Source organism: Salinivibrio sp. MA351 (genome assembly GCF_001996065.1).
In the GTDB taxonomy this organism is placed as follows: Bacteria; Pseudomonadota; Gammaproteobacteria; order Enterobacterales; family Vibrionaceae; genus Salinivibrio; species Salinivibrio costicola.
In genome coordinates this window covers 1-57,671 of the sequence record NZ_MUFG01000016.1, presented here as the reverse complement: position 1 = coordinate 57,671, position 57,671 = coordinate 1, and the positions used below count along the sequence as shown (strand labels likewise).

The 57,671-nt window shown below is 50.3% G+C and carries 50 protein-coding genes, 4 tRNA genes, 2 rRNA genes and 1 pseudogene (1 of these 57 running past the window's edge); 29 read left to right on the top strand and 28 right to left on the bottom strand.

What is annotated here, in order from left to right:
* Positions 1 to 1,261, top strand: partial view of an aspartate ammonia-lyase gene (gene aspA, locus BZG78_RS09895; RefSeq protein ID WP_021024091.1) — the 3' portion only. It extends 203 nt beyond the left edge of the window; 1,261 of the gene's 1,464 nt are visible here — the last part of the coding sequence; its start codon lies off the left edge, out of view; its stop codon occupies positions 1,259 to 1,261.
* A 75-nt stretch (positions 1,262 to 1,336) separates the two neighbouring features.
* Here the strand turns inward: aspA and BZG78_RS09890 are convergent, their stop codons facing one another.
* On the bottom strand, positions 1,337 to 2,647 hold the full coding sequence (locus tag BZG78_RS09890; RefSeq protein ID WP_077661096.1) for an anaerobic C4-dicarboxylate transporter: 1,311 nt from the start codon (positions 2,645 to 2,647) through the stop codon (positions 1,337 to 1,339).
* Between the two features lie 254 nt (positions 2,648 to 2,901).
* Between BZG78_RS09890 and BZG78_RS09885 the strand changes: the two genes are divergently transcribed.
* The 8 genes from BZG78_RS09885 to BZG78_RS09850 all read left to right on the top strand — a co-directional run bounded on the left by BZG78_RS09885 (position 2,902) and on the right by BZG78_RS09850 (position 8,119).
* Positions 2,902 to 3,171, top strand: coding sequence for a type B 50S ribosomal protein L31 (locus BZG78_RS09885; RefSeq protein WP_077661095.1), 270 nt, complete (start codon positions 2,902 to 2,904; stop codon positions 3,169 to 3,171).
* The gene (ykgO, locus tag BZG78_RS09880; RefSeq protein ID WP_021024094.1) at positions 3,168 to 3,311 is read left to right on the top strand and encodes a type B 50S ribosomal protein L36; all 144 of its coding nucleotides are present in this window, start codon (positions 3,168 to 3,170) and stop codon (positions 3,309 to 3,311) included. The genes BZG78_RS09885 and ykgO overlap by 4 nt, the downstream gene beginning before the upstream one ends.
* Positions 3,312 to 3,444: 133 nt before the next feature.
* Positions 3,445 to 3,960: a thioredoxin fold domain-containing protein gene (locus BZG78_RS09875; RefSeq protein ID WP_077661094.1), complete on the top strand. Its 516-nt coding sequence runs from the start codon at positions 3,445 to 3,447 to the stop codon at positions 3,958 to 3,960.
* An 88-nt stretch (positions 3,961 to 4,048) separates the two neighbouring features.
* Positions 4,049 to 4,681, top strand: coding sequence for a response regulator transcription factor (locus BZG78_RS09870; protein WP_021024096.1), 633 nt, complete (start codon positions 4,049 to 4,051; stop codon positions 4,679 to 4,681).
* A gap of 35 nt (positions 4,682 to 4,716) precedes the next feature.
* Entirely contained in the window at positions 4,717 to 5,349 is a 633-nt protein-coding gene (locus BZG78_RS09865; protein WP_021024097.1) for a MarC family protein, read from the top strand.
* Positions 5,350 to 5,529: 180 nt separating this feature from the next.
* Positions 5,530 to 5,796: a DUF4212 domain-containing protein gene (locus tag BZG78_RS09860; RefSeq protein ID WP_021024098.1), complete on the top strand. Its 267-nt coding sequence runs from the start codon at positions 5,530 to 5,532 to the stop codon at positions 5,794 to 5,796.
* A 12-nt stretch (positions 5,797 to 5,808) separates the two neighbouring features.
* On the top strand, positions 5,809 to 7,536 hold the full coding sequence (locus BZG78_RS09855) for a sodium:solute symporter family protein (RefSeq protein WP_021024099.1): 1,728 nt from the start codon (positions 5,809 to 5,811) through the stop codon (positions 7,534 to 7,536).
* 70 nt (positions 7,537 to 7,606) lie between these two features.
* Complete coding sequence (locus BZG78_RS09850) at positions 7,607 to 8,119, top strand: hypothetical protein (protein ID WP_242413011.1); 513 nt, start codon at positions 7,607 to 7,609, stop codon at positions 8,117 to 8,119.
* A 58-nt stretch (positions 8,120 to 8,177) separates the two neighbouring features.
* On the opposite strand, the gene BZG78_RS09845 is transcribed toward BZG78_RS09850, so the two are convergent.
* From BZG78_RS09845 to BZG78_RS09835, 3 genes are all read right to left on the bottom strand, one after another.
* A complete protein-coding gene (locus tag BZG78_RS09845) occupies positions 8,178 to 8,402 on the bottom strand; it encodes a hypothetical protein (protein WP_077661092.1) in 225 nt (74 codons plus the stop codon).
* Complete coding sequence (locus tag BZG78_RS09840; RefSeq protein WP_077661091.1) at positions 8,402 to 11,851, bottom strand: hybrid sensor histidine kinase/response regulator; 3,450 nt, start codon at positions 11,849 to 11,851, stop codon at positions 8,402 to 8,404. Before BZG78_RS09840 ends, BZG78_RS09845 begins: the two co-directional genes overlap by 1 nt.
* A gap of 130 nt (positions 11,852 to 11,981) precedes the next feature.
* The gene (locus BZG78_RS09835) at positions 11,982 to 13,157 is read right to left on the bottom strand and encodes a 3-phenylpropionate MFS transporter (protein ID WP_077661090.1); all 1,176 of its coding nucleotides are present in this window, start codon (positions 13,155 to 13,157) and stop codon (positions 11,982 to 11,984) included.
* A gap of 197 nt (positions 13,158 to 13,354) precedes the next feature.
* Between BZG78_RS09835 and BZG78_RS09830 the strand changes: the two genes are divergently transcribed.
* From BZG78_RS09830 to fis, 9 genes are all read left to right on the top strand, one after another.
* Positions 13,355 to 15,151, top strand: coding sequence for a DUF294 nucleotidyltransferase-like domain-containing protein (locus tag BZG78_RS09830; protein WP_077661089.1), 1,797 nt, complete (start codon positions 13,355 to 13,357; stop codon positions 15,149 to 15,151).
* A gap of 1 nt (position 15,152) precedes the next feature.
* Entirely contained in the window at positions 15,153 to 15,776 is a 624-nt protein-coding gene (locus tag BZG78_RS09825; protein ID WP_077661088.1) for a 3'-5' exonuclease, read from the top strand.
* 229 nt (positions 15,777 to 16,005) lie between these two features.
* Complete coding sequence (acs, locus tag BZG78_RS09820; protein ID WP_077661087.1) at positions 16,006 to 17,955, top strand: acetate--CoA ligase; 1,950 nt, start codon at positions 16,006 to 16,008, stop codon at positions 17,953 to 17,955.
* A 270-nt stretch (positions 17,956 to 18,225) separates the two neighbouring features.
* On the top strand, positions 18,226 to 18,681 hold the full coding sequence (gene aroQ / locus BZG78_RS09815) for a type II 3-dehydroquinate dehydratase (protein WP_077661086.1): 456 nt from the start codon (positions 18,226 to 18,228) through the stop codon (positions 18,679 to 18,681).
* 25 nt (positions 18,682 to 18,706) lie between these two features.
* Entirely contained in the window at positions 18,707 to 19,174 is a 468-nt protein-coding gene (gene accB, locus BZG78_RS09810) for an acetyl-CoA carboxylase biotin carboxyl carrier protein (protein WP_077461891.1), read from the top strand.
* A gap of 10 nt (positions 19,175 to 19,184) precedes the next feature.
* A complete protein-coding gene (accC, locus tag BZG78_RS09805) occupies positions 19,185 to 20,528 on the top strand; it encodes an acetyl-CoA carboxylase biotin carboxylase subunit (RefSeq protein ID WP_021024109.1) in 1,344 nt (447 codons plus the stop codon).
* A 127-nt stretch (positions 20,529 to 20,655) separates the two neighbouring features.
* A complete protein-coding gene (gene prmA / locus BZG78_RS09800; protein WP_077661085.1) occupies positions 20,656 to 21,543 on the top strand; it encodes a 50S ribosomal protein L11 methyltransferase in 888 nt (295 codons plus the stop codon).
* Between the two features lie 229 nt (positions 21,544 to 21,772).
* On the top strand, positions 21,773 to 22,738 hold the full coding sequence (dusB, locus tag BZG78_RS09795) for a tRNA dihydrouridine synthase DusB (protein WP_021024112.1): 966 nt from the start codon (positions 21,773 to 21,775) through the stop codon (positions 22,736 to 22,738).
* 22 nt (positions 22,739 to 22,760) lie between these two features.
* A complete protein-coding gene (fis, locus tag BZG78_RS09790; RefSeq protein ID WP_021024113.1) occupies positions 22,761 to 23,057 on the top strand; it encodes a DNA-binding transcriptional regulator Fis in 297 nt (98 codons plus the stop codon).
* Between the two features lie 89 nt (positions 23,058 to 23,146).
* Here the strand turns inward: fis and zntR are convergent, their stop codons facing one another.
* A complete protein-coding gene (gene zntR, locus BZG78_RS09785; protein ID WP_077456053.1) occupies positions 23,147 to 23,581 on the bottom strand; it encodes a Zn(2+)-responsive transcriptional regulator in 435 nt (144 codons plus the stop codon).
* 261 nt (positions 23,582 to 23,842) lie between these two features.
* Here zntR and purH point away from each other — a divergent pair, with 261 nt between their 5' ends.
* Positions 23,843 to 25,432 carry a bifunctional phosphoribosylaminoimidazolecarboxamide formyltransferase/IMP cyclohydrolase gene (gene purH / locus BZG78_RS09780; RefSeq protein WP_077661084.1) on the top strand — a complete coding sequence of 530 codons (1,590 nt, stop codon included), beginning with the start codon at positions 23,843 to 23,845 and terminating at the stop codon, positions 25,430 to 25,432.
* Between the two features lie 21 nt (positions 25,433 to 25,453).
* Positions 25,454 to 26,749, top strand: a complete 1,296-nt coding sequence (gene purD / locus BZG78_RS09775) for a phosphoribosylamine--glycine ligase (protein ID WP_077661083.1) — start codon at positions 25,454 to 25,456, stop codon at positions 26,747 to 26,749.
* 147 nt (positions 26,750 to 26,896) lie between these two features.
* Here purD and BZG78_RS09770 read toward each other — a convergent pair whose 3' ends face one another.
* Both BZG78_RS09770 and hupA read right to left on the bottom strand, forming a co-directional pair.
* Positions 26,897 to 27,571, bottom strand: coding sequence for a DUF1481 domain-containing protein (locus BZG78_RS09770; RefSeq protein WP_077461886.1), 675 nt, complete (start codon positions 27,569 to 27,571; stop codon positions 26,897 to 26,899).
* 60 nt (positions 27,572 to 27,631) lie between these two features.
* Positions 27,632 to 27,904, bottom strand: coding sequence for a nucleoid-associated protein HU-alpha (hupA, locus tag BZG78_RS09765; RefSeq protein WP_021024119.1), 273 nt, complete (start codon positions 27,902 to 27,904; stop codon positions 27,632 to 27,634).
* 223 nt (positions 27,905 to 28,127) lie between these two features.
* Between hupA and BZG78_RS09760 the strand changes: the two genes are divergently transcribed.
* Positions 28,128 to 29,216: a hemolysin family protein gene (locus tag BZG78_RS09760; RefSeq protein ID WP_077646924.1), complete on the top strand. Its 1,089-nt coding sequence runs from the start codon at positions 28,128 to 28,130 to the stop codon at positions 29,214 to 29,216.
* Positions 29,217 to 29,274: 58 nt separating this feature from the next.
* On the opposite strand, the gene BZG78_RS09755 is transcribed toward BZG78_RS09760, so the two are convergent.
* Positions 29,275 to 29,865 carry a DUF416 family protein gene (locus BZG78_RS09755; RefSeq protein ID WP_077661082.1) on the bottom strand — a complete coding sequence of 197 codons (591 nt, stop codon included), beginning with the start codon at positions 29,863 to 29,865 and terminating at the stop codon, positions 29,275 to 29,277.
* A 91-nt stretch (positions 29,866 to 29,956) separates the two neighbouring features.
* Here BZG78_RS09755 and BZG78_RS09750 point away from each other — a divergent pair, with 91 nt between their 5' ends.
* Positions 29,957 to 30,862 carry a D-2-hydroxyacid dehydrogenase gene (locus BZG78_RS09750; RefSeq protein ID WP_077661081.1) on the top strand — a complete coding sequence of 302 codons (906 nt, stop codon included), beginning with the start codon at positions 29,957 to 29,959 and terminating at the stop codon, positions 30,860 to 30,862.
* On the top strand, positions 30,863 to 31,477 hold the full coding sequence (locus BZG78_RS09745) for a uracil-DNA glycosylase family protein (RefSeq protein WP_077577035.1): 615 nt from the start codon (positions 30,863 to 30,865) through the stop codon (positions 31,475 to 31,477).
* 30 nt (positions 31,478 to 31,507) lie between these two features.
* Here BZG78_RS09745 and hemE read toward each other — a convergent pair whose 3' ends face one another.
* From hemE to BZG78_RS15495, 3 genes and pseudogenes are all read right to left on the bottom strand, one after another.
* Positions 31,508 to 32,572, bottom strand: coding sequence for a uroporphyrinogen decarboxylase (gene hemE, locus BZG78_RS09740; protein WP_025744440.1), 1,065 nt, complete (start codon positions 32,570 to 32,572; stop codon positions 31,508 to 31,510).
* 253 nt (positions 32,573 to 32,825) lie between these two features.
* Positions 32,826 to 33,221, bottom strand: a pseudogene (gene nudC / locus BZG78_RS15500) (NAD(+) diphosphatase); the annotation flags it as partial.
* A 1-nt stretch (position 33,222) separates the two neighbouring features.
* Entirely contained in the window at positions 33,223 to 33,597 is a 375-nt protein-coding gene (locus BZG78_RS15495; RefSeq protein WP_199877184.1) for a hypothetical protein, read from the bottom strand.
* 144 nt (positions 33,598 to 33,741) lie between these two features.
* On the opposite strand from BZG78_RS15495, the gene BZG78_RS09730 reads away from it, so the two are divergent.
* A complete protein-coding gene (locus BZG78_RS09730; RefSeq protein WP_025744442.1) occupies positions 33,742 to 34,227 on the top strand; it encodes an Rsd/AlgQ family anti-sigma factor in 486 nt (161 codons plus the stop codon).
* A 143-nt stretch (positions 34,228 to 34,370) separates the two neighbouring features.
* Here the strand turns inward: BZG78_RS09730 and rpoC are convergent, their stop codons facing one another.
* The 13 genes from rpoC to BZG78_RS09665 form a co-directional block, all read right to left on the bottom strand.
* Positions 34,371 to 38,585 carry a DNA-directed RNA polymerase subunit beta' gene (gene rpoC / locus BZG78_RS09725; RefSeq protein ID WP_077661080.1) on the bottom strand — a complete coding sequence of 1,405 codons (4,215 nt, stop codon included), beginning with the start codon at positions 38,583 to 38,585 and terminating at the stop codon, positions 34,371 to 34,373.
* A gap of 83 nt (positions 38,586 to 38,668) precedes the next feature.
* Positions 38,669 to 42,694, bottom strand: coding sequence for a DNA-directed RNA polymerase subunit beta (gene rpoB, locus BZG78_RS09720; protein ID WP_077577029.1), 4,026 nt, complete (start codon positions 42,692 to 42,694; stop codon positions 38,669 to 38,671).
* A gap of 231 nt (positions 42,695 to 42,925) precedes the next feature.
* Positions 42,926 to 43,294 (bottom strand): 50S ribosomal protein L7/L12, encoded by a 369-nt coding sequence (gene rplL / locus BZG78_RS09715; RefSeq protein WP_077661079.1) that lies wholly within the window; start codon positions 43,292 to 43,294, stop codon positions 42,926 to 42,928.
* 57 nt (positions 43,295 to 43,351) lie between these two features.
* Positions 43,352 to 43,840 (bottom strand): 50S ribosomal protein L10, encoded by a 489-nt coding sequence (gene rplJ, locus BZG78_RS09710; RefSeq protein ID WP_025744445.1) that lies wholly within the window; start codon positions 43,838 to 43,840, stop codon positions 43,352 to 43,354.
* A 227-nt stretch (positions 43,841 to 44,067) separates the two neighbouring features.
* Positions 44,068 to 44,772 (bottom strand): 50S ribosomal protein L1, encoded by a 705-nt coding sequence (gene rplA, locus BZG78_RS09705; RefSeq protein ID WP_025744446.1) that lies wholly within the window; start codon positions 44,770 to 44,772, stop codon positions 44,068 to 44,070.
* Between the two features lie 4 nt (positions 44,773 to 44,776).
* Positions 44,777 to 45,205: a 50S ribosomal protein L11 gene (gene rplK, locus BZG78_RS09700; protein WP_025674743.1), complete on the bottom strand. Its 429-nt coding sequence runs from the start codon at positions 45,203 to 45,205 to the stop codon at positions 44,777 to 44,779.
* 122 nt (positions 45,206 to 45,327) lie between these two features.
* Positions 45,328 to 45,873 carry a transcription termination/antitermination protein NusG gene (nusG, locus tag BZG78_RS09695; RefSeq protein ID WP_025744447.1) on the bottom strand — a complete coding sequence of 182 codons (546 nt, stop codon included), beginning with the start codon at positions 45,871 to 45,873 and terminating at the stop codon, positions 45,328 to 45,330.
* An 11-nt stretch (positions 45,874 to 45,884) separates the two neighbouring features.
* Positions 45,885 to 46,256, bottom strand: coding sequence for a preprotein translocase subunit SecE (gene secE, locus BZG78_RS09690; RefSeq protein WP_025744448.1), 372 nt, complete (start codon positions 46,254 to 46,256; stop codon positions 45,885 to 45,887).
* Positions 46,257 to 46,478: 222 nt separating this feature from the next.
* Positions 46,479 to 47,663 (bottom strand): elongation factor Tu, encoded by a 1,185-nt coding sequence (tuf, locus tag BZG78_RS09685; RefSeq protein WP_074214001.1) that lies wholly within the window; start codon positions 47,661 to 47,663, stop codon positions 46,479 to 46,481.
* Between the two features lie 104 nt (positions 47,664 to 47,767).
* Positions 47,768 to 47,843, bottom strand: a tRNA-Thr gene (locus BZG78_RS09680).
* A 13-nt stretch (positions 47,844 to 47,856) separates the two neighbouring features.
* Positions 47,857 to 47,931: transfer RNA gene (locus BZG78_RS09675), tRNA-Gly, on the bottom strand.
* 37 nt (positions 47,932 to 47,968) lie between these two features.
* Positions 47,969 to 48,053, bottom strand: a tRNA-Tyr gene (locus tag BZG78_RS09670).
* 7 nt (positions 48,054 to 48,060) lie between these two features.
* Positions 48,061 to 48,136: transfer RNA gene (locus BZG78_RS09665), tRNA-Thr, on the bottom strand.
* A gap of 209 nt (positions 48,137 to 48,345) precedes the next feature.
* Between BZG78_RS09665 and coaA the strand changes: the two genes are divergently transcribed.
* Positions 48,346 to 49,284 carry a type I pantothenate kinase gene (gene coaA / locus BZG78_RS09660; RefSeq protein WP_021024459.1) on the top strand — a complete coding sequence of 313 codons (939 nt, stop codon included), beginning with the start codon at positions 48,346 to 48,348 and terminating at the stop codon, positions 49,282 to 49,284.
* Positions 49,285 to 49,302: 18 nt separating this feature from the next.
* Here coaA and birA read toward each other — a convergent pair whose 3' ends face one another.
* Positions 49,303 to 50,271 (bottom strand): bifunctional biotin--[acetyl-CoA-carboxylase] ligase/biotin operon repressor BirA, encoded by a 969-nt coding sequence (gene birA / locus BZG78_RS09655; protein WP_021024458.1) that lies wholly within the window; start codon positions 50,269 to 50,271, stop codon positions 49,303 to 49,305.
* Positions 50,268 to 51,302 (bottom strand): UDP-N-acetylmuramate dehydrogenase, encoded by a 1,035-nt coding sequence (murB, locus tag BZG78_RS09650; protein ID WP_077661078.1) that lies wholly within the window; start codon positions 51,300 to 51,302, stop codon positions 50,268 to 50,270. The genes birA and murB overlap by 4 nt, the downstream gene beginning before the upstream one ends.
* A gap of 75 nt (positions 51,303 to 51,377) precedes the next feature.
* On the opposite strand from murB, the gene BZG78_RS09645 reads away from it, so the two are divergent.
* From BZG78_RS09645 to BZG78_RS09630, 4 genes are all read left to right on the top strand, one after another.
* Complete coding sequence (locus tag BZG78_RS09645) at positions 51,378 to 51,809, top strand: GNAT family N-acetyltransferase (protein ID WP_021024456.1); 432 nt, start codon at positions 51,378 to 51,380, stop codon at positions 51,807 to 51,809.
* Positions 51,810 to 51,920: 111 nt separating this feature from the next.
* Positions 51,921 to 53,270 carry a CDP-diacylglycerol--serine O-phosphatidyltransferase gene (pssA, locus tag BZG78_RS09640; RefSeq protein WP_021024455.1) on the top strand — a complete coding sequence of 450 codons (1,350 nt, stop codon included), beginning with the start codon at positions 51,921 to 51,923 and terminating at the stop codon, positions 53,268 to 53,270.
* A 12-nt stretch (positions 53,271 to 53,282) separates the two neighbouring features.
* Positions 53,283 to 53,927: an isochorismatase family protein gene (locus BZG78_RS09635; protein WP_021024454.1), complete on the top strand. Its 645-nt coding sequence runs from the start codon at positions 53,283 to 53,285 to the stop codon at positions 53,925 to 53,927.
* A gap of 199 nt (positions 53,928 to 54,126) precedes the next feature.
* A complete protein-coding gene (locus BZG78_RS09630) occupies positions 54,127 to 56,712 on the top strand; it encodes a family 20 glycosylhydrolase (protein WP_077661077.1) in 2,586 nt (861 codons plus the stop codon).
* A 443-nt stretch (positions 56,713 to 57,155) separates the two neighbouring features.
* Here the strand turns inward: BZG78_RS09630 and rrf are convergent.
* Positions 57,156 to 57,271: ribosomal RNA gene (rrf, locus tag BZG78_RS09625) — 5S ribosomal RNA — on the bottom strand.
* A gap of 115 nt (positions 57,272 to 57,386) precedes the next feature.
* Positions 57,387 to 57,671: ribosomal RNA gene (locus tag BZG78_RS09620) — 23S ribosomal RNA — on the bottom strand; the annotation flags it as partial.

The following is a 57,671-nucleotide window of genomic DNA, read 5'->3' as shown; positions in this document are numbered from 1 at the left end:
AAAGGCCGCCGCAATGGCCAACCAAGAACTTGGCGTGATCCCTGCTGACGTCGGTGATTACATCATCAAAGCCTGTGACCAGATGTTGGAAACCGGCAAATGCATGGATCAGTTCCCCTCGGATGTCTTTCAAGGCGGCGCAGGCACCTCGGTAAACATGAACGCCAACGAGGTAATTGCCAACCTTGCGCTTGAACTGATGGGGCACGAGAAAGGCGATTATGATGTGATTAACCCTAACGATCACGTCAACAAGAGCCAATCCACTAACTGTGCGTATCCAACCGGATTTCGAATTGCGGTATATAACAGCATTCTCAAACTGATGGATGCGATTGATTACTTACAAAAAGAATTCGATGTCAAAGCAGACACGTACGCTCATGTCATAAAAATGGGCCGTACCCAGCTGCAAGATGCGGTGCCGATGACAGTGGGACAAGAGTTCAAAGCCTTCTCTGTGCTGCTGCGTGAAGAGATTAAAAACATCAAATATACGGCGGCCCTGCTTTTAGAAGTGAACTTAGGCGCCACCGCGATCGGGACGAAGTTGAATGCTGCAGAAGGTTACCAGCAACTGGCGGTGAAACGTCTTGCAGAGATTACTGGTTTACCTTGTATCCCGGCAGAAGATTTGATTGAAGCCACCTCAGACTGTGGGTCCTATGTCATGGTGCATGGCGCGCTAAAACGCCTGGCGGTCAAACTATCGAAGATCTGTAATGATTTACGCCTACTTTCTTCTGGCCCTCGTGCAGGACTGAATGAAATTAACTTGCCTGAAATGCAAGCCGGTTCATCCATCATGCCTGCCAAGGTCAACCCGGTGATCCCTGAAGTAGTCAATCAGGTTTGTTATCGAGTCATGGGGAACGACACTACCATCACCTTTGCTGCCGAAGCCGGCCAACTTCAGCTTAACGTGATGGAGCCCGTAATTGGGCAGGCGCTGTTTGAATCGATCTCGATATTAGCAAACGGCTGCCGTAACCTCGGCGAAAAATGCGTCAGCGGCATTACCGTCAACCAAGAAGTGTGCGAGCACTACGTACATAACTCGATTGGGATTATCACCTATCTCAACCCCTTTATCGGTCATCACGAAGGCGATATTGTCGGCAAGATTTGTGCTGAAACCGGTAAAAGTGTTAAAGAGGTGATACTCGAGCGTGGTTTGATGACAGAGTCTGAGCTTGATGAGATTTTCTCCGTTGAGAACCTCATGCACCCCAAATACCGCGGTAAACGCTTTAACGCTTAGTCGGTCAAAATCACAACAACCATAAAACAACAAAGGGCGCTTATAGCGCCCTTTTTCATGCCGGTGAAACAGCCGCTACAACACCTGGGTAATCAACAAACCACATGCAATACTGAAGACCATGCTCAGTAAGCCTGGCAACATAAAGCTATGGTTGAAAACATACTTACCAATCCGCGTAGTACCGGTGCGGTCAAAATCAATAGAAGCGATAATCGGACCATAGTTCGGGACGAAGAAATAACCATTTACCGCAACAAAGGTGGCAATGATCATCGAAGGAGGTAAGCCAAGCGAAATCGCTACTGGAACAAGCACCGCCGTCGTTGCACCTTGACTATTCACCATCACTGATAGAGCAAATAAGGCAAAAGCAAATGTCCAGGGCGCCACTTCAACCAAGCCAGATACCGCGTCTTTGACCATATCTAGATGGCCGGCAACCAAGGTATCCCCTAACCAAGCAATACCAAAGATAGCAACGATGGCACGCATCCCAGCATGGAATACTGAGCCTTGGCTAATCGCATTACCGTCTGGTTTACAAGTCAGAATAATTAACGCAGCAACCGACAACATGACGATTTCAATGGTGTGGGCCATGCCCATTGGCTCACCATCAAATGCCGGACGCAAAGCAGGGAAAGCCCCCATAATGACCACGGCTAACGCACCGAATAAGAACAATGCGACCGATTTTTTCGCCTCCGACGTGACTTCGATATCTTCGACCGCGAGGTCAGCTTCCATTTCCTGACGAAACGCGGGATCTTGCAGGCGACGTTGATATTCAGGATCGTCTTTAAGCTCTTTGCCCAGTTTATTCACGATCACACACGCCAGCGCCAAACCGATAAAGGTGCTAGGAATGGTCACTGATAGAACATCTGTTAGTGTGATGCCTTGAGGCTCTAAAAAGGCGACACATGCAACCACAGCAGCGGCAATCGGGCTGGCCACAATCGCAAACTGTGAGGCAATCACCGCCATACCGAGAGGGCGGGCAGGACGAATCCCGCTTTTGCGGCTCACTTCGGCAATAACTGGCAACACCGAGTACGCCACGTGTCCCGTCCCTGCCATCATGGTAAAGACATACGTCACTAAAGGCGCAACAAAAGTAATATGACGTGGATTTTTGCGCAGAATGCCACTGGCAATTTTAATTAAAAAATCGAGGCCCCCTGCCGCTTGCATGGTCGCGGCGGCGGCAACTACCGCCATGATCATTAATAAAACATCAATCGGAGGATGCGTCGGTTGCAACCCGAACACAAAGCTCAACACTAAAAGTCCAAGCCCGCCCATCACACCTAAACCGATGCCGCCGATACGGGCACCCACTAAGATGCAGCTGAGTACCACTAATAACTCAACCAAAAACATAATTTTCTCCTACTTTGGATAGACTTTCCCACTACGTCGCGTTCACACACGAGAGCAAACGCGCCCAGCACCATGGCCAAAGTCTAACCAGGCCCCGTAACGCGTATGTTGATTCAAGTAAGAAAAAGTAACACTTTTCGCGAACTGACAACAAAAAGTTCGGAAATTGAGATCTTTAACCTAGACACTAGGCAGGCTTTTCTTTCCTGCTTTTAATTGTTATGTTATATCATAACAATTAATAAGGAGTCATTATGCAAGCCAATATCCATCCCGAGTACCGCTCTGTCGTTTTTCATGACACCAGCGTTGACGCCTATTTTATAATCGGATCAACCTTGCAAACATCACGCACCATTGAGTGGCAAGATGGCAAAACCTATCCTTACTACCCGTTGGATATCTCGAGCGCTTCACATCCGGTGTACACAGGTAAACAACGCGCTGCCAATAAAGAGGGGCGCGCCGCCAACTTTGCGCGCAAGTTTGGCCAAATTGGTCGCAGTCAAAAGGCGTCGTCATGAAGGTATTGAACTCACTGAAAAGCGCCCGCCAGCGTCACCCTGATTGCCAGGTTGTCCGTCGTCGCGGACGCATGTTTGTCATTTGCAAAACGAATCCGCGTTTTAAAGCCGTACAAGGGCGCGCGAAAAAACGCGCCTAAGCGTCGGCGACGCACTGCCACTGATGGGGCAGTGCGTCTCTGCGGGCAAACATCTTGATGCCGTCATTTCCTTTTTCTAAGCAAGTCATGGTATGTGTGTATACTCATCCTATTAGCGTGAAAAGGAAAACATATGAGACAGCGTCGCCGTGTCGCATTGACTGCTGGATTGTTGGTTGCCGCATTAGGCGCCAGTGCGCTTTATATTGTTCGCTCGCAACAAGCTACCGTCCCTGCGACAACATCGCATACCGTCACGGCGCCAACGTTTGTGACCGTTAATAGCCAAGCCGCGCTTGAGGCTGAACTTGCCAAAGCCGCTACCAATCAACAAGTCGCCTTTGTCGACTATTACGCCGACTGGTGCATTCCATGCAAACAGTTTGCGCAAAAGACATTCACTGATCCGGCAGTGGCTAAGCCACTTAGTACTATGCACCGAATTAAAGTGAACCTGAGTGAAAACCGTCCGGAAGATTTTGCCTTGATGCGTAGCCAAGCGGTGGCAGGCTTACCGACTCTCGATTTTTGGCTTCCCACGGGGGAACGAAATCAAGCGGCGCGTATAATCGGCTTTTTACCTCCTGAGGCATTTCTCGCTCACCTCAATGAACATGCACTTATGCCGTCAGTAAAAAGCAAGCAATGATCAATCTCTTAGTTCTCTTGTTACAAAATTGATAAGCCCTGCATCGGGTGATAGGTTGAAAGAAACTGAAGGGAAAGATAGCCGCATTATGGAAGCGCAACACACCATCGTTATTGCTGATGATCATCCACTATTTCGAAATGCCTTATTTCAATCTGTGCATATGGCGATAAGCGGTGCCAACCTGTTGGAAGCAGATAGCTTAGATAGCTTGCATAAAATACTCGCACGAGATGCTGACGTCGATTTAGTCTTACTCGACCTCAAAATGCCCGGCGCTAACGGCATGTCCGGTCTGATTGAGCTGCGCAACCAATATCCTAACCTGCCCATTGTCGTCGTCTCTGCCAGCGAAGAACGCAATGTGATCCGTCAAGTGCATTCACATGGTGCGTTTGGCTTTATCCCTAAGTCCAGCGATATGCGCGCCTTGGTACAATCATTAACCCAGGTACTCGAGGGAACGCCTTGTTTTCCTGATGATCTCGGCGAGGAGGATGACAGCGAGAGCCTATCTAGCAAACTCGCAGCGCTGACACCGCAGCAGTATAAGGTGTTGCGGATGCTCTGTGACGGTCTGCTCAATAAACAAATCGCTTACGATCTCGCCGTTTCCGAAGCCACCATCAAAGCGCATATGACGGCTATTTTCCGCAAGCTCGGGGTGAAAAATCGTACGCAAGCGGTGATTTTATTGCAGCAATCCAATATAGAACTTTGATACGCTAGCGCCCTCGACCCCATTATGGAGCGCCCATGCTAAGTATTCTGGCTACACAATTCGTGATCTTATGGGCCGTGATCGATCCTATCGGTAGCGTGCCCATTTATCTCTCGCAAACCAGCCATATGACGGCGAAACAAAAACGCCGCGTTGCCATTAAAGCCGTCACTATTTCCTTTGCTATTTTGCTTTTCTTTCTCATTATTGGTCAGATTTTGTTAGAAGCGATGCAAATTCCACTGCCCGCATTTCAAGCCGCGGGCGGTTTAGTACTCCTTCTTTTTGCTCTGACCATGATTTTCGGCGAAGGCAAACCCAGCCAAGAGGCCAAAATGCTGAGCGAAAACGTGGATAAAGCCGAGATAGCGGCAACGGCCGTTTACCCCTTGGCTGTGCCTTCCATTGCCTCCCCTGGCGCCATGATGGCCATTGTGATGCTCACCGATAACAACCGCTATGCCATTGCTGAACAAGCGATCACCGCGGGAGTGATGTTTTTAGTTCTGCTCGCGACCTTGGCTTTACTCCTCGGGGCCAATGTGATTCACAAAGTGATTGGTAATGTGGGCGCTTCTATTATCAGTCGCGTAATGGGGCTGATTCTCGCCTCGGTGGCAGTGGCTAATTTACTCGAAGGGGTCCAAAAGTTTTACCACTTAAGTTAGACCTTTGGCGAAAGCCTTGGCTGGCTCACACGGAGCCAGCCCAACCTACCTCACAAAACACCTGATTTTTCCTGCGATTGCCTACAACTAAGCTCGACTAAAGTTGCAATGTCGCTTTGCCTAACCCCTRCTATCGTCATTACGTAACATTCCATTAACGTAATAAACAAGGAGAAGGCGATGGCGTTTCAAAGCAAGGAACACGCAAAAGCCTACTGGGACAGAAACGTAAAACTGATGATCAGCTTATTGATTGTCTGGTTTGTGGTCTCATTTGGCTGCGGGATCTTATTCGTTGATGCTCTCAATACCATTCAAATTGGCGGCTACAAATTAGGATTCTGGTTTGCTCAGCAGGGATCGATTTATACCTTCCTCGGCATCATTTTTGTGTATACCAAACAAATGCGCAAACTCGATCGCGAGTTCGGTGTTGACGACGAGTAAGAGGATAAACACATGGATTTAAGAACCATTACTTATATTGTTGTCGGGTTCACATTCGCACTCTACATCGGGATTGCAATTTGGGCACGCGCAGGCTCCACTAAGGAGTTTTACGTCGCGGGCGGCGGGGTCAACCCCATCGCAAACGGGATGGCTACCGCTGCAGACTGGATGTCAGCCGCTTCCTTTATTTCAATGGCCGGCTTAATTGCCTTTATGGGTTATGGCGGTTCGGTGTTTTTAATGGGTTGGACTGGCGGCTTCGTGCTTCTTGCATTGCTGCTCGCGCCTTATCTCCGTAAGTTTGGCAAATTTACCGTGCCAGAGTTTGTCGGTGAGCGCTTTTATTCAAAAACCGCACGTATCGTCGCTGTCATCTGCTTAATCATCGCCTCGGTGACGTATGTTATCGGTCAGATGAAAGGGGTTGGGGTGGCTTTTGGTCGCTTTTTAGAAGTGGATTACTCCACTGGGCTATTAATCGGTATGGTGATCGTCTTTATGTATTCCGTGATGGGCGGGATGAAAGGCATTACTTATACCCAAATTGCTCAATATTGCGTACTCATTTTAGCTTACACCATTCCCGCAATCTTTATTTCCCTTAACTTGACTGGTAATCCGTTCCCACAACTGGGTCTCGGTAGCACCATGGCGGGCACCGATCAGTATCTGCTCGATCGACTGGATCAGGTGGTCACCGAACTTGGCTTTGTGGAATACACCACCGCAGTGCGTGGCAGTACGCTCAATATGTTTGCCTACACCATGTCACTGATGATTGGTACTGCTGGCTTACCCCACGTCATTATCCGTTTCTTTACCGTGCCTAAGGTACGTGATGCTCGGGCTTCTGCGGGTTGGGCGCTGTTCTTTATCGCGATTTTGTACACCTCAGCACCTGCGGTCGCGGCAATGGCGCGCTTGAACTTAATGGACACTGTGAATCTGCCTAATGGCGACAATCTTGTCTATGACGAGCGTCCAGACTGGTTCAAAAACTGGGAAAAAACCGGGCTACTTGGTTTTGATGATAAAAACGGCGATCAAAAAATTCAGTACACGTCGGATCCGGCAACCAACGAATTACGCGTTGACCGCGATATTATTGTCCTGGCCAACCCCGAAATCGCCAAACTGCCTAACTGGGTGATCGCCTTGATTGCCGCCGGTGGCCTGGCGGCCGCTTTATCGACCGCAGCCGGGTTATTATTGGCTATATCGTCCGCGATATCCCATGATCTGATTAAAGGGGTCGTCAATCCGAATATCAGTGAAAAAGGCGAGCTGATGGCGAGCCGGATATCCATGGCATTAGCGATTGCCGGCGCTGGATACTTGGGGCTCAATCCACCAGGCTTTGCGGCCGGGACAGTGGCACTTGCCTTTGGTTTGGCTGCGTCATCGATATTCCCGGTACTGATGATGGGGATCTTCACCAAAACCATCAATAAAGAGGGCGCAATTGCGGGTATGGTAGCGGGGATCAGTGTCACCCTGTTCTATGTCTTCCAACATAAAGGGATTCTGTTTGTCGCTGATTGGACCTACTTTGAAGGCTTAGGCAGCAACTGGATCTTAGGGATTGAACCCAATGCCTTTGGTGCAGTCGGGGCAGTCTGCAACTTTGTTGTCGCTATCATTGTGTCACGCATGACGAAGGAAACACCGCAAGAGGTGCAAGACTTAGTCGAACACGTTCGCATGCCATCGGGTGCGGGTGATGCGCAATCACACTGATACAATGTTAAACTATCCAAGCCCCTTCGGGGGCTTTTAAACGACCGATTATGTCCAGCCAAGGAGAGGCATGATGTCAACGATAACGCGTTTATTAACCAACAAGCATGTAGTTATCGCGATGCTAATCGCGCCAGTGCTCGCAGTGATAGCCTATTTTGCGGTCGATGCCAGTGTGTCTGAAGCGCCCAAGGCGGCCCAACCGGGGAAAAGCTACCCGCTTGCTGTCCGTTCCAACTGTCGCTATACCAGCGGATTTTGTCAGCTCGAAAATGGTGATATGAAACTCAAACTGGAGTCACAAGGGATCGAGGATAATCAGCTGACGTTGCGGCTGATCAGTGAGTTGCCTTTAGAAGGTGTTCGTATTGGCCTGGCACAGACCTCGCCCCAAGCAATGCAAGCCACCGGTGATAAAGGTACCCACTGGCTCGTATCACTGCCGGCACCAAAGAGTAATGATGCACAAATCCGCGTCGCGGTGAGCATGGCGGGTAGTCATTATTTTGCGCAAACACCTGCTACGTTTATCGAGCACAAGACCTTTTATACCGAACACCAGCAAGCCCAAGACGCATCATAGCCGACGACAAAATGCGTCATAATTGATGATACGATGATGGCCCCAGCGAAGGGAGCCACTAGCTATTCAGCGACATCACGGCAGGTCGAATCGCGGCAATAATCATAGCGATTTTGTGTTCATAAGCTTGTTCGGCAAGCCAATGGTTCACATCGGCCCACCCGTCGCCATCCAAGTGAGCAAGTTCATCGACTTCAATATGACCATCAATAGGATCAAATCGTCCTTCGACCTTGACGGTACCGATATCGGTTTCAAGGCGCGCGAATGCAAATGGCGTCATTATTTTCCTCGCTGTTGTAATAGGGTCCGTAGCTTCAGCGGCTTCACGGGCTTAGACAGATACGTAAAGCCTAGTCCTGTTACCGCCTGTTGTGTTTCAGCACTGCGGTCAGCGCTGATCATTACGCCATGAAAACAAGCGCCCAACTTTAGCTGGCATTGCTGTAATACTTGTAGGCCCGTTTGTTGGTTGGCTAAATGATAGTCACTCAGCACAAATTCAGGTTGCCATTGTTCACTGATTTGCTGCATAGCCTCGCCAACATCTTGCGCGCACCGCACATCACAGCCCCAACGTGATAAAAGCTGGGTCATTCCGGTCAAAATATCTTGTTCATTATCAACGCATAATACTCGGCATCCTTCCAACGCCTGGGCGCTGTGCAGCGTTGGTGTGGCGCCTTTCGGAATAGCATTCACTTCGCGGATATCACTGCCATCAACGGTGATAGAAAAAACAGTCCCCTTGCCTGGCCATGACTGCAGTCCCAACGGTTGAGACAAGATTTGGCTAATGCCTTTCGCGATAGCCAACCCCAGTCCCAGCCCCTGCTCTGCACCTTGGCGCTCAATCCGAGTGAACTCTTGAAAAATATCTTGCTGGCGAGCCAACGGGATCCCATCCCCATCATCCCAAACCTCGATTCGATAATCATGGCCGGTACGGCGCACGCCCAATAACACCCGTCCGTCTGGGTTGTAGCGAAAGGCATTGGTTAAGAAGTTTTGCAATACTCGCCGTAGGAGGGTTTTATCAGAGCGCACAATGGCCCGGCTGCGGCAGACATGAAAATCGAGGCCTTGTCGGTGTGCTAACACTCCAAATTCCGCTTCAAGCGCATCAAAGACTTCACTCAATGGAAAGGATTCAATCCGGGCTTTCATCTTGCCCGATTCAAGACGAGAAATGTCCAATAAGTCTCCAATCAATACCTCAGCACTTTCGAGCGCACTTTCGATATGCTGCGCGGCGGTTTCTGTTTCACGGTTGACCGCCATTTCACTCAGTGATGAGGCAAACAAGCGCGCCGCATTGAGCGGTTGCATTAAGTCGTGACTCACTGCGGCTAAAAAACGGCTTTTTGACTGCGAGGCAGATTCCGCTTTACGGGTGGCATCGATTAAACGGCTATTCAAGCGCTCCAATTCCTGGGTTCGCTCAGTCACACGCGCTTCCAAGGTTTCGTTTGACTGTTTGAGCGCGGCTTCGGCATCGCGGAACGCGGTGATATCGGTAAAGGTCATGACAAAGCCCCCGCCCGGCATCGGATTACCTTGCAATTCAATCACGCGCCCGTCGGGATGAACACGCGAGGACGTATGCGGCTTTCGCCGCGTTAAGTGCATCACTCGTTTGCTCACATGATCCTCCGGATCGCCCGGCCCACACAATCCCCGCTGAGCATTGAACCGGATTAAGTCTGCGACCGGTCGTCCGACTTGAATAAGCCCAGGTGGGAATTGGAACATATCGATATAACGCTGATTCCACGCCACTAGCCGTAATTGTTTATCCACCACCGATATCCCTTGATTGATATGCTCAATGGCGCCTTGCAAAAGACCGCGAGAAAAATCAAACAACTCAGAGGCTTCATCCACGATGGTGGCAATTTCCTCCAGCTGCATATTTCGTCCTTGTAGTGCAGAAGACAGCACCAGCCGAGCGGATGACGATCCAAACACGCCCGCCAGCACCCGCTCGGTATGACGAATTAAAGGGGCGCTGGCCTGTTGCTGTGGCATTAACTCCTCACCGCGCTGCTCAGCAAATTGGCTAAAAGCCTGGCGCATGCGTCGACGCCCCACGAAACGTGACGCCAGCATCTCAAGCTCTGCGACCGTGACTCGGCTTTGATACAAGCGCGCACCATCGTTTTCGGGTAATGGCATGCCGACAAATGCGGCGGCTTGCAAGCGCTCACTCAGTGACGGTCGTGTTAATAAAGACACAAGGATAAAGCTGGCGGCATTCATCAAGACGCTAAAGGCCAACCCCCAATCAATAATATTAAGCCCGGCGAGTGGAGGTAATGATGGTGGCGTAATCAGCCAGATAAGCATATTGGATTGCCCATCCCCTGCCAGCATCCCGGTTTGGACCATCATGGTCACCAACCAAAGCGAAAATCCGACCGTCAACCCAGCGTACACCCCTTTTTTATTTCCTTGCCGCCAATACAAGGCGCCAACTATGGCAGGTGCAAATTGCGCGATGGCAGCAAAAGACAGAAAGCCAATTTCTGACAAGGTTGGGACGGTTAAAATCAAATGATAGAAGCCCCAGGCGGCAATCAAAATCAAGAAAATCAGCGCGCGACGGACGTTGAGTAATAAACCAGAAAATTGCGCGAAGTTGCGAGAGGCCATTTTCATACGCCGTAACAGCAGCGGCATAACAAGATCATTGGAGACCATAATGGCCAGCGCAATGGTAGAAACAATCACCATGCCACTGGCTGCCGAGGCACCGCCCATAAACGCCAGTAATGCCATGCCTTCCGCGCCCACAGATAAGGGCAAGCGGATCACATAGGCATCTGCCGGTGTACCAGGCAATAACGCTTGCCCGGCATAAGCCATGGGAAGGACAAAAATTAGCATCAGGAGTAGATAGGTTGGGAAGACTTTACGTGCCATATTCAAATCGCTTGCACGCGTGTTTTCCACCACCATGGTATGAAACTGGCGCGGCAGACAAATAATCGCGGCGCCCGTTAAAAAGGTGTGAATGATTAAACTACCGACATCGGGCTCACCGATAATGCCTGATGCTTCAAGCGTTATTGGCAACGTCGGCGCTTGGAATAACAGCGCGACAACAAACACGCCAACCCCGAGAAAAGCTACCAGTTTAATGACAGATTCAAACGCCACTGCCATCATCATACCGCGATGATGTTCGGTGCTATCAATGTGTCGAGTACCAAATAACACCGTAAAAACGGCGAGAACGACACACACCAACCACGCAATTTGCGTTTGTTCTAAGCCAACACTCCGCCCCATTTCTGGCGAGAGCACGTCAAGCCCCATGGCAATGCCACGTAGTTGCAACGCAATATAAGGGAGCACCCCCACCACAGCGATCAGCGTTACCATCACAGCCAGTCCCTGAGACTTGCCATATCGCGCCGCAATAAAGTCAGCGATCGAAGTGATATGTTCGCGTTTGGCAATCAGAATGAGACGAGCGAGAAAGCGCCATCCGAGGGTGAACACCAACATCGGCGCAAGGTAAATAGGCAAAAAGGACCATGGAGAGCTGGACGCTTGGCCAACGGTGCCAAAAAAGGTCCAAGAGGTGCAATAAACGGCAATGGAAAGGCTATAAATCCAAGGCCGCCATTTGTGAAGCCAGCGCGGCTGGCGATCGCCATACCAGGCAATGGCAAATAATGCCCCCATATAGAGCAGTGAAACAGAGACAATTACCCAGCCTTGTGTCATGACTCCCTTCCTGACGCCATAATGTGCCAAATCCTTTGGCTGGGTGTACCACGGCAACGGCGCCCACTCAATCATGCAATGCTGGCTTTGTGGGCGCTCTAGCTAACTTTATTGCAAGCCGGTAAGCCGTTTATTGCACACTGGCATGCTTGGCGCGTCGAAATTCGGGCTCACGTAATGGGAGCACAAAAACAGGCAACGCAAGCAGCGCCATTGCGTAAAAGGTTCCCGATGGCGAAACCGCATAAATCCACCCACTTGTAGTAGTAAGAGCCGCGACCACCGCGCCCATCGGCAACGCGTTATAAGCAGCTTGTGCAGCGACCAACCGCGTTCCGCATTCACGCTGAATATACTGCATGGCACCCAAGTGCGCACCGGCAAAGGTGACGCCATGGAGTAACTGAACCAACACAACGGGAATGGCTGCGGTGGTGGTGCCTGTTATCCCCCAACGGATCAATACGCCTAACGCAGCCAATTGGAATAACGACTTGGACGACCAACCGCTAAAAAGCCGGGCGCCGAGAGCAAATACGGCCACTTCTGATACGACGCCCAAGCTCCATAAATAACCGACGATACTCTCGCTGTAACCGGCCTGCTTCCAATAAATCGCACTAAAGCTGTAATAGGCGGCATGACTGCCCTGCAACAAAGAGGCGATCAGCAAAAATACAATGACCTGACGATCACCGAATAGCTGACGCATCGACACTTTGCTGCCTGTCATATCATGCTCGCTTTGCGGCATGATGGTCGGACGACGCAAGGTCAGCAGTAAACATGCCGATAAGCCACCGATTGCCACCCAAGGAATAATTGCCGCCGATTGCTCGGTCACCAACCAGCCCGTTAAGCTCGAACCGACAATAAAGGCAATCGACCCCCAAAGACGCGTACGACCATAGTCGATATACCGATGACGCGCGTAATAGTTCGCTAACGCATCAGACAAGGGCACCGCTGGACCAATGGCTAAATTAAACAACACAGTGACGAAAGCTAGCCACCACACATTGGCGCCCATCATAGGATGCAAGGCACAGGTCACCAACGCCATCAAGGTCAACGCCCGCAGAGCCGGCAACAAAGCTTCAACCTGTTGCACACGCGGAGTAAACACTAAGTTGGCGACACATCGGGTAGCAAAACCAAGCCCAATCAAGGTCCCGATCACACCCGAATTAAGGCCTAGAGACTCAAACCATATCGCCCAAAACGGCAAATACACGCCATACGAAAAAAAGAAGCCGCCAAAATATTCTGACAACCAACGAAAGGGGGAACATTGGGTTAATGCCATATCATTACTTCATATTAAGAGACATACGGCGCTAAGTGTCGCAGTAATAGGACGGGAAAAAAAGACACAAGCGGCGCTTATTGATGGCAAAACATTGATCTCGTCGATGAAACCGTCGTAACTGGCTAGACTAAAGTCGGCTAGCAGGATCGCGAGGGCTAGGACACACTGAGGCTATCATAGTGAGGAGTGCGATTATGCCTGAACCTTTTGACACCTCGCAGCCACCGTTTGATTGCCTAACGCCCGCACAAGCCAAACAATGTCGACAAGCGCTGGATGTTGGCTATTTTCGACGTGGTGACAGCCTGATCCATGCAGGCGATACGGGTGAGCAGCTGTTTATCATTATTAAAGGCAGTGTCGAAGAAGTCTCAGAAGAAGGCAAAGAAGTGTTTTCTCACTATACGTCGGAGGATTTATTTGACGTCCCCGCGCTCGTGCACGGCACCGCCAAACATCAATACCGCGCCCTAGAAGATACGCTTTGTCACCTACTACCGGCCGAGGTGTTTCTTGCGATCTACCATAGTAATCAAGACTTCCGCGATTACTTTGAGACCAACTTACAACGCCGACAAGCGTTAATGGTCCAGGCACGTCAGCAACAAAACCTCGCCGAATTTATGCTCACCAGGATTGATGATAGTAATATTCAACCTGCGTTATGTATTTCCCCAACGCTGACGATAAAAGCCGCGACCGCGCAAATGAAAGCCGAACGCTGTGACTGTGCATTGGTGACGTTTGATGATGGAGACTGCGGGATCATTACCCGGACGAACTTATTACACGCTTTGGTGCTCGATGGCTATGATCAATCTGCCCCCGTTGGCGAGGTGGCCACGCGCCCTGTGGTCAGTGTTGAGCGCGGTGACTTTCTTTTTCACGCCATGATCAGTATGACGCGCCAGCGCGTGAAGCGTGTGCGTGTGGTCGACCAGCAAGGGCAAACCGCGGGGATGCTTGACCTGCCGCAAGTGCTGAGCCTATTTTCAACCCACTCACACGTGCTCAACTTGCAAATTGCGCGCGCCCAAACCATTGATGAGTTAGTTATCGCCGCCAATAGCCAGAGCAAACTGGTGCATACCCTATTTAATAACGGCATCCATACCCGCTTTGTGATGCAACTCATCGCTACCGTGAATGAACAAATCATGGAAAAAGCCTTTCGCTTGTTGGTGCCCGAGAACTATCAAAACCAGTGCTGCATGGTGGTGATGGGCTCAGAAGGACGGGGCGAGCAAGTACTTAAAACCGATCAAGATAATGCGCTTATTCTCGCCGATGACCTGGACTGGCCGGATTGTCAGCAAGTCATGGCGGCCTTTTCACACACGCTTTATCAACTGGGCTACCCGCCCTGCCCCGGCAATGTGATGGTCAGCAACCCCAAATGGGTAAAAACCGCCTCGCAATGGCAACAAACCGTGCGCAACCTCGTCCAAAGTGCCAATGAACAAAGCGTGATGGATTTGGCCATCTTAGCCGATAGCCAGGCGATTGCTGGGGATCTCAGCTTGATTAATGCGATCCAAACACCACTTCACGAGGCGTTAAGTGACAATATGTTGGCGCTTAATACCTTTGTGCGTCCCGCGCTGGCCTTCCGGGTTCCTTTGACCGTGTTTGGCTCGCTTAAAAGCAGTAAAGAAGGGCTAGATATTAAAAAAGGCGGCATTTTCCCGATCGTCCACGGTGTTCGCACCATGAGCTTAGAAAAAGGGATCACCGAGACCAATACCTTTGAGAGGCTCGCGCAACTGGCCCAGATAGGCACACTTGCCGACGAGACGGCAGAAAACCTGTCAGAGGCGCTAAAACTGTTTATTCGTCTTCGTCTACGCCAACAACTTCGTGGTGAGCAGCAAAGTAACCGTCTGGATGTGGCCGACTTACCGTCGAGTGAACGCGATCTGTTGCGCCACGGGTTGCACGTGGTGAAAAAGTTTAAACAATCCCTCGCATTCCACTATCATGTGAGGGATTAACGTGAACCAGCTAGCTCGCTATTGGTATCGCTATCGGTTGCGCCACTCTCCTTATCGCGCGCTCTTTTTACCGCCAGATAAACGTACCCTGATATCACTGGATTGTGAAACCACCAGCCTTGACCCAGCTCATGCCGAGTTAGTCACGATTGCGGCGACACCGATCAAAGGCAACCGTATTCTGACCAGTCAATCGCTGACACTCACTCTTGCCGCACCCGAAAGTTTAAGCGCCGGCTCCGTGCGCATTCATCAATTGCGTCATCAAGATCTTGTCCATGGTGTCAGTGCCAAGCAGGCCATGACCTCACTGATCCACTTCATCGGTAATCATCCTTTAGTTGGCTACCATATCCGCTACGACAAAAGCATTTTGGATCGCTATGCCCGTCAATATCTTGGTTTCCCGCTGCCCAACCCACTGATTGAAGTCAGCGACATTTATCAACGCAAATTAGAGCGCCTACTCCCTAATGCTTATCATGACATCAGCATGGAAGCGATCAGTCGCCATCTAGAGATTCCCCTTCCTGCTCGCCATGATGCTTTAGACGATGCCTTAGCAGCGGCCCTGATTTATGTTCGCCTGACGCAAGGCGAGATGCCAATCCCTCAATCTCGGTAATCCAGCGCCCTTGAATCGCAATAAAAGTGCGATCCAGCGCCCAGTAACTGGCCCGACAACACCACAATCCACTTAAAAATCAAGGGGCTCATCCTAAAGTCTAATTGCCGGATAGCCTTATCTGTCACACCTTTACTGCATGGTTTACGTTTGCCAGGCCGCGGTAACGCCTGACATCTCACGACATGGAAGCGCCGCGCGGAGCATCGCGGACACGAGGAGAAACAGGATGAGCGATAGTCACGTATATCCCGTCATGCCTTCAATTGCACAAAAGGCACACGCTGATGAGGCCAAATATCAAGCTCTCTATCAGCAATCAATTACCGACCCTGAGGGATTTTGGCGAGAACAAGGCCAGATAATTGATTGGATAAAACCTTACAGCAACGTCAAGCACACGTCCTTTGATACGGGGCATGTCGATATTCGCTGGTTTGAAGATGGCACACTCAACGTGGCGGCTAACTGTATTGATCGCCACCTAAAAGACAAAGGCGATCAAATCGCGTTGATTTGGGAAGGCGATGACCCCAACGACGATGCGACCCTGACTTACCAAGCCCTTTACGAGCACGTGGGTCGCTTTGCTAACGCCCTAAAAGCGCAAGGGGTTAAAAAAGGCGATGTGGTTTGCTTGTATATGCCGATGGTCATGGAAGCGGCCATCGCGATGCTCGCTTGTGCGCGCATTGGGGCGGTGCATACCGTCGTATTCGGTGGCTTCTCCCCTGAAGCGCTTGCAGGCCGCATCATTGACTCGAACGCGAAAGTGGTGGTAACTGCGGATGAAGGGGTACGCGGTGGCCGTGCCGTCCCGTTAAAGCAAAATGTCGATGAAGCGCTAACCCACTCCAACGTGAAATCAATCGAAAAAGTGGTGGTCTACCAGCGCACAGGTGGCGACATTGATTGGCATCATCACCGCGATGTTTGGTGGCATGAGGTCACGGAAAACGCATCGGTGGATTGCCCCGCAGAAGAAATGCAGGCTGAAGATCCCCTTTTCATTCTCTACACCTCCGGCTCCACCGGCACCCCCAAAGGCGTTCTCCACACCACAGGCGGATACTTGGTTTACGCCGCAATGACCTTTAAATACGTTTTCGATTATCAAGACGGCGAGGTGTTCTGGTGTACCGCCGATGTCGGCTGGATTACCGGTCACAGCTATCTGGTGTATGGCCCGCTCGCGAACGGGGCAAAAACCCTTTTATTCGAAGGTGTCCCCACCTACCCGACCACGGCGCGAATGAGTGAAGTGGTCGATAAGCACCAGGTCAATATCCTCTACACCGCCCCCACCGCGATTCGCGCACTGATGGCCAAAGGCAATGAAGCGGTTGCCGGCACCCAACGTAATTCGCTACGGATCATGGGATCGGTCGGCGAGCCCATTAACCCCGAGGCCTGGGAGTGGTATCACAGCACCATCGGTAATCAAGCCTGCCCAATTGTCGATACTTGGTGGCAAACAGAGACGGGCGGGATTTTGATTACGCCCCTCCCTGGCGCCACACCACTTAAACCGGGCTCAGCGACGCGTCCTTTCTTTGGTGTTCAGCCAGCGCTGGTGGACAACATGGGCAATCTTCTTGATGGCGCGACAGAGGGTAACTTGGTGATGCTGGACTCATGGCCCGGTCAAATGCGGACCGTATTTGGTGACCACGATCGCTTCGAGCAGACTTACTTCTCGACCTTCAAAGGCATGTATTTTACCGGTGACGGCGCGCGCCGCGATCAAGACGGTTATTACTGGATCACCGGCCGGGTTGATGATGTACTCAATATATCCGGGCACCGAATGGGCACCGCCGAAGTCGAATCCGCTTTGGTGGCATTCAATAAGATTGCTGAAGCGGCAATTGTCGGGGTACCTCATGATATCAAAGGCCAAGCCATTTATGCCTATATCACCCTCAACGCCGGTGAAGTGCCGAGCGCCGAGTTGCATAAAGAAGTGAAAGAATGGGTGCGAAAAGAAATCGGACCGATCGCCACGCCAGATTTCATTCATTGGACCGATGCGCTCCCTAAAACACGTTCCGGTAAAATCATGCGCCGAATTCTGCGTAAAATTGCCACAGGCGAAACCGGAAGCTTGGGAGATACGTCTACCCTTGCCGACCCGAGTGTGGTGGATAAGCTTATTGCAGAAAAAGAGAGTGTGGTGTAACCCTCACGAAAGATTGCTTAGCAACCTTTGCCGCCCACGGGCGGCTTTTTTATTCTTGCCGCTAAACCTGCTTTAGCGCGCATTTTTTCAACACCAACAGGACGAAGTGTGCTGATTAGACCAGTATTTTGCTGCGATTTGCGGTGAATTCTCTATAATTGCTATCACAAAGGATAAAATCGCATGTAGCGTACCATCACAGCATGCGTACCAGCAGGAATTCACACTAAGCTGACACGATGTTAGCGAATAGGAGAAGTAAGCCTCAAGATGCCGACAAGAAACCACATTTTAGTCTTAAACGGCCCGAACCTTAACTTGCTCGGACGCCGTGAGCCTGAACACTATGGCTCTCAGACCCTCGCGCAAATCATGGCCGCGTTAGAGGCTCAAGCCACAGGGTTGGCATTGACCCTTGAGTACTTTCAATCCAACAGTGAAGCTAGCCTCATTGATAAAATCCACCAAGCGATGGAAAGCGTGGATTTTATTATTATTAACCCAGCCGCTTTGACGCACACCTCGGTTGCATTACGCGATGCACTGCTCGGGGTCAACATTCCCTTTATTGAAGTGCATTTATCTAATGTTCACGCCCGCGAACCCTTCCGACATCATTCCTATTTGTCGGATAAAGCGGTCGGCGTGATCAGTGGCTTAGGGGCTGATGGTTACGAATTCGCCTTAACAGCTGCCGCACGCCACCTCGCGTTTGCGGCCCAGTAAAACAAAACATAAGAAGAGACGTATCATGGATATCCGCAAGATTAAAAAACTGATCGAACTTGTCGAAGAATCGGGCATCTCCGAACTCGAGATTGCCGAAGGTGAAGAGTCAGTACGAATCAGCCGCTCAGCACCCGCAGCGCCAGCCCAAATGGCTGCGCCACAGTACGCACCACAATACGCAGCACCGGCTGCGCCAGCACCCGCGCCTGCCCCCGAGGCTTCTGCCGCAGAGCCAGCAAGCGCACCTAAACCGACTGGCCATCAGGTTCTGTCACCCATGGTTGGCACCTTCTACCGTGCACCGAGCCCAGAGTCGGCAGCATTTGTCGAAGTCGGCAGCCAAGTGAAAGAAGGCGACGCCTTGTGTATCGTTGAAGCCATGAAAATGATGAACCAAATCCAAGCCGATAAGAGCGGGGTGGTGAAAGCAATTCTGTGTGAAGACGGCCAGCCCATTGAATTCGACGAACCACTCGTGATCATCGAATAAGCGAGGGCGCATGTTAGATAAAATTGTAATTGCTAACCGTGGTGAAATTGCACTGCGGATTTTGCGTGCTTGTAAAGAGCTCGGCATTAAAACCGTGGCGGTGCATTCCACCGCAGATCGCGATCTTAAGCATGTCTTGTTAGCCGACGAAACCGTCTGTATTGGCCCCGCGCCAAGCAATCAAAGCTACTTGAACATTCCTCGCATTATCAGTGCTGCTGAAATCACCGGTGCCGTTGCCATTCATCCTGGCTACGGCTTCTTATCAGAAAATGCCGATTTCGCCGAGCAAGTCGAACGCTCAGGGTTTGTGTTTGTTGGCCCAAGAGCAGAAACCATTCGTCTGATGGGGGACAAGGTCTCCGCGATCGAATCGATGAAAAAAGCGGGCGTGCCCTGTGTGCCAGGTTCAGATGGCCCTCTGGGTAGCGATCAAGAGAAAAACAAAGCGATCGCCAAGCGTATCGGGTATCCCGTCATTATCAAAGCGTCTGGCGGCGGCGGTGGCCGTGGTATGCGTGTGGTTCGTGCCGAATCGGAACTGATTGACGCCATTGCCATGACGCGTTCTGAAGCAAAATCCGCGTTCAGCAACGACATGGTTTACATGGAAAAATTCCTTGAAAACCCACGTCATGTTGAAGTGCAGGTACTCGCAGACGGTCAAGGTGGTGCCATTCATCTCGGTGAACGCGATTGCTCAATGCAACGCCGCCATCAAAAAGTGGTCGAAGAAGCCCCTGCACCAGGGATCACTGCAGAAATGCGTAAGTTTATTGGTGAACGTTGCTGCCGCGCGTGTGTTGAAATTGGCTATCGCGGCGCCGGTACCTTTGAATTTTTGTATGAAAACGGCGAGTTCTTCTTTATCGAGATGAATACACGTATTCAAGTTGAGCACCCTGTGACAGAAATGGTCACGGGTATCGATTTGGTTAAAGAGCAACTGCGTATCGCTGCCGGTCAGCCGCTGTCGTTTACGCAAGACGATATTCAGATTCGTGGTCATGCGGTCGAGTGCCGGATCAACGCCGAAGATCCAGAGCGCTTTATCCCCAGCCCAGGACAAATCCAACGCTTTCATTCGCCAGGTGGCATGGGTGTACGCTGGGAGTCCCATGTCTATACGGGCTATCACGTGCCTCCCCATTACGACTCCATGGTCGGCAAGCTTATTTGTTATGGGGAAAACCGCGACGTTGCGATTGCTCGCATGAGAAATGCGCTCGCTGAAACGGTGATCGACGGCATAAAAACCAATATCCCACTCCAGATCGACATTATGAATGACGAGCACTTCCAACGCGGTGGTGCCAACATTCATTACCTCGAGAAGAAGCTCGGCTTGTCATGACCAGAGCGTAGAACGATAAATAGACGCAAAGCGGCCTGCATGTTAGTAGGCCGCTTTTTGTTTGCAGCATGCACAGTGTTGATCTGATAAAATCTTCAGTATTCCTTATCCTGACACGAGACTCACCATGCCTTGGATCCAATTAAAACTGAACGCCAATGCCGACAATGCTGAAGCACTTGGCGATCTACTGATGGAAGAAGCCGGCGCGTTGTCTGTGACCTTCCTTGATGCCAAAGACACACCTGTTTTTGAGCCTTTACCCGGCGAAACCCGCTTGTGGGGCGAAACTGACATCATGGCGTTGTATGATGCACAAGCCGATATGGATACCGTATTAGCGGTACTAAACGCGAGCCCATTGCTGGCTGACAACTTTGCCCACAAGATCGAGCAGCTCGAAGACAAAGACTGGGAACGGGCATGGATGGATAACTTTAAGCCGATTCAATTTGGCGAGCGGCTGTGGATCTGTCCGACCTGGTGTGAGGTCCCCGATGACACGGCAGTCAACGTGATGCTGGATCCTGGACTCGCCTTTGGCACCGGCTCTCACCCAACCACGGCCCTTTGTTTGGAATGGCTTGATAGCTTGGATCTAAACGGAAAAACCGTGATTGATTTTGGCTGTGGCTCAGGCATTCTAGCCATTGCGGCTATCAAGCTGGGCGCTGAGCGGGTCATTGGCATTGATATCGATCCCCAAGCCCTGCTCGCCTCCAAGGACAACGCTGAGCGTAATGGTGTTGCCGATCAACTGCACCTGTATCTCCCGAAAGACCAACCAGCCGATCTGAAAGCAGATGTGGTCGTGGCCAATATTCTCGCTGGCCCACTCCGTGAGCTTTCTGCCGTGATCAAAGGGCTGATCAAACCAAATGGTCAACTAGCGATGTCTGGCGTTCTCGATTCTCAAGCCGAAGACGTTGCTAATCACTATCGCGATCGTCTCGATATTAACCCGATCGTCGAACGTGAAGAGTGGTGCCGGATAAGCGGCCAGTTGCTCACTTAATCGGTCAGATCGTCGCGCTATGAGCTTGCCGCACAAGTAACTTTTGTCGGTAAGCCATGGTTGACGTGCTACTTGAAATGCTTGATTAATCAGCGAAACGCGGCTGATACAAAAAGTGCGAGAAAAATCAAGCCATCAATGCTCAAATATTGTCCTTTTCAGACGCAGCAAAAATGCGTAAAATGCGCGCCCTTGCTGACTCAGAGCGGCTGAAGAGGATTTAGAGCTTTTGCGTATCGGACCTTACACCCTGGATGTCCCTTTGATCGTCGCCCCAATGGCCGGCGTGACGGACCGACCATTTCGTGAGCTATGCCTTGCGCATGGTGCCGGTATGGCTATCAGTGAAATGATGTCATCCAATCCAGCATTGTGGCGGACGAACAAATCGCAAAAGCGCATGGTTCATATTGACGAATCCGGTCTGCGCTCGGTGCAAATCGCGGGGGCTGAACCCGAGCTTATGGCTGAGGCGGCGCGATTTTGTGTCGAGAACGGGGCGCAAGTGATTGACATCAACATGGGTTGCCCAATGAAAAAGGTCAATAAAAAGCTAGCAGGCTCTGCATTGCTAACTCGACCCGATCTGATTGAGCAAATCCTAACAGCCACGGTAAACGCGGTGGATGTGCCCGTGACGCTTAAAACGCGTACAGGCTGGGATCCGGACAATAAGAACTGTGTAACGATCGCCCGGATGGCGGAAGATTGTGGTATCCAAGCCCTTGCACTGCATGGCCGCACGCGTGCCTGCATGTACAAAGGTGAGGCAGAGTACGACAGCATTAAAGCTGCGAAAGCAGCGGTATCGATTCCGGTGATAGCCAATGGCGACATTGATTCACCAGAAAAGGCCCAGTATGTTCTCGACTATACAGGGGCAGATGCCGTAATGATTGGTCGCCCTGCTCAGGGACGCCCGTGGATTTTTCGCGAAATCCACCACTATCTCACCACAGGTGAGCACTTGCCTGCCCCTTCATTAGAAGAGGTTAGGACGATTTTGTTGGGTCATGTTCAAGAGCTTCATCAATTTTATGGGGAGCTCAAAGGATTACGTATTGCCCGAAAGCACGTGGGCTGGTACCTCAAAGAGCATGATCAAATTGGCGACTTTCGCCGCACCTTCAACGCAATCGAAGATGCACAACAGCAGATCGATGCGCTGCAAGGCTACTTCGACAACGTTGCATAAATACGAGAAGAGCTGACAGAATATGTTCGAACAAAACCTGACTTCCGAAACATTGACAGTAACAACTGTAACTTCACAAGATCAAATTACGCAAAAGCCACTTCGTGACTCTGTAAAAGCGTCCTTGAAGAACTACCTCGCGCAATTGAATGGCCAGGAAGTCAACGATCTGTATGAGCTTGTCCTCGCAGAAGTTGAGCAGCCACTGCTGGATACCATCATGCAATACACCCGCGGCAACCAAACCCGCGCAGCCACCATGATGGGCATCAACCGCGGTACATTGCGTAAGAAACTGAAAAAATACGGCATGAACTAATCAATCATTGGTTTGGCTGTTATAAAACGGGCTAGCCGTCAATCGGTTAGCCCGTTTTTGTTTTCTCTGATGGTGCAACGCACCTTCCCTTAACAGCATGAGTTGGAATCTTCACTGTCCGCCAGGGTTTCCAAGATTGAGCAATGGGTCGCGTCATCGTCGTCCATACCGCAGCAGGCGGCATTTAAACGTGTAAGGGCATGCTTGACCCGCTCAAGCGCGGCTATCTTCTCTGAGACCTCATTCAGGCGCCGCTGGGTGATCCCTTTCACTTCTGCACAGGTGTGTAACGTCGCTTCTTCGCGAATGTCAGACAGCTCGTGAATTTCATCAAGCGATAATCCCATTTCTTTGCCGCGCAAAATGAACATGACTTGGCTAATGGCATCATCGGCATAAAGCCGGTATCCACCCTCTGTACGCGCACTCGGCGCCAACAAGCCAGACTTTTCATAAAAACGCAGCGTATCGGTGGAAACACCACAGTGCTTGGCTAGCTCACCTATTTGCAGCAACTTGGTCATCACCGCTCCTTTTCATGTTGGATGAACTTTCTTTTTGTAGCAAAGGCGGGCCCTTATGACCAGCGTTGCATGAAAGCAAGCAACGACAGCTGGACAAAAACAATAAAAATGTCGCCATCAGCAAATAGCAATCGATTGCGCAAGTAAAATCAGATAGAATGGCGCCGCTTTGACAATTGGCAGTTTAATAAAGTTTACCTATGTGGTTAGCCATGGTGGGCTTTGATAAGCATTCAATCTGTCAGTGAAGAGAACTAAGCCATGGAAAATCTGCGTCCTATTCGTCGCGCGTTACTCAGCGTGTCTGATAAAACCGGTGTGGTCGAGTTTGCCCAAGCACTCGCCCAACGCGGTGTCGAACTGCTATCAACCGGCGGCACGGCCCGTTTACTCGCAGAAAACGGCCTTGCGGTCACCGAAGTCTCCGAGCATACCGGCTTCCCAGAAATGATGGATGGCCGCGTGAAAACCCTCCACCCGAAAATTCACGGCGGTATTTTGGGCCGGCGCGGTCAAGACGATGCGATGATGGAACAGCATCAGATCGCACCGATTGATATGGTAGTAGTGAACCTCTACCCGTTCGCACAAACCGTTGCCAACCCAGATTGCACACGTGAGCAAGCTATCGAGAATATCGATATAGGCGGCCCAACCATGGTGCGCTCAGCGGCGAAAAACCATGCTGATGTCACCATTGTGGTGAATAGCCAAGACTATGATCGCGTGCTCACCGAGATGGATCAGCACCAGCAGTCTTTGACACATGCCACGCGCTTTGATTTAGCCATTGCCGCGTTTGAGCACACCGCGGCCTACGATGCCATGATTGCGAATTACTTTGGCACCCAAGTCCCTGCCTATCATCACGCAGAAGACAGCCAAGACTCGCCATTCCCACGCACCCTGAGCCAACATTGGGTTAAAAAGCAAGACATGCGCTATGGCGAGAACAGCCATCAGGCGGGCGCGTTTTATACTGAAGCCCACCCGCAAGAAGCCTCGGTAGCCACGGCTACCCAACTGCAGGGCAAGGCGCTGTCTTACAACAATATCGCTGACACCGATGCCGCACTAGAGTGCGTGAAAGAGTTTGAACAGCCTGCCTGCGTGATTGTAAAGCATGCTAATCCCTGTGGCGTCGCCATCGGTGAAGACTTACTCAGCGCCTATCAGCGCGCTTATCAAACCGATCCTACCTCAGCATTTGGTGGCATTATTGCCTTTAATCGTGAACTGGACGGCGACACGGCACAAGCCATTGTTGAGCGTCAATTTGTCGAAGTGATCATCGCACCACGCGTCAGTGACGCCGCCAAAGCAGTGGTCGCGGCGAAGAAAAATGTCCGTCTTCTCGAGTGTGGCCAATGGCAAGCACGCACCACAGGGTGGGATAGCAAGCGCGTCAATGGCGGCTTGTTAGTTCAAGCACGCGACCAAGGCATGGTCGGTTTAGACGATTTGCGTATTGTCACTGAGCGCCAGCCCACAGACAAAGAGCTGAACGATGCCCTATTTTGCTGGAAAGTGGCAAAATACGTAAAATCGAACGCGATTGTGTATGCCAAAGACAGCATGACCATCGGCGTCGGCGCCGGCCAAATGAGCCGCGTCTACTCGGCGAAAATAGCCGGCATTAAAGCGGGCGATGAGCAGCTCGAAGTGGCCGGTAGTGTGATGGCCTCTGATGCCTTCTTCCCTTTCCGTGACGGCATTGATGCTGCGGCAAAAGCTGGGATCACCTGCGTGATCCAGCCGGGTGGTTCGATGCGTGATGAAGAAGTGATTGCCGCCGCCAATGAGCATGGCATGGCGATGGTCTTTACCGGTATGCGCCATTTCCGCCACTAAGTGGGCGATGAAGGAGAACACATGAAGGTATTAGTAATTGGTGGCGGTGGCCGCGAGCATGCGCTAGCGTGGAAAGCCGCGCAATCATCCAACGTTGAGATCGTATATTGCGCGCCGGGAAACGCCGGCACCGCGCATGAAAACAAGTTGAGTAACATTGCGATCGCAGCTGATGACGTTGAAGGGTTGCTGGCCTTTGCCCGCGAGCAACAGATTGATTTAACCATCGTCGGTCCTGAAACGCCCTTGGTGTTGGGCGTGGTCGATGCCTTCCGTGAGCACAGCTTGGCCATCTTTGGTCCTACCCAAGCGGCCGCGCAACTTGAGGGGTCTAAAGCCTTCAGTAAAGACTTTTTAGCGCGCCATGGCATTCCCACCGCTGACTACCAAACCTTTGCCAAGGTGGAGCCTGCACTGGCCTACATCGCGGAAAAAGGCGCGCCCATTGTGGTCAAAGCCGACGGCCTTGCCGCTGGCAAAGGGGTCATTGTGGCGATGACCGAGCAAGAAGCAACTGAGGCCGTGCGCGATATGCTCTCGGGCAATGCCTTTGGCGAAGCGGGCCACCGCGTGGTCATCGAAGAATTTCTGCAAGGCGAAGAAGCAAGCTTTATCGTCATGGTGGATGGTGAGCATGTGTTGCCAATGGCCACCAGCCAAGACCATAAACGCGCAGGTGAAGGCGATACCGGCCTCAACACCGGCGGTATGGGTGCATACTCGCCCGCCCCTGTGGTCACCGACGCCATTCACCAACGCGTGATGGACGAGGTGATTATGCCCACCGTCAAAGGGATGTATGCGGATGGTGCGCCCTATACCGGCTTTTTATACGCAGGATTGATGATCGCCGCCGATGGGACGCCAAAAGTCATTGAGTTTAACTGTCGCTTTGGCGATCCGGAAACTCAACCGATTATGATGCGTTTGCAATCTGACTTGGTGGAGCTTTGCCTGGCTGGCACGCAAGGACGCCTCAATAAAGTCGATTCTCAGTGGGATCCACGTGCAGCCGTCGGCGTGGTTTTAGCCGCAGGTGGCTATCCAGGAGACTATCGTAAGGGCGATCGTATTACTGGGCTGCCTACCGATAGCGATACCGCCAAAGTATTTCATGCCGGTACTGCGCTCAACAACGGCGACATTGTCACATCTGGCGGGCGTGTACTCTGTGCAACGGCACTGGGAGAGACGGTAACAGCCGCCAAACAAGGCGCTGACGCGCTTGCCGCTATGATTTACTGGCCAGGCTGCTTTTATCGCAGTGACATCGCCCACCGCGCGGTATCTCGCGAAAAAGCTGATTTATCGACTTAATGTTACATCGCGGCATGCCGCATCCAGCAAGCCAGACCCGATAAATGCGCCACCAAGGCGCATTTTTTATATCCGCGGTTTTTACGTGTCGACGAGCTTTTTTGCTTCGATAGGGTTTTGTTCATCGAGCGTCTATTCATCGAGCTTTTATTCGTCAAGTAAGCGAGGGCGCTGCAAACAGGCTTTGTTATTATCGACATACACAAGAAAGTCGATGTTATCGCGTAGGATACCTGAATCGCCACCTGCTACCACAAAGGTGCCGGGCTGACTTATCTGCGAAACCACGCTGGGATCAATCGTGTCAGAAAATGTCCAACGCTGGGTATCGCCACGACAATCGACCCAACGGTCGCCCTGACGCTGCGCTTGCCACACTGATACATCACGTGACAACTGCGTTTTTGCTTGCTGCTGTACTTGATTGGCTTCTTGATAAAGGCGGGTCAGTGTCGCGCTACTCAAGGGGAGTAAGGTTTCATCTTGCTGATAGCGCTGAAAGACAGGCTCACCACTGGCATCAAATCGAACATAGATAGAGAAGGGAGCTAATGCGGCGCCCGCCAGCTGTGTGCCCTCTCGTTTGATTGCACGCAAGCTGCCGTCTCGCCAGACATACTCGCTACGATAACGACCATAATCGCCCTGCCACACCTGCTCGGCTAAACCAATTACCTGCCCTTGCTGACTATCCAACCAGTAAACAGCGCGATAATCGCCGGCGGAAGCGGCGGTCATATGCGTGACCGGCTTGGAAGGCTGCCCACTTGAGCACCCAACCAGGATGGCCATCAACGCGACTATCCAAAATTTAGAACGCATCACGAGTCCACATACAAAAACGCCATAGCGAGAAGGCTATGGCGACATGAGCAGTAACGCTTACTTAACCGCGTCTTTTAACGCTTTACCCGCGACAAACGCAGGTACGTTTGCTGCCGCAATTTGAATTTCTTGACCCGTTTGTGGGTTGCGACCTGTGCGTGCTGCACGGTGGTTCAATTTAAACGTACCGAAGCCAATCAGTTGTACCTGCTCGCCTTCTTTCAAAGCGCCTTCAATACCGCCTAAAGTCGCTTCCAAAGCTGTTTTCGCTTGTGCTTTTGAAAGTTCTGCTTTTTCTGCGATCAGGTCGATCAGTTGGGTCTTGTTCATTATGTCTTCCCTTCTAGGTTTTTTAGAGACGAAGTCACTCTAATTCAAAAGAAGCCCGGCTGGCAAAGGTTTGTGGCGCTCTGTGTGGCTGTATGGAGGCTCTTTAACCACAAACTGAGCGCGAACTCACAATTTGTTGCGTTTTTTCTCAGTTGAAAGGTTGTAAACGCCCGCCAATGGCCTGATCTTTAGAGTGTTGACTGACTTTTAACTTCGGAAATTTATGCTCATTCTGATCCTTTTTATCTCGCTTTCAATTGGTGTGTCTTTCATATGCTCAGTACTGGAAGCTATTTTGCTGAGCATCACACCGAGCTATATTGCCAATCTAAGAAACCAAGGTCACCCAGCCGCAGAGCGGCTCAACGCGCTTAAAAAAGATATTGATCGGCCACTCGCATCCATTCTGACACTGAATACCATTGCGCATACAGTTGGAGCCGCCGGTGCAGGCGCGCAAGCTGCCCATGTGTTTGGTGATGCTTGGGTCGGGGTATTCTCCGCCGTTCTTACACTGGCGATTCTTCTTTTATCAGAAATCATTCCTAAAACCATTGGCGCCAATTTCTGGCCTCAACTGGCACCCAGTGCCGCCGTCATTCTAAAGTGGATGGTCTGGGCATTAACGCCGTTTGTTTGGCTGTCCGAACAAATCACCAAGCGGCTGAGCGCAGATACCACGCATGTCAAACTGCGTGACGAAATTTCAGCGATGGCAATGCTGGCATCTGAAAGTGGCGAAATGGGCGAAGATGAAACGCAAATGCTCAATAACATGCTTAAATTACGCGATCTTCCTGCCACTCAGCTTATGACGCCACGTCCCGTATTATTTCGTGTTCCCGCCGATATGGATGTTAACACCTTTCTCAAGGAACATGGCGATTGCCCCTTCTCACGTCCTCTTGTCTACGGTGAGCAGCGTGACGATATTTTGGGGTTTGTCCACAAATCCAATATCTATGAAGTCAAAACCGAAGGGGCAGGACAAACACAGTTAGGCAACTTGATGCGTCCACTCGCGGTGATCTTACCCGGTAATACGGTCTTACAAGCATTTGATATTTTAATGATTCGCCGCGCTCAATTGGCGATGATTGTCGACGAATACGGCACGGTACAAGGGATTATCACGCTCGAAGACATTTTTGAGTATCTCACCGGAAGAGAAATCATTGATGAGGCGGACACCGTGACGGACATGCAGCAACTGGCTTATCAGCGCTGGGACGCCTGGAAGAAGCAGCATAATATGATTGAAAGCCAAGACGATGACGAGCCACCGGTACAACGACATACCGATGAGTCATAACTCGAAAAGGCGGCCTAGGCCGCCTTTCTGTTCTTACTAACGTTTTGACAACTCATGCTTACTCAGCACGCAACCCTAGGTTACTCACGCCAGCTTCTCGAAGCTCTTGCCGGATGCCTTTGAGCATCTCCACATCACGACTTTCGGCACTTTTCAGCACACGGAAGATTGCCCACTGGGCATCCCATTCCTCACAAACCGCCTCAAACGCCTTTTGATTGTCATCGGTTACCGTTTCACCGGTTTGTGCTTCTTCAAGCTGGGCAACACTGAGGACCGACTGCTGAGAAACTTTTAATGTAATGGGCAAGATTTCATCACGATCTAACAAAGCGTGAAGAAGCTGAGACAAGGCAATACAGGCATCAATCGCCGGATACGTCAGATAGATGGCATCGTCATCAGCCACAGGGATCAATGGCTCGAGCTTTTCTAATTGGCGCTCAAAGTCAATTTTAGCCGTTTTGACCGTTTGCGATTCCCACACCGCATCGAGAATATTGCGAAACGCTTGCGGGTCGGCAAATTCTGTTTGCGCACAGAAAAGCGCGTAGTTTGGCACCATACGCTCCACCAGCGCAGCCATAAAACTAATATGTTGCCAATTCTCAGATTTTTCCAAACGCAGTTGTAAAGGGTTTCGTAACATAGCTAATTGATCTTTAATAGCGGGAAGGACAAACGTCCTCGGTCAATGAGGGCAGTGTACTCGATTCCCCCCAGCATAAAAAGGAGCCTTTGTGGATAAAGTTTACGTTATCAGCGAGCATGCCGAGACCTATCATCGGTTACTGCATAACGCCACACTACCTGAACTCACCGTCGTGGATCGCCCCGATCAAGCCACTATCTGGCTCGCCGATCCGCCACTGGCGGCACCTCAATTATGCTATGGCGATCAGCTCCGCTGGTTACAATCAACATTCGCCGGTATCGACGCCCTGATCAACGCACCTTATCGACACTATCAATTAACCAATGTGAGAGGCATTTTTGGTGACTTAATGGCCGAATACGTCTTCGGCTATTTGCTCAACGAAACACGACATATTACTCAATATGCAGACCAGCAAGCGCAACGTCTTTGGCAACCGCACGACTACACGTCGTTACGTGGAAAAACACTGGCTATTCTGGGGACGGGCGCCATTGGTCAGCATATTGCCACCGTGGCTCATGCGTTTGGGATGCACGTGCTGGGCACCAACCAAGATGGGCGTGCTGTCGAGGGGTTTGAGCACACCATGACGCTGACTGCGCTGCGTCAGCGGCTAGGCGAGGTCGATGTGTTAGTCAGTACACTGCCCGCAACAACGGAGACGGCCCGATGCGTGAATGCTGATTTTTGGCAATACGCACAAGACCTCTTGTTTATTAATGTCGGTCGCGGCGCAACGGTCGATGAATCTGCGCTCATTAAGGCCCTGGACGAGAAAAAACTGCGCTTGGCCGTATTGGACGTGATGCAACAAGAGCCGTTACCTCAAGCGCATCCTTTTTGGGCGCATCCTCGTGTTTGCATTACCCCACATATTGCTGCCGTTAGTTTTCCCGAACAAGTTTTTGACCTTTTTGCAGACAATTATCGCCGTTGGCATGCCGGTAAGCCGCTGGCTCATCAGGTCGATTTTAACAAAGGGTATTAAATGGTTTTCTCCGATTTAGAGACCGCCTTAGTAACCGCTCGTGAGTGCCACCTATGCCAACACTGGCTGGCGAACGGCCCCCACCCAATTATCCAAGCGAGTACAGATTCTAGAGTGCTGATTATCGGTCAAGCGCCAGGGCGACGGGTGCATGAAAGTGGTCTGCCGTTTAACGACCCTAGTGGCGATCGCCTGCGTGAATGGCTGGGGGTCACACGTGAGCAGTTTTACCAGCCAGATTTATTTGCCATCATGCCCATGGGCTTTTGTTATCCCGGCAAAGGTAAATCGGGCGATCTGCCGCCGGCGCGTATCTGCGCCCCCGTGTGGCACCAGGCAATCAAAGCACATCTCCCTAACGTTGCGGTGACCTTGCTGATTGGTCAATATGCTCAGCAGTACTACTTAGCCAACAAGCCTAAGACACTGACCGAGACCGTCAAGCAATGGCAACAGTGGGCGCCTCATGCCTTTTCGCTGCCTCATCCTTCTCCCAGAAACACACGTTGGCTACGCCGCAATCCGTGGTTTGAAGAGCAGGTAGTGCCCGCAATGCGACACCGAGTTCAGCAGGCTTTACGAGACGCTCCCCGTTGTAAGGGTCGCCTAAAATAAAAAACGCTCGCCGATTGGCGAGCGTGATCGTTAGCGATGATAAGGCTTAGATAATTCATGTACCGCATCAATAAAGACGCCTGCATTCTCAGGTGGGACATCCAAGTGAATGCCATGGCCGAGGTTAAACACATGGCCAGTCCCTTCACCGAAACCTTCCAAAATCGTCGAAACTTCTTGGCGAATGCGCTCAGGGCTGGCATATAACATCGACGGATCCATATTACCTTGTAGAGCAACATTGTCGCCAATCCGTGCTTTGGCATCAGCCATGTTAATGGTCCAATCAAGCCCAACACCATCACACCCGGTCGCGGCAATGCGTTCCAACCACATACCCGCATTTTTAGTAAACAAGGTCACTGGCACGCGGCGCCCGTCATGCTCTCGGATCAGACCGTCGACAATTTTCTGCATATACTGCAAAGAGAAGTCATTATAATCGCGCGGCGTTAGCACGCCACCCCAGGTATCAAAGACCATGACAGATTGCGCACCCGCCTTAATCTGCGCGTTTAGATAACTAATCACACTGTCGGCGAGCTTGTCGAGTAAGGCGTGTAACGTCTGCGGCTCGGCATACATCATCTTTTTGATCTTGGTAAAGGCTTTAGAGGTGCCACCTTCTACCATGTAAGTTGCCAGTGTCCATGGACTGCCAGAGAAGCCAATCAAGGGAACTTCACCCGCCAGTTCTTTGCGGATAGTACGCACCGCATTCATCACGTATTGCAATTCCCCCTCAGGGTCAGGCATACCGATTTTATCGACATCCGCTTTACAGGTGATGGGACGAGAAAACTTGGGGCCTTCTCCCGTTTCAAAGTACAGCCCTAATCCCATTGCATCAGGAATAGTGAGAATATCTGAAAATAAGATAGCGGCATCCAAATCAAAGCGACGCAACGGCTGCATGGTCACTTCACAGGCCAATTCAGCATTTTTACACAACGACAAAAAGTCACCCGCCTGCGCACGTAATTCTCGATATTCAGGAAGGTAGCGACCCGCTTGGCGCATCATCCACACGGGCGTGCAATCTACCGGTTGCTTATAAAGGGCGCGTAAATAACGATCGTTTTTCAATTCGGTCATTGTGTTTAAACCTGTGTGCGAAAAGTGGCCGCCATTGTATCACTGTAAAATGGCAACAAAAGCGAAGCTTTGTTAACAGGATCATAAAACGGCCACCCAAGGACCACGAACGATTGCTGGTGATTTAACCGCATGGTAAAACCATCCTATAACGACAATAGATCTACAAAAGACAATAGATCTACAAAAGACATAGGTCTACAAAAGACAACATGTTCGCATCTTACCCCGGCTCCCCTACGGCCGGGTTTTTTTATGCCTGTGTCAAGGTACAGCTGGCCTCAATCAAGCGTCGAGCAATCGTTCCTGTTGGTGCGACTAACGGTAACTGGTCCATATCAAACCATTGTGCATCGGTGAGCTCCTCATAGTCGGGGTTTAGAAACCCTCCGGCATAATCGGCGAGAAACCCCATCATCACATTAGAAGGAAACGCCCAGGGCTGGCTTTCCATGTAACGAATATTGGTTATCGATAGGCCCGTTTCTTCTTTCACCTCACGCGCCACACATTGCTCGAGCGTTTCGCCAGGCTCAACAAACCCCGCAATCACGGTATACATGCCCGTTTTATGACGAGGGTGCTGAGCAAGCAACAAACGTTTACCATCGCGCACGGCAACAATCACACACGGCGATACGCGTGGATAATCATGACGCTGGCCAGCTTGAGCACCACATCGCTATCGCCTGCACGTTAAATTCCGTACGCTGACCACAGCGACCACAAAATGCTTGCTGATGGTGCATATGATCGAGCTGGACGACCCGCCCGACTAAGGCAAATAAGTCGGCTGACAGATAGGGGAGTAAGTCCCGAAAGCCTGCCATCTCGTCATCGGGAAGCATGGCGTTACAATTAAATATCCCCACCACCGGTGTCTGCTGATAGTCACCGACAGTCACTGTATCACCACCAGCAAACGGCAGCTGCGACAAGGGCATACATGGCAATTGACCACCTGGCAGCCAAAGTTTGCTCTTGCTAACTACACATACATAGACGGCTTTTTGATTCTGAGACATGGTCACCTCCTTAGCCTTGCAGCTACACTTGAATACTGGCAATCTAGTTTCATAACGTGATGCAAAGGATTGAGCAGCCCGTTAATTTTCAGCCGGCCTTATATAGTGCCATTCATTCGCTGATCGATCACGAGGACACCGATCATGCTGAGAAAACTTGAACGTACCAAAGCCCAATGGAGCGGTTACGACGAGGTTATTGATTACTGGCTTGAGTTACGCCGCCAATTATTGGTGGAGTATTACAATGTGGCCGGCGTGGCCGCCAAAAAAAAACAATCGCTGCCAACAAAAGCAGAACTCGATAATTTTTGTGATCATCTTGTCGACTATATTTCGACCGGCCACTTCAAGATCTACAACATGGTCATGGAGCGTTGGCAGTCAACAGGGTTCGCGGCGACGAAAGAGACCGATAACCTTTATTATCGCATCGTTGATACGACAGACCCTCTGTTAGACTTTAATGATAAATTCAGTGCGGTAGACTTGGACGACGAAGATTATGACGCCACCGATTTTGACCAAGATATGTCTGCAATTGGTGAGTGGCTTGAGCAACGTTTTGAGTTGGAAGATACTTTAATTCGATTGATTGCTGACAGTCTGGCTCACCCGCCGGGCGCCTAAAACGCATCACCTAATATCAATAGAAACGCCGCCTCTTGAGATGCGGCGTTTTTTGTGCGCTGAATGAACACAAAAACAAAAGGCATCTCCGAAGAGATGCCTTTTTATTCGACTTAGCTTATCGCGCTAATTATTTCACTCGCTTAGCTATCGTCGTTCAAGCCCGCATTAAGCAACGCCGCTAGGTCTTGTGATGCTTGCTCTGCATCGACCTGAGGAGCGACTGGCTGCTCTGGCTCTGCACGCTTAGCTTGACGGTCTTTGTGATACGCGAAGCCAGTACCGGCTGGGATCAGACGACCCACGATCACGTTTTCTTTCAGACCGCGCAAGTCATCACGCTTACCTGCCACCGCGGCTTCTGTCAGCACACGCGTGGTTTCTTGGAACGAAGCCGCTGAGATAAAGGACTCAGTCGCCAACGATGCTTTGGTAATACCCAAGAGATCACGGCCAAATGTAGCTGGCTGCTTACCTTCGATTTCAAGATCACGGTTAGCAATCATGACACGAGAGTATTCAACCTGCTCGCCTTCCAAGAACTCAGTATCACCTGCAGACTTAATCGTCACCTTACGCAGCATCTGACGAACAATCGTCTCAATGTGCTTATCGTTGATCTTAACGCCTTGCAGACGGTAAACGTCTTGTACTTCGTTGGTAATGTATTCCGCCACCGCATGGATACCACGCAGACGTAGGATGTCGTGTGGTGATTCTGGACCATCTGCGATCACATCACCTTTCTCGACTTTTTCACCTTCGAAGACGTTGAGCTGACGCCACTTGGGAATCATCTCTTCGTACGCTTTACCTTCTTCTGGTGTGATAACCAGACGGCGCTTGCCTTTGGTTTCTTTACCAAAGGACACCGTACCGGTGATCTCTGCCAGAATCGCTGGCTCTTTCGGCTTACGCGCTTCAAACAGGTCAGCAACGCGAGGCAGACCACCGGTGATATCCTTGGTACCGCCGCTTTCTTGCGGGATACGCGCTAGGGTGTCACCAATGCCAACACTCGCACCGTCATCTAGTTGCACGATGGCTTTACCTGGCAAGAAGTATTGAACCGGCATATCAGTACCCGGCACCATCACATCATTACCTTGCGCATCCACCAGCTTCACCGCAGGACGCTTGTCTTTACCGGATGTTGGACGCTCTGAGGCATCCATGACCACGATAGAAGACAGACCCGTTAGCTCGTCAGTTTGACGTTGCATGGTCGCGCCATCAATCATATCCACGAAGCGAAGGCTACCTTCTACCTCAGTGATGATTGGCATGGTGTGTGGGTCCCAGTTAGCGACTACGTCACCGGCTGCCACGGCTTCGCCGTCTTGCTTGCCAAGGATTGCACCATAAGGCACTTTGTAGCTTTCTTTGGTACGGCCAAACTCATCAACAATGGTCATTTCTGTCGCACGCGAGGTAATCACGAGCTTACCGTCGCTGTTGGTAACAGATTTAGCATTGTGCAGGTGCATAGAACCTTTGTTCTTCACCTGGATGTTGTTTTCTGCCGCTGCACGCGATGCTGCACCACCGATGTGGAACGTACGCATGGTCAGCTGTGTACCAGGCTCACCGATAGACTGTGCTGCGATAACACCGACAGACTCACCGTGATTAACCAGGTGACCACGTGCCAGGTCACGACCATAACAGTTGGCACAACAACCAAAGTCGGTTTCACAGGTTACAACAGAACGCACTTTCACTTTATCGACGGAATGATGCTCAAGAATGTCACACCATTTTTCGTCCAACAGCGTGTTGCGTGGTGCCAGGACTTCTTCCGAGCCAGGCTTGAGCACATCTTCTGCCACAACACGGCCTAGAACACGCTCACGCAGGGCTTCTTTAACGTCACCACCTTCGATAACCGCCATCATGTGGATACCGCCTTGGGTGCCACAATCGGTTTCGGTCACAACCACGTCTTGCGCGACATCGACCAGGCGACGCGTCAGATAACCTGAGTTCGCGGTCTTCAGTGCCGTATCCGCCAGACCCTTACGGGCACCGTGCGTTGAAATAAAGTACTGAAGTACGTTCAGACCTTCACGGAAGTTCGCCGTGATTGGCGTTTCGATGATGGAGCCATCCGGCTTCGCCATCAGACCACGCATACCCGCTAGCTGACGGATCTGCGCGGCAGAACCACGTGCACCTGAGTCAGCCATCATGTAGACGCTGTTAAACGATGTTTGCGTTTCTTCTTCGCCATCACGGTTAATCACTGTCTCGGTAGACAGGTTATCCATCATCGCTTTGGCAACTTGTTCGTTCGCGGCCGCCCAGATATCGATCACTTTGTTATAGCGCTCGCCGGCCGTCACTAGGCCTGACTGGAACTGCTCTTGAATTTCCGCGACTTCAGCTTCAGCAGCTTCGATCAAGTCGTACTTCGCTTGTGGGATCACCATGTCGTCGATACCGACAGACGTGCCCGACAGCGCTGAATACGCAAAACCTGTGTACATAATTTGGTCAGCGAAGATAACGGTATCTTTCAGACCCAGCTTGCGGTAGCAGGTGTTTAGCAAGTTAGAAATTTGCTTTTTACCTAATGGCTGGTTCACCAAGTCATACGGCAAGCCGTTAGGAACAATGGTCCACAGCATGGCACGGCCCACGGTGGTATCCACCAAGGACACTTTTTCCGTGCGTGTACCCATCTCATCGATATCGATTTGCTTGATACGTACTTTTACACGGCTGTGCAGTTCAGCATGACCGGTACGGTATACTTTTTCTGCTTCACCTGGACCAGCCAGGTACATGCCTTCGCCTTTGCCGTTGACCTTTTCACGGGTCATATAATAGAGACCCAATACCACGTCCTGCGACGGAACGATGATAGGGTCACCAGACGCTGGCGACAGAATGTTGTTGGTTGACATCATCAACGCACGCGCTTCCAGCTGAGCTTCCAGCGTTAGCGGCACGTGAACAGCCATTTGGTCACCATCGAAGTCAGCGTTATACGCCGCACACACCAACGGGTGCAGCTGGATCGCTTTACCTTCGATAAGCACAGGTTCAAACGCTTGGATACCCAAACGGTGAAGTGTTGGTGCACGGTTAAGCATCACTGGGTGTTCACGGATGACATCATCCAAGATATCCCATACGACCGCTTCTTCGCGCTCAACCATCTTCTTAGCGGCTTTGATAGTAGTCGCTAGACCACGAGTCTCAAGCTTGCCGTAGATAAACGGTTTAAACAGCTCTAGTGCCATTTTCTTTGGCAGGCCACACTGATGCAGACGCAAGTATGGACCCACGGTAATCACCGAACGGCCAGAGTAATCAACACGTTTACCCAGCAGGTTCTGACGGAAACGCCCCTGCTTACCTTTGATCATGTCGGCCAGTGATTTCAGCGGACGCTTGTTCGAGCCGGTAATGGCACGACCACGACGGCCGTTATCCAGCATGGCATCGACAGACTCTTGCAGCATACGCTTTTCGTTACGCACGATGATATCTGGCGCAGCAAGATCAAGTAGACGCTTCAAGCGGTTGTTACGGTTAATCACACGGCGGTACAGGTCGTTGAGATCCGAGGTCGCAAAACGACCACCATCCAACGGGACCAATGGACGCAGATCGGGCGGCAACACAGGCAGCACGGTCAAAATCATCCACTCAGGGTTGTTACCTGATTGTAAGAAGGACTCAACCAGCTTCAAACGCTTGGTGATCTTCTTACGCTTGGTCTCAGAGTTCGTCTCTTCGAGCTGTTCACGCATTTGCTCTGTCTCAACCGACAGATCCATGTTCGCGAGCAGTGCTTTGACTGCTTCTGCGCCCATGCGCGCGTCAAATTCGTCGCCCCACTCTTCAAGTGCGTCTAAATATTGTTCTTCAGACATCATCTGACCGCGCTCTAGGCTGGTCATGCCTGGTTCAATAACAATATACGACTCAAAGTAAAGCACACGTTCGATGTCACGCAGTGGCATGTCCATCAACAAGCCGATGCGCGATGGCAGCGACTTCAGGAACCAAATGTGGGCAACAGGAGAAGCAAGCTCAATGTGACCCATGCGCTCACGGCGCACTTTGGTCTGAGTGACTTCAACGCCACATTTTTCACAAATGACGCCGCGGTGCTTGAGGCGCTTATACTTACCACAAAGACACTCATAGTCTTTGACCGGGCCAAAGATACGTGCACAGAACAAACCGTCACGTTCAGGCTTAAAGGTACGGTAGTTGATGGTTTCTGGCTTTTTCACTTCACCAAACGACCATGAACGAATCATGTCCGGTGAGGCAAGACCGATTTTGATCGAGTCAAATTCTTCGGTCTTATGTTGTGCTTTCAGAAACTTAAGTAAGTCTTTCACAATCGGCTCCTGTGAGGAGTTGACCCATAAAGGCGCTGACAGGCAGCGCCTTCATATTCTTACCGGAGAGAGTAGCTCGAGGCTTACTCGTCTTCCAGCTCGATGTTGATACCCAACGAGCGGATTTCTTTCAGCAATACGTTGAAAGATTCCGGCATGCCCGGCTCCATACGATGGTCGCCATCTACGATGTTTTTATACATCTTAGTACGGCCATTAACGTCATCCGACTTCACGGTGAGCATTTCTTGTAGGGTATAGGCAGCACCGTATGCTTCCAGAGCCCAAACTTCCATCTCACCGAAGCGCTGACCACCGAACTGTGCCTTACCACCCAACGGTTGCTGCGTCACCAAGCTGTAAGAACCGGTTGAACGGGCGTGCATCTTGTCGTCAACCAAGTGGTTCAGTTTCAGCATGTACATGTAACCCACGGTTACCGGACGCTCAAACTTCTCACCAGTGCGGCCATCGTACAGGTCAAGCTGACCAGACTCAGGCAGATCACCCAATTTCAGTAGTTCTTTAACAATTGGTTCAGGCGCACCGTCAAAGACAGGAGACGCTGTCGGCAGACCATCACGCAGGTTTCCGATTAAGGTGCGTACTTCTTCGTCAGTCAGTTGGCTAATGTCCACTTTCTGACGGGTATCACCGAGATCGTAAACCTTCTGCAAGAACTCACGGAATTTCGCTAGTTCTTGCTGCTCTTTGAGCATGCGGTTGATCTTGTCACCAATCCCTTTCGCTGCCAGACCCAAGTGTGTTTCTAGGATCTGACCGATGTTCATACGCGAAGGTACACCCAACGGGTTCAGCACTAAGTCGACGGGTTCACCAGATTCGTCGTAAGGCATATCTTCGATCGGGTTGATCTTCGAGATAACACCTTTGTTACCGTGACGACCAGCCATTTTATCACCTGGCTGGATGCGACGTTTAACCGCAAGGTACACTTTAACGATCTTCAACACGCCTGGCGCAAGGTCATCACCTTGGGTGATCTTGCGACGTTTGGTGTCAAATTTCTTGTCAAAGTCAGCTTTGATTTCGTCGTACTGCTCGGCAAGCTGCTCTAGCTGCGTTTGCTGGGCTTCGTCGTCTAGTGTCTGCGTCAACATGGTCTGACGATCCATGTTGGCTAATTGACTATCAGTGTAACCGGCTTGAGAAAGCAGTGTGCGAACACGTGCCATCAGACCACCTTCAAGGATAGAGAACTCCTCGGTTAGGTCTTTTTTGGCTTCTTTCAGCTGCATTTCTTCGATTTCGAGTGCACGTTTGTCTTTTTCAACGCCATCGCGAGTAAAGACTTGCACATCGATAACCGTACCAGATACACCATTAGGAACACGCAATGATGAATCTTTTACGTCAGAGGCTTTTTCGCCAAAGATTGCTCGTAGTAGCTTCTCCTCTGGCGTCAGTTGTGTTTCGCCTTTTGGCGTCACTTTACCGACCATGATATCGCCGCCTTTGACTTCGGCCCCGATATACACAACCCCAGATTCATCCAGCTTAGACAGTGCCGCTTCACCCACGTTTGGAATATCCGCGGTAATTTCTTCACTGCCCAGCTTGGTATCACGCGCCACACAAGAAAGCTCTTGAATGTGAATAGTGGTTAAACGATCTTCCTGAGCCACACGCTCAGAAATAAGGATGGAATCCTCAAAGTTATAACCATTCCACGGCATAAACGCGATGCGCATGTTCTGGCCGAGTGCCAGCTCACCCAAATCGGTTGATGGTCCATCAGCCAAGACGTCACCTTTGGCGACTTCATGGCCTGGCATCACAGTTGGACGCTGATTAATACAGGTGTTCTGGTTTGAACGTGTGTATTTCACCAAGCTGTAGATATCGATACCCGCTTCGCCTGATACCAGCTCATCTTCATTCACTTTCACCACGATACGTGATGCGTCGACCGACTGAATGGTACCACCGCGTTTCGCTACCGCTGTCACACCCGAGTCAACCGCCACATTACGCTCGATACCTGTTCCCACGAGCGGCTTTTGCGCGCGCAGTGTCGGCACCGCCTGACGTTGCATGTTCGCGCCCATCAAGGCACGGTTAGCATCATCATGCTCAAGGAACGGGATCAGTGAGGCTGCCACCGATACGACCTGGTTGGTCGCAACGTCCATGTACTGGACATGATCACGTGGGTGCAAGCCTGACTCACCGGTTTCACGCGCGGTGATCAGTTCATCAGTGAAGGAGCCATCTTCGTTCAACGCAGCGTTCGCCTGCGCAATCACGTAGTGACCTTCTTCGATCGCTGACAAATAATCAATTTGATCGGTCACTTTACCGTCAACGACTTTACGGTAAGGTGTTTCTAGGAAGCCGTAGCCATTACAACGTGCAAAGGCAGACAGTGAGTTAATCAGACCGATGTTCGGTCCTTCCGGTGTTTCAATCGGACACAGACGACCGTAGTGGGTGGCATGAACGTCACGCACTTCGAAACCTGCACGCTCACGCGTCAGACCGCCTGGACCCAATGCAGAAATACGACGTTTGTGCGTCACTTCTGACAACGGGTTATTTTGGTCCATAAACTGTGACAGCTGTGAAGAGCCAAAGAACTCTTTAACTGCCGCAGAGATAGGCTTAGCGTTAATTAGGTCTTGTGGCATCACACTGTCGAGATCGCCCAAGCTCAAACGCTCTTTTACTGCACGCTCTACACGTACTAGACCTACACGGAACTGGTTTTCTGCCATTTCGCCCACAGAGCGAATACGGCGGTTACCCAGGTGATCAATGTCATCAACTTCACCAATACCATTTCGGATATGGATGAGTTTACGCATCACCTCGATAATGTCTTCTTTGCTCAGAACGCCTGGGCCAGTCAGATCATCACGACCCAGAGAGCTGTTAAACTTCATACGACCCACAGATGATAGGTCGTAGCGATCGTCTGAGAAGAACAGACTTTCGAACAGTTGCTCTGCCGCTTCACGCGTTGGTGGCTCACCAGGACGCATCATGCGGTAAATTTCAACTAACGCCGTCAAGCGATCCGTTGTATTGTCGATACGCAGGGTATCTGACATGTACGGGCCGTGATCCAGGTCATTAGTGAACAGGGTTTCGATACGTTTGTGACCTGCTTGCGACAACTGCGCCAGTGTCTCCAGACTTAACTCTTGGTTAGCCGAGACAATCACTTCGCCAGTTTCCTGGTTGATATATTCACGTGCAGAAATCTTGCCCGCAATATACTCCACCGGCACTTCGATGTGATCAACGTTATCTTTCGTCAACTGACGGATATGACGCGCGGTAATTCGACGGCCTTGCTCAACGTAAACTTTACCGTCGGCTTCAATGTCGAAATTTGCCGTTTCGCCACGTAGACGATCAGGCACCAACTCCATCACCAGAGATTTGCCCTTCACTTCGAAAACGACTTTTTCGAAGAATAGATCCAAGATCTCTTCAGTTGTGTATTCCAGCGCACGCAGAATAATAGAAGCCGGCAGCTTACGACGACGATCGATACGAACGTATACGATATCCTTAGGATCAAATTCGAAATCCAACCATGAACCACGGTATGGGATCACGCGTGCGTTATATAGCACTTTTCCTGAGGAGTGGGTTTTACCCTTATCGCTGTCGAAAAAGACGCCCGGACTACGGTGCAGCTGGGATACGATAACCCTCTCAGTACCATTGATGACAAAGGTACCATTTTCAGTCATGAGCGGAATTTCGCCCATATAGACTTCTTGTTCTTTGATGTCTTTTACGGTACCAGCCGGGGCTTCCTTATCAAACATCACCAAGCGCAGTTTCACGCGCAGTGGGGCCGAATAGGTTACGCCACGAATTTGGCATTCTTTGACATCGAAAACTGGCTCACCGAGACGATAGCTAACGTATTGCAGCTCGGAATTGCCGTTGTAGCTCTGAATTGGAAAAACAGAGCGAAAGGCAGCTTCAAGACCGTATTGCCCTTCTGGATCCTGCTCGATAAAGTTCTTAAAAGATTCAAGCTGGATCGACAGCAAGTATGGCACGTCCAGAACTTGAGGACGCTTACCAAAATCCTTACGGATACGCTTTTTCTCGGTATAAGAGTAAACCATAGGGTTCCTCAGCTCGCTGATAAGTGACCCAAACTGTCCGATAAAACAAGGACAGTGACTAAACAACCACCGTTTAGTGTAGGAAAATCAAAGCGCGTGCTTTGATCTTTTTTGCATGGTCAGCAGTGATAAAACGGGGTGGAAATTTCACTACTGCCCTACAGCGCAAAAAGGCCGGTGGCTTTCTAGCCACCAGCCAATGCCCTTTCAGGCTAGGAAATTAAGTATAAATTACTTAACTTCAACAGAAGCACCAGCTTCTTCTAGCTGAGCTTTAAGCGCTTCAGCTTCTTCTTTCTCAACACCTTCTTTCAGAGGTGCTGGCGCGCCGTCAACAAGCGCTTTCGCTTCTTTCAGGCCTAGACCAGTTGCGCCACGTACCGCTTTGATTACTGATACTTTGTTCGCACCAGCTTCTTTCAGGATAACGTCAAATTCGGTTTGCTCTTCAGCCGCTGCGCCTTCGGCAGCACCACCAGCAACAACTGCTGCTGCAGCTGATACGCCGAATTTTTCTTCCATAGCTTCGATAAGCTCAACAACTTGCATTACAGACATGTCTGCAATTGCGTCTAGGATTTGCTCGTTAGTGATAGACATAACAATTCTCTTTAAAGTCAACAATAAAAGGATTAAGCAACCAGATTAAGCGGGCAATTAGGCCGCGTCTTTTTGGTCGCGAACAGCGGCGATAGTACGAACCAGCTTGCCGGCAGAAGCTTCTTTCAAGCCCATCATTAGGCGTGCAATTGCTTCGTCGTACGTTGGCAGTGTCGCCAATACCTCTGGGTCAGTGATCACGCCTTCGAATGCAGCAGATTTAACCTCAAACTCGTTGTTTTCTTTAGCGAAGTCTTTAAAAAGACGCGCAGCAGCACCTGGGTGCTCGTTAGAAAACGCAATCAGAGTTGGGCCAACAAAAGTGTCTTTCAGACACTCGTAGTCTGTGCCTTCAACTGCACGGCGAGCCAGTGTATTACGAACAACTTTCATGAAAACGCCCGCTTCACGCGCTTGTTTACGTAGAGAAGTCATCGCATCCACGGTTACACCGCGAGAATCAGCAACTACTGCAGACAGGGCACCACTGGCAGCTTCGTTGACTTCAGCAACAATTGCTTTTTTGTCTTGAAGGTTTAAAGCCATTTGGATTTGCTCCTGGATTGTTTAACACCACTCCCCACATAGCGTAGAGAGAGCTTTTACGGTGCAGATCCAAGAAAGACGAAAATCTATCATGTTCTGGCACCGTCTACGTAGGAGAGATTAAGTTCGCTATGAACACCTACGGTCTTGGACGAAGTTTGCCGCAGCAAACTCAGCCATAAAATTGCCAAGCGAGAGAGTATAAACTACTCGCTCGCTTGTCGCAATTAGTTAACGCTTGCGTCCAAAGAGTTCTGGTCTAATGAAACACCAGCACCCATAGTGGTCGACAGGCTAACTTTCTTAATGAAAGTACCTTTTGCTGAAGTTGGCTTCGCCTTCTTCAGTGCAACCAACAGCGCTTCAAGGTTCTCTTTTAGGCTGTCAGCGTCAAAGTCTACTTTACCGATAGTAGTATGAACGATACCGTTCTTATCGTTACGATAACGAACCTGACCTGCTTTCGCGTTCTTAACCGCTTCAGCAACGTTAGGAGTTACAGTACCTACTTTCGGGTTTGGCATCAGGCCGCGTGGACCTAGGATAGTACCTAGCTGGCCAACAACGCGCATTGCGTCTGGTGAAGCGACGACAACGTCAAAGTTCATTTCGCCTTTCTTCACTTGCTCAGCAAGATCTTCCATACCCACGATATCTGCACCCGCTTCTTTCGCAGCGTCTGCATTCGCACCTTGGGTGAATACTGCAACACGGATATCACGGCCAGTACCGTTCGGCAGTACAGTTGCACCACGAACGTTTTGGTCTGATTTACGTGCATCGATGCCAAGGTTGACAGAAACATCAACGCTTTCAACAAATTTTGCAGTCGCCAGTTCCTTAAGTAGAGCAACGGCTTCGTTGATGTCGTACTCTTTGGTCACATCAACTTTTTCGCGGATTACGCGCATGCGCTTAGTCATTTTAGCCATTGTCTTAACCCTCTACGTTCAGGCCCATTGAACGGGCAGTACCCGCAATGGAGCGTTTCATCGCTTCGACGTCCGCACCCGTCATGTCTGCCGCTTTGGTTTCTGCGATCTCTTGGATCTGAGCGTCAGTAACGGTACCCACTTTTTCAGTGTTCGGACGACCTGAACCAGACTTAACACCGGCTGCTTTCTTAAGCAGAATCGCCGCTGGTGGGGTCTTGGTTACGAAGGTGAAAGAACGGTCACTATATACAGTGATAACAACAGGAGTTGGTAGACCTTTCTCGATAGATTCAGTCTTCGCGTTAAACGCTTTACAGAACTCCATGATGTTCACACCGTGTTGACCTAGAGCAGGACCAACCGGTGGCGATGGGTTAGCTGCACCCGCTGCAACCTGCAGCTTGATGTAAGCTTGTACTTTCTTAGCCATTATTCAATTACCTAATTTTGGGTACTAACGTCTATCTTGCGACAGACTTCCCGTTTAACAAAAGGGCGCGGAATTATAGTCAAATTTCGCGCCCTTGCCAACCGTTAGCGGTGCTTTTTTGATCAGGTTTTTTCTACCTGGCCAAATTCAAGCTCTACCGGTGTTGCACGGCCGAAGATAGACACTGAAACTTTAAGGCGGTTTTTATCGTAGTCGACTTGTTCAACCACGCCGTTAAAGTCTGCAAATGGGCCTTCAGTAACGCGTACCACTTCACCTGCTTCAAATACAGTTTTATGCACCGGAGACTCACTCGCTTTTTCAAGGCGATTGAGGATAGAGTCCGCTTCTTTATCAGAAATTGGAGCTGGGCGATCAGAGGTGCCGCCGATAAAGCCCATCACACGTGGCACACCACGTACTAGGTGCCACGACTCATCGTTCATCACCATTTGGACGAGCACATAACCTGGGAAGAATTTACGTTCGCTTTTACGACGTTGGCCTTGGCGCATTTCAACCACTTCTTCGGTTGGCACCAATACTTCCCCGAAATAGTCTTCCATTTCGTGCATCTTGATATGTTCGCGCAATGATTGCGCCACACGGCTTTCAAAACCAGAGAAAGCCTGAACCACATACCAACGTTTTTTGGGAGCTTCGCTCATGTACTTTTACCTCACACGCCAGTGATTAGGCGGACTAGACGGACCATGATTCCGTCAACGCCCCACAAGATGAGCGCCATAACGACAGTAACAGCCAGAACGATGAGAGAGGTTTGCAAAGTCTCTTGGCGCGTAGGCCAAATGACTTTACGCACTTCCATACGCGATTCGCGTGCAAACGTGATCGCAGCTTTTCCTTTCATCGTGAGTGCAGCCACACCGCCAGCAGCGGCAACCAGCACCACTACAGCAGCAGCTCGCACTACTACAGACACATCACTGTACAGGCTATTCCCTACCACGGCTGCGGCCAATAGGACAAAAACAACACCCCACTTGAGGATGTCCATCGAACCGGATTGGGTCTCAGCGTTCGCTTTCATACATTCTACCTGTAACAAGTCTACATAGACGGCAGTGCCTATAACAGCATACGGTCAGTATTCTGCAAGGCACGTGGTGATCTTATCTCTCGTTAGAGGGTGATACGATCACTAAAGTCCGCGCTGACCAACCACTAGTGGCGAAAATTACGCCAATAGGAGTGTCAAACGCAGAAAAAGGGCATCAAATGATGCCCTTTTTACTAGTGTTTCGTCAAATCATTATTCAACGATGTTGGCAACAACACCAGCGCCTACAGTACGGCCACCTTCACGGATAGCGAAACGTAGGCCTTCGTCCATCGCGATTGGGGCGATAAGCGTTACAACCATCTTAATGTTGTCACCAGGCATAACCATCTCAACGCCTTCTGGCAGTTCGATAGTACCGGTCACATCAGTTGTACGGAAGTAGAACTGTGGACGATAACCTTTGAAGAACGGTGTATGACGGCCGCCTTCGTCTTTACCTAGTACGTATACTTCTGATTCGAACTTGGTGTGCGGGGTGATTGAACCAGGCTTCGCCAGTACTTGACCACGCTCAACTTCGTCACGCTTAGTACCACGCAGAAGAACACCAACGTTCTCACCCGCACGGCCTTCGTCTAGAAGCTTACGGAACATTTCAACACCAGTACAAGTGGTCTTAGTGGTGTCTTTCATGCCTACGATTTCAACGTCGTCACCCACGGTGATGATGCCTTGCTCAACACGACCGGTTACAACAGTACCACGGCCTTGGATTGAGAATACGTCTTCGATTGGCAGGATGAACGGCTTGTCGATCGCACGCTCTGGCTCTGGGATGTAAGAATCCAGGGCTTCAGCCAGTTCAACAATCTTCTGCTCCCACTGCTCTTCACCGTTCAATGCACCCAGTGCAGAACCTTGAATTACTGGGCAGTCGTCACCTGGGAAGTCATACTCTGAAAGTAGCTCACGGACTTCCATTTCAACCAGCTCAAGCAGCTCTTCGTCATCAACCATGTCACATTTGTTCATGAACACGAGGATGTTTGGAATACCAACCTGACGGCCAAGTAGGATGTGCTCACGGGTCTGTGGCATTGGGCCATCAGTCGCTGCTACTACTAGGATACCACCGTCCATTTGCGCCGCACCGGTGATCATGTTTTTCACATAGTCAGCGTGTCCTGGGCAGTCAACGTGTGCGTAGTGACGGTTTGGCGTATCGTACTCAACGTGAGACGTTGCGATGGTGATACCACGATCACGCTCTTCTGGCGCATTATCGATTGACGCGAAATCGCGTGCAGCACCGCCGTGTACTTTTGCAAGTACAGTACAGATAGCTGCAGTCAGCGTAGTTTTACCATGGTCAACGTGGCCAATAGTACCAACGTTAACGTGCGTTTTCGTACGTTCAAATTTTTCTTTAGACATGACAGTCCCTCTAAGCACGGTATTTCGGTGGCATTACGACCACACAACCAACAATCAGGTTTGTTGAGTATACATCAAACGGCTTGAAGTAACCTTGGAGAGGATGGTGCTGATAGGCAGATTTGAACTGCCGACCTCACCCTTACCAAGGGTGCGCTCTACCGACTGAGCTATATCAGCACTCTAAAAAGAGTGGAGCGGGCAGCGGGAATCGAACCCGCATCATCAGCTTGGAAGGCTGAGGTAATAGCCATTATACGATGCCCGCAATCGTTACTCGTAGAGCTATTCAAACAATTTGAAATTGGTGGTGGAAGAAGGATTCGAACCTTCGAAGGCTGAGCCGTCAGATTTACAGTCTGATCCCTTTGACCACTCGGGAATTCCACCTAAATTTTGGTGCCGGCTGCCGGAATCGAACTGGCGACCTACTGATTACAAGTCAGTTGCTCTACCAACTGAGCTAAGCCGGCGACAAGTGCTGCGCATTCTATGCCATGGATTTGAGGGGTGCAATAGGGAATTTTAAAAAAATGGGTGATTTTTGCGTCTTTTGGGTATTTTTTTGTGTGATTGTTGGGAAAGTAACCAGCCAACACCTTGATGACAATAGGCAAGCGCTTTTCCTTCCCGCTGGTTTGCGGTATCGTCACTCTCTTTATTGGCTTAAGGCACATGGATCATGAACGCAACGCTAACGCCTTATTTGTCGTTCGACCGTCAACAATGGGCTGAACTGAGGGATGCAGTGCCCATGACGCTTACCGAAGATGACATTGACCGCTTACGCGGCTTGAATGAACATTTATCAATGGATGAAGTGCGCGATGTCTATCTACCGTTGTCGCGCTTACTCAATCTGTATGTTAAAGCGCGTAAAAGCCGAACTGAAGTGCTTGATGAGTTTCTTTCTCAGCCCGTGTCAAACCATGTGCCTTACGTTATCGGCATTGCAGGCAGTGTGGCGGTTGGGAAAAGCACGACGGCGAGACTCCTAAAAGCGCTTCTAACCCGGTGGCCGGATCACCCTAAAGTGGCGTTAGTCACCACTGATGGTTTTTTATATCCAAATGCTGAGCTCGAATCGCGCGGCATCATGCACAAAAAGGGCTTCCCGCAGTCGTATGACATGCGCAAGCTGGTTGAATTTGTCGCTGACGTCAAATCAGGCAAAGACTGTGTCACTGCGCCTGTTTATTCCCACCTTGTCTACGACATTACATCGGATGAGCAAAAAGTCGAAAAGCCCGATATTTTAATATTAGAGGGGCTGAATGTGCTACAAAGTGGCATGGATTATCCACACGATCCGCACCACGTGTTTATTTCTGATTTTCTCGACTTTTCTATTTATGTAGACGCCGAGCCTGACTTACTCAAACACTGGTACATCGAACGCTTTATGAAGTTTCGGCGCGGGGCATTCCTCGATCCACAAGCTTATTTCCACCATTACACGCGCTTGTCCATCGAAGAAGCGACACAGAAAGCAGCCACCATTTGGAATGATATTAACGGCAAGAATTTACTAGAAAACATTTTGCCAACCCGTGAACGGGCAAGCTTAGTGTTAGAAAAGGGCCCGAACCATTCTGTTCAGCGCGTTCGCGTGCGTAAATAGTCCGCATTCGTATAAGGACTAATCATCGCGCCTTAACGAGATTTCCCCTCCCAAGTAAGGCGTGATGTTTCCATCAACCTCCAGCAATAAGGCGCCATGCTCATCAATACCGCGCTCAATACCTTTTACCTGGCGGTCGCCCATTAATAGCTTAACGGGGCGACCGATAAAATTATCCAGTTGTGGCCAATCAGCCAAAATACTAGCCATACCTTGCTGTTCGTAGGCGATAAGCGATGCCTTGAGACGGTCAATCAAGTTCGCTGCTAACGTATTACGTGACGGCATCGGTGAACACGCCTGTGCAAGCTTCGCCCAAGGTTGATCAATATTGTCGTTAAGATGGGTCCCCATACCGAGGTTAAGCCCCATACCAATCACTATGTGTGCCGCATCACCCGTTTGCCCGGTCATTTCAACCAAAATACCCGCCAACTTTTTGTCTTGATAATAGAGGTCGTTTGGCCATTTTACTTTGACACCTGGCGCACCCAGATCGTGTAACGCTTTTGTCATTGCTACTCCGACGACAAGGCTGAGCCCCATTGCCGCCGCAGGCCCTGCATCTAATCGCCAATACATGGAGAGGTATAAATTGCTACCAAACGGCGATTGCCATGCACGCCCTCGACGACCACGGCCTTGTTGCTGATACTCGGCCAGGCACACACTACCAGGACTGAGCTGCCCCACTCTTTCCATTAAATGCTGATTGGTTGAGTCTATCACTGGGATCACAGCCAAAGCAGGTATATCGGTATGGGCACTTAACCAAGCTTCATCGAGCAGCTCAATCGGTTGTGATAAGCAATAGCCTTTGCCCTGTACTCGATAAATATCAAGCCCCCAAGATTGGAGAACCTTGATGTGTTTACTGATCGCCGCACGCGTCATACCCAGCGCTTCCCCCAGCATTTCACCAGAGTGAAACTCACCATCAGATAAACGTGTAATCAAGGCGAGACGTGCCGAATGCGCGCTCTTCATTGTGCCTCCAAGGTTGTTTCACCCTGCTGATCAATCAAGCGCACTTCGTGCTCAAGCCTCACACCAAAACGCGTATAAACGTGCGAGACGACATGCTTAGCTAAACGTATCACATCATCACTGATCGCATTCTCGGCATTGGTAATAACCAGTGCTTGCTGAGGATGAACGCGTGCGCCGCCTTGGCGTTTCCCTTTTAAGCCACATTGATCAATCAGCCACCCCGCTGCGACCTTTTTTTGTCCCAAAGGCGCGGAAAAGAGCGGCACATCAGGGTAAGAAACCTTTAACTTTGTCGCTTGCTCGCTATCAAGCACCGGATTTTTAAAGAAACTCCCAGCGTTACCGCACACAGAAGGATCGGGTAATTTAGCGCGCCGAATCGCACACACAGCATCAAAAATGCCTTTGGGGGTCGTTTGTTGAGAATCCAGTTCAGCTAACGCGCCATACTTGAGTACCGGTTTCCACGCTTTATCCAAGCGAAAGCCAACCTGAGTAATGACCCATCCCTGCATGGCGGGGGTTTTAAAAATCGAATCGCGGTAACCAAACTGACATTCATCGCAAGACAGACGACGTTGATTGCCCGTGTCAGGATGATAGATATCGACGTAAGCGCAACGCTCGGCAAATTCGACACCATAGGCACCAATATTTTGAATCGGTGCCGCCCCCACACAGCCGGGAATTAATGCCAGGTTCTCAAGCCCAGGCATCGCATTATCAATACTCCAGGCAACAAACGCATGCCAAGGCTCTCCGGCGCCAACATGTAATAGGTAATGGTCAGCGTGGTTATCGATCGTGATCCCCTTTAGGCGGTTAAGGACCACCACTCCCTCAAAGTCTTGGCAAAAAAGCAGGTTGCTGCCTTCACCAACCACTAACTTCGGTGAGTTGTGATAATCAGACGCTTGCCAAATCTCTTGTAAGTCTTGCACACAATGTGCTTCTACAATCGCTTGGGCGCGCGCGGGCAAACCAAACGTATGATGGGGTGTCAAAGACACATCAGATAACCACTTCATCGTTGCATTACGCTGTTAGAAAACTCATTGATGGGTATACTACCTGTCCTGCTCGTATTGCGCATCTATTAGGCTATGGATAATTATCACATTCACCCGCTAGAGCCCTTGCGGTTCCCACTGGTAGCGCGGTTCTACAAAACACACTATCCTCCCGGAAAACCCAAGAAAGATGAACGTATTTGGGTCATTGATGGCCCGAGTGGACTATGTGGCGCGGTACGCTTTCAGCAACGTCTCGAGTATCAGTTACTCACAGGCATGTTGCTACACCCTGATCTGCGAGGAACAGGTTTAAGTCATCGTTTACTCGACGCAGTGCAAGAAACACTGTGTCAACGTCCTAGCTTTTGCTTGGCTTTCCGTCCACTGACTACCTTGTATGCGCAGCATGGTTTTACGCCTGTCGATCATCACGTATTACCCGATGATCTGGCTGCACGCCTGCACCGTTATTGTCAAAGTGGCAAAGATTTAGTGGCGATGGAATACTCACCCAAAGCGTGACATTAGCAACAAAGCCATTGCGCGGTGATCCGTAGCTTGACGCAATTTCTGGTATCATTCAGGGTTTAGTATCAATGCTCGACTCTGGCCGTCGAACAAAAAGAGGTAATAATGGATTCAGCGAACGCAAACCGGCAGCTTATTGATCGCTTGCCCACCATTGCGCACCAGCCAGAAAATCTCGAAACCTTATTAGACGCGGTCTCATTTAGAGAACGGCTCCTTAGCGAAATAAAAAAAGCAACATCACGTATTTATCTGGTAGCTCTATACTTACAAGACGACGAAGCAGGACGAAGCATTCTGGATGCGCTTTACGAAGCAAAGCAAGCTAACCCTGCCCTCGATATCAAAGTATTAGTCGACTGGCATCGCGCACAGCGAGGGTTAATTGGTGCTGAACAGTCGGACGGTAATGCAGGACTATATCGAGCTTATGCAGAGCGCTACCCACATAAGATAGAGGTCTTGGGTGTGCCAGTTAGAAACCGCGAAGTCTTCGGCGTTTTGCACTTAAAAGGATTCGTATTTGATAACACCGTTATATACAGCGGCGCCAGCTTAAACGATGTCTATTTAGCGCAACATGATAGATACCGTTATGACCGTTATCACGTGCTCGCCAATAAAGTACTCGCCGACACCATGGCAGACTTTATTGTCAACACGTTAATCGCCGACAGTGCCGTCAACTGTCTCACCTCGCCCGACCGCCCCAACAGCAAAGCACTAAAGCCAAACATTCGTGAGTTTCGTGGTCAGCTACAGCAGGCCAGCTATCGATATCAAGATGAGCCGATTAGTGAAGACCAAGTTGGACTTACCCCGATGGTCGGGTTAGGTAAACGGAAAAATAAGCTCAATCGCTATATCTGTCATTTGATTGCCAGTGCCCATGATGAATTAGTCATTTGCACGCCCTATTTTAATCCACCACGCAGTGTCGTTCGCGAAATCCGTCGCGCACTTCGCCGAGGGGTAAGCGTGAGGATTATAGTGGGAGATAAAACCGCGAACGATTTCTACTCACCACCAGAGGCGCCATTTAAGACGATTTCAGCTCTGCCTTATTTGTATGAAGTCAACTTACGCAACTTTGCCCGTCGCAACGAAGCAGCGATTGCAAAACGTCAGTTAAATATCCATATCTGGAAACATGATGACAACAGCTTCCATTTGAAAGGCATTTGGGTCGATCGCCAGTATATGCTGTTAACGGGAAATAACCTCAATCCGCGCGCCTGGAAGCTAGACTTAGAAAACGCCATATTAATTCATGATAAGCATCAGCAATTAGAGGCGCAGAAGCAGCAAGAGGTAGATACGATCTTGGCTCATACACAGCTGGTTGGCAGTTATAAGCAGATAGAAAAAATGGAGGATTATCCTGCGCCAGTCAAACGCCTACTTAAACGGATAAAGCGGGTTAAGGCCGATCATATACTCAATCAGATACTTTAGGGGATAACCGCAATGAAACAGGCCAAAATAGCTGCCATTGACGTTGATGCACAGCGCACGTTTACGCCGTTATGTCCTGACGAATTACCCGTCCCCGAAGGCGATACCATCGGACCGGCACTCAACGAGCAGGCAACGTTGGCTGACGTACGTGTTTTGACCAAAGATGCGCATCCTGCTAACGCCATTTGGGTGGTCGACGACCCCGCTGACATGCTCCAGCCTTTGCCGCATAAAAACGCCGATCTGACTTGGGTGCAACACGCGGTTCCCGGAACGAAAGGGTTTGAGACGATTGACGCATTGCCAGCAGTGACCGAATATCATTATGTGGTTTGGAAAGGCATCGAGCCCGATCTTCATCCGTATGGTGCTTGCTTTCATGATATTGAAGAAAAGCTCAGTACTGGATTAATTGAGTGGCTACATAGCCAAGATGTCGAAACAGTGATAGTGGGCGGGCTGGCAACCGATTACTGCGTCAAAACAACCGCTATCCAACTGAAAAAACGGGGTCGTTTCGACGTTGTCGTTAACCTTGCCGCTTGCCGAGGGATTAATGCTAAAACCGTATCCTCTGCCTGTGACGAGATGCTGGCCGTCGGTATCAAGTTAGTCGATAGTCAACTGGCGTTGCGCTGTCTACTGCCCCGTTAATTTGTATCGCAGCAGCACATGATTGCTTGCTGCGATCTTGCTCGCTAGTTTAATGTAAACATTATGCTCACCGCATGAATAAGTTTGAGTCCTAAGACATAAACACACCTTCGCCGATAAGATTACTAGGCTTCTTTGTCGCTATCCTCTAGTGTCTCTTTAACTATTTTTACAATGAAAAATAAGTTTGGAGAATAGCATGCAAAAACCAACAGCTTTGGGTCTATTGATCGGTGCATCTTTATGTAGCACCGCTTGGGCAATGCCCTCATCTCAACTTAATGCACTAGGTAATGGTCTCGATGTCCAATACCAAGTGATTGATAATACGCAAGATGACTGGCGCTCTTTCACCGGCAAAGTCGCCTTTACTAACCAAAGCGCCAAGACACTCCCCAAAGCTGGCTGGGCGATTTATTTCAGTCATATCCGCATGATCAAATCGATCGACACTGATCAGCTTAAAGTTTCTCATATTAACGGCGATCTGTTTAAACTCGAACCCACTGATGCCTTTGTTCCACTTGCGCCCGGTGACCAATTAGTGGTTGGCTTTAATGCCTCTGATTGGCAAGTAGCGAAATCCGATATTATGCCGAACTGGTATTTGGCGTCAGACGATGAAGCTGGCACTCATACCGCGTTAATCGCCAGTACCAGTAACCACAAAAATGGCCAGGTGCCCACCAAGCCGGATGACGAACTCACCTTTGTGGGTGAATTTAACTCCCCTGCACAGTGGAAACGCTATGGTGGTGCACTGATCGATCACTATGACCCTTTTTCCGCGCAGCAACGATACGCGCGCAACGCCGACCTTTCACAGGAAGATATCCAAGGAAAAATACTGCCAACACCGGCCAGTCGCGTTGAGAAAGAAGGCCATGTCACGATTAACAGCGATTGGACTGTGGTGTATGACAATGGTTATCAAGCACAAGCAAAGTGGCTTGCCGATCAGCTTGGTATCTCAGCGAGCGACTGGGTTCCGACGAACCAAAACGTTATCTATGTTGGCTGGGAAAAAGTGACGCTCAAGGGCAGCGATCAATGGCATGAGGCCTATCGTTTAGATGTCCAGCCTGATCAGCAACGTATTGATATTGGTGCTCCCGATGAGGCGGGTGCCTTATACGCCGCGCAAAGTTTACTACAACTCAAATCAGGCGACAGCATCAAGGCGGTGACGCTGACCGATGCGCCCCGATTTGCCTATCGAGGCCTTTCTGTTGATGCGGCACGCAACTTTCGCAGTAAAGAAGCCATTTTTAAATTACTCGATCAGATGGCCGCACTAAAGCTTAATAAACTCCACTTGCGTCTCAGCGATGATGAAGCGTGGCGCATTGAGATCCCAGCCCTCCCTGAGCTGGCCGAAGTCGGTAGCAAGCGCTGTCATGATCTATCAGAAACCCGCTGTGTATTGCCCTTCTTAGGCGCAGGACCGGACGGCACAGAAGCATCAGACGGGTATTACACCACGGAAGATTATCAAGCCATCTTGCGTAAGGCGGATGCACTCAATATTACCGTGATCCCTGAGGTAGACATGCCTGGTCACGCACACGCCGCCATCAAAGCGATGGAAGCGCGATATCACAAGTACATGGCACAAGGCGATGAAGCCAAAGCAAAGGAATATTTACTGACTGATTTTGAGGACGATACTCAGTATCTTTCCGTGCAAATGTTCACCGATAATGCCATCAATGTTTGTATGGAATCGAGCTACCGCTTTGCCGATACTGTTGTCTCCGCTTTAGTTGATGCGCATCGTGATGTTCAGCCACTCAGCACATTCCACTTTGGTGGTGACGAAATCGCAGGTGCATGGACCGACTCGCCCATTTGTCAGTCCTTTATAACGAATAATGATACAGGCGTAAGTAGTGTCGATGATTTAAGTCAGTACTTTGTCGAACGTATCTCACACATTACCCAACGCTATCAGCTGGATCTCGGTGGTTGGGAAGATGGCTTAATGCACACTAATCAGGTCTATCCACGCTCACAACTTACCAATCAACAGGTATATGGCAATGCATGGCAAAATATCTGGGAATGGGGAGTTGCCGACCGAGCTTATAACCTCGCTAACAGTGGTTATGGCGTTATCTATAACCAAGCCACACACCTCTATTTTGACCATCCCTACGAGCCAGATCCGAGTGAGCGTGGCTACTATTGGGCACCGCGTTTTACTGATACCCGTAAGACGTTTAGCTTTATGCCTGATGATCTCTACGCTAATGCCAACACAAAACGCAATGGCGCACCAATTACTAAAAAAGAGGTCATCGAGGCCGCAACAGTGAAAACGCTCACGCGTCCAGAAAACGTACTCGGTTTGCAAGCATCGGTTTGGAGTGAAACCATTCGCTCCGATGGCCAGTTTGAATCAATGACCTTCCCTCGCCTCTTTGCCATGGCAGAACGTGCTTGGCACCGTGCTGATTGGGAAGCGAACACACAAAACGAGAAAGAGGCGAATCAAACGCAGCGAAAAGTGGATTACAACCTCTTTGCCAATCAGTTAGCAAACTACTGGTTCCCACAATTGGAACAACAAGGCATTGGCTTCCGTTTGCCTGTTCCTGGTGGGATGATAGAGAATGGCGAACTAAAAGCGAATTCACCGTTCCCAGGACTCGCCATTGAGTACTCAACCGATAATGGCGCAAGCTGGCAAACCTATGATGCGGCAAACGCTCCTCACGTGAGCACTCCTGTGCAGCTGCGCACCGTTTCGGGTGAACGTGTAAGCCGAATCAGTAAGATTGACTAATCGAGCCATCACGCAATATAGAAAAGACAAAGTATAGAAAAGAAAAAGCCCCGTTCACAAAACGGGGCTTTATTGGATCACAATATATTTATCAATAAGATATAGATTTGAGTTGAACGTACTGGCGCCGATCATAACAAAACAGCCTAAATCATTAGGCTAATGCTTAGGGCTTACACGTATTTAACATTAAATGATGTCGGTTTGGCGGGGATGTGATGACGCAAGGCTACAGCACTGGTATACCTCTCAAATACAAAAAAGCCCCGACCGTTAGGTCAGGGCTTCGTATTTCACTCATCAAAGTCTTACGCATATTCGCTTTGATGATTAAATTGCGAGCTATGCGCAGGGAGTTTTGAAGCGAGACGCACAATGTATGCCAATACATGAGCATCGCAGCTATCAAAAATCACAAGCAATAGGCGCAATTTATAATCAAAGCCTGGCGATGTCCTACTCTCACATGGGGAGACCCCACACTACCATCGGCGCTGCTTCGTTTCACTACTGAGTTCGGCATGGAATCAGGTGGGTCCAAAGCGCTATGGTCGCCAAGCAAAATTTGGTGTGTCTTCACTTTTCAGTCAAAACACTTAATCTAGAAAGCTGTTCGTTCTCGCCACAATCAACTGGCTTATTTTGAGTCCAACCCAAAACCTCTTGGGTGTTGTATGGTTAAGCCGCACGGGCAATTAGTACAGGTTAGCTCAACGCCTCACAGCGCTTACACACCCTGCCTATCAACGTYSTMGTCTASRACAACCCTTTAGAGAGCTCGAAGCTCTAGGGATGACTCATCTCGGGGCCAGCTTCGCGCTTAGATGCTTTCAGCGCTTATCTGTGCCGAACTTAGCTACCGGGCAATGCGTCTGGCGACACAACCCGAACACCAGCGGTTCGTCCACTCCGGTCCTCTCGTACTAGGAGCAGCTCCCCTCAATCATCCAACGCCCACG

Excerpts from the sequence above, each read along its gene's own strand:
- BZG78_RS09770 (WP_077461886.1), bottom strand. The coding sequence starts at position 27,571 with ATGCGTTCTAAATTTTGGATAGTCGCGTTGATGGCCATCCTGGTTGGG.
- secE (WP_025744448.1), bottom strand. The coding sequence starts at position 46,256 with ATGAAAGCGAACGCTGAGACCCAATCCGGTTCGATGGACATCCTCAAG.
- rplK (WP_025674743.1), bottom strand. The coding sequence starts at position 45,205 with ATGGCTAAGAAAGTACAAGCTTACATCAAGCTGCAGGTTGCAGCGGGT.
- purH (WP_077661084.1), top strand. The coding sequence starts at position 23,843 with ATGGAAAATCTGCGTCCTATTCGTCGCGCGTTACTCAGCGTGTCTGAT.
- ykgO (WP_021024094.1), top strand. The coding sequence starts at position 3,168 with ATGAAGGTATTGAACTCACTGAAAAGCGCCCGCCAGCGTCACCCTGAT.
- murB (WP_077661078.1), bottom strand. The coding sequence starts at position 51,302 with ATGAAGTGGTTATCTGATGTGTCTTTGACACCCCATCATACGTTTGGT.
- BZG78_RS09630 (WP_077661077.1), top strand. The coding sequence starts at position 54,127 with ATGCAAAAACCAACAGCTTTGGGTCTATTGATCGGTGCATCTTTATGT.
- BZG78_RS09840 (WP_077661091.1), bottom strand. The coding sequence starts at position 11,851 with ATGACACAAGGCTGGGTAATTGTCTCTGTTTCACTGCTCTATATGGGG.
- zntR (WP_077456053.1), bottom strand. The coding sequence starts at position 23,581 with ATGACCAAGTTGCTGCAAATAGGTGAGCTAGCCAAGCACTGTGGTGTT.
- accC (WP_021024109.1), top strand. The coding sequence starts at position 19,185 with ATGTTAGATAAAATTGTAATTGCTAACCGTGGTGAAATTGCACTGCGG.
- fis (WP_021024113.1), top strand. The coding sequence starts at position 22,761 with ATGTTCGAACAAAACCTGACTTCCGAAACATTGACAGTAACAACTGTA.
- BZG78_RS09855 (WP_021024099.1), top strand. The coding sequence starts at position 5,809 with ATGGATTTAAGAACCATTACTTATATTGTTGTCGGGTTCACATTCGCA.
- rplL (WP_077661079.1), bottom strand. The coding sequence starts at position 43,294 with ATGTCTATCACTAACGAGCAAATCCTAGACGCAATTGCAGACATGTCT.
- BZG78_RS09850 (WP_242413011.1), top strand. The coding sequence starts at position 7,607 with ATGATGTCAACGATAACGCGTTTATTAACCAACAAGCATGTAGTTATC.
- prmA (WP_077661085.1), top strand. The coding sequence starts at position 20,656 with ATGCCTTGGATCCAATTAAAACTGAACGCCAATGCCGACAATGCTGAA.
- BZG78_RS09730 (WP_025744442.1), top strand. The coding sequence starts at position 33,742 with ATGCTGAGAAAACTTGAACGTACCAAAGCCCAATGGAGCGGTTACGAC.
- BZG78_RS09635 (WP_021024454.1), top strand. The coding sequence starts at position 53,283 with ATGAAACAGGCCAAAATAGCTGCCATTGACGTTGATGCACAGCGCACG.
- coaA (WP_021024459.1), top strand. The coding sequence starts at position 48,346 with ATGAACGCAACGCTAACGCCTTATTTGTCGTTCGACCGTCAACAATGG.
- hupA (WP_021024119.1), bottom strand. The coding sequence starts at position 27,904 with ATGAACAAGACCCAACTGATCGACCTGATCGCAGAAAAAGCAGAACTT.
- BZG78_RS09885 (WP_077661095.1), top strand. The coding sequence starts at position 2,902 with ATGCAAGCCAATATCCATCCCGAGTACCGCTCTGTCGTTTTTCATGAC.
- tuf (WP_074214001.1), bottom strand. The coding sequence starts at position 47,663 with ATGTCTAAAGAAAAATTTGAACGTACGAAAACGCACGTTAACGTTGGT.
- rpoB (WP_077577029.1), bottom strand. The coding sequence starts at position 42,694 with ATGGTTTACTCTTATACCGAGAAAAAGCGTATCCGTAAGGATTTTGGT.
- hemE (WP_025744440.1), bottom strand. The coding sequence starts at position 32,572 with ATGACCGAATTGAAAAACGATCGTTATTTACGCGCCCTTTATAAGCAA.
- BZG78_RS09760 (WP_077646924.1), top strand. The coding sequence starts at position 28,128 with ATGCTCATTCTGATCCTTTTTATCTCGCTTTCAATTGGTGTGTCTTTC.
- rplJ (WP_025744445.1), bottom strand. The coding sequence starts at position 43,840 with ATGGCTTTAAACCTTCAAGACAAAAAAGCAATTGTTGCTGAAGTCAAC.
- accB (WP_077461891.1), top strand. The coding sequence starts at position 18,707 with ATGGATATCCGCAAGATTAAAAAACTGATCGAACTTGTCGAAGAATCG.
- BZG78_RS09845 (WP_077661092.1), bottom strand. The coding sequence starts at position 8,402 with ATGACGCCATTTGCATTCGCGCGCCTTGAAACCGATATCGGTACCGTC.
- rplA (WP_025744446.1), bottom strand. The coding sequence starts at position 44,772 with ATGGCTAAAATGACTAAGCGCATGCGCGTAATCCGCGAAAAAGTTGAT.
- birA (WP_021024458.1), bottom strand. The coding sequence starts at position 50,271 with ATGAAGAGCGCGCATTCGGCACGTCTCGCCTTGATTACACGTTTATCT.
- nusG (WP_025744447.1), bottom strand. The coding sequence starts at position 45,873 with ATGAGCGAAGCTCCCAAAAAACGTTGGTATGTGGTTCAGGCTTTCTCT.
- BZG78_RS09645 (WP_021024456.1), top strand. The coding sequence starts at position 51,378 with ATGGATAATTATCACATTCACCCGCTAGAGCCCTTGCGGTTCCCACTG.
- BZG78_RS09755 (WP_077661082.1), bottom strand. The coding sequence starts at position 29,865 with ATGTTACGAAACCCTTTACAACTGCGTTTGGAAAAATCTGAGAATTGG.
- pssA (WP_021024455.1), top strand. The coding sequence starts at position 51,921 with ATGGATTCAGCGAACGCAAACCGGCAGCTTATTGATCGCTTGCCCACC.
- BZG78_RS09865 (WP_021024097.1), top strand. The coding sequence starts at position 4,717 with ATGCTAAGTATTCTGGCTACACAATTCGTGATCTTATGGGCCGTGATC.
- BZG78_RS09875 (WP_077661094.1), top strand. The coding sequence starts at position 3,445 with ATGAGACAGCGTCGCCGTGTCGCATTGACTGCTGGATTGTTGGTTGCC.
- aroQ (WP_077661086.1), top strand. The coding sequence starts at position 18,226 with ATGCCGACAAGAAACCACATTTTAGTCTTAAACGGCCCGAACCTTAAC.
- acs (WP_077661087.1), top strand. The coding sequence starts at position 16,006 with ATGAGCGATAGTCACGTATATCCCGTCATGCCTTCAATTGCACAAAAG.
- BZG78_RS09870 (WP_021024096.1), top strand. The coding sequence starts at position 4,049 with ATGGAAGCGCAACACACCATCGTTATTGCTGATGATCATCCACTATTT.
- BZG78_RS09835 (WP_077661090.1), bottom strand. The coding sequence starts at position 13,157 with ATGGCATTAACCCAATGTTCCCCCTTTCGTTGGTTGTCAGAATATTTT.
- purD (WP_077661083.1), top strand. The coding sequence starts at position 25,454 with ATGAAGGTATTAGTAATTGGTGGCGGTGGCCGCGAGCATGCGCTAGCG.
- BZG78_RS09830 (WP_077661089.1), top strand. The coding sequence starts at position 13,355 with ATGCCTGAACCTTTTGACACCTCGCAGCCACCGTTTGATTGCCTAACG.
- BZG78_RS09860 (WP_021024098.1), top strand. The coding sequence starts at position 5,530 with ATGGCGTTTCAAAGCAAGGAACACGCAAAAGCCTACTGGGACAGAAAC.
- BZG78_RS15495 (WP_199877184.1), bottom strand. The coding sequence starts at position 33,597 with ATGTCTCAGAATCAAAAAGCCGTCTATGTATGTGTAGTTAGCAAGAGC.
- BZG78_RS09745 (WP_077577035.1), top strand. The coding sequence starts at position 30,863 with ATGGTTTTCTCCGATTTAGAGACCGCCTTAGTAACCGCTCGTGAGTGC.
- BZG78_RS09890 (WP_077661096.1), bottom strand. The coding sequence starts at position 2,647 with ATGTTTTTGGTTGAGTTATTAGTGGTACTCAGCTGCATCTTAGTGGGT.